Source organism: Pantoea sp. GCM10028869, from assembly GCF_042666835.1.
Lineage (GTDB): Bacteria > Pseudomonadota > Gammaproteobacteria > Enterobacterales > Enterobacteriaceae > Pantoea > Pantoea leporis.
Genome location: NZ_JBHTGO010000013.1, coordinates 15982 through 72336, shown reverse-complemented (window position 1 = coordinate 72336; position 56355 = coordinate 15982). Strand labels below are relative to the sequence as shown.

Genomic DNA, 56355 nt, shown 5'->3' with positions numbered 1-56355 from the left:
CCGATGCCTCAGGCAAAGCGCGCAGCGGTGGCGATCTGGTGAGCGGCGTGGTGCAAACCATGAACAATATTTCTGGCAGCTCGAAAAAGATTGCCGAGATCACCAACGTCATCAACAGCATCGCCTTCCAGACCAACATTCTGGCGCTGAATGCTGCGGTGGAAGCGGCGCGTGCCGGTGAGCAAGGCCGTGGTTTTGCCGTGGTGGCCAGCGAAGTACGTAACCTGGCGCAACGCAGTGCGCAGGCGGCGAAAGAGATTGAAACGCTGATTGCTGAATCGGTGGGTTTGATCACCAACGGTTCACGCCAGGTCGGCGAAGCCGGTAATACCATGGGCGAGATTGTTGAAGCGGTGCGGCGCGTGACGGACATTATGGCTGAGATTGCCGCCGCGTCGGATGAGCAGAGCCGTGGCATCCAGCAGGTGAGCCTGGCGGTGACCGAGATGGATAACGTGACGCAGCAGAACGCCTCGCTGGTTGAGGAAGCCTCTTCGGCAGCGGCTTCGCTGGAAGATCAGGCCGGCAGATTGACGCAGGCGGTGGCGGTGTTCCGTTTGAATGACGCGCCAGTGGCGCACGTGGCTAAAGCGGCGCAGTCTGCGTTGCGTACGCCAAATCTGGCGCCACGTCCTGCATTGGCGACGTCAGGGAATGATAACTGGGAGACATTTTGATTTGAGGTAGTGCGCGAAGTCCCTCACCCCGGCCCTCTCCCATACATGGGCGAAGAAGTGGATGTTGCGCCGATCTTTCCCCTCTCCCGCTTGCGGGAGAGGGTTAAGGTGAGGGAAAAATCAATCAAGCCTCTTCATACGGCTCCACAAAAACCCCTTCAGCATGATCGCTTTCATTAAAGAACCAAATCCCCAGCGGGTAATCTTCTAACGCCACCAGATACATGATGCCTTCATTGAATGCTTCCACTGCCAGCACCGTACCCACACGGCGCGGGCCGCCGTCGGTTTTAACCGTAACGCGATCGTTCACCTTCATTGATTACTCTCCACAAATTGTCCTGCGACACAGTTTAACGGAAGATAATCAACACTGCCTGATCGCGATCAGCGTCGGGCGATAACCCACACCGCATGCACGATGCCTGGAATGTAGCCGCACAACGTCAGCAGAATATTGAGCCAGAAAGCCCCACCAAAACCGACTTGCAAGAATACGCCCAGTGGCGGAACCAAAATGGCGATGACAATACGTAAAAAGTCCATATTCACTCCCTGATATCACTTAACAATCAATCGCTAAGCATAGTCGCTGTTACGCACTGTGCACTTAAAGGCAGGTAAAACTCTGTCAAGATGCGCTTTTTCGCTTTCTTAACGTTTCGCAGAGAGACTTTTGACGCAGGCTGCTCGTACACTTCTCAGTACTGCACCAACCCCAAAGGCGCAGTCAACCTAAAAGTAACAAGGATTTTTGCCCGCGCAGCGCGGGCTTTTTTTTGCCTGCCCTTTGCCCTCCGCGCCCTCTTTTCACCAACGACTATACTGGTGTAGATCCGATCGCCTCCGGGAGGCCGCCATGACCACTGCAAAAGAGTACAGCGAGAGAGTTCAGCGCGAAGTGAATGTCGATGTTGATGCGTTGCTGGAAGCGATTCAGAAGAGAACGTCGGGCGAGGTAAAAGAGTTTATGGAAGCCGAAGACGCGCATCGCGTTACGGTAAATGGCGCAGCCTATGACTCTTACTCCGAGCTAGCGGAAGCCTTCGAACTCGACATTCGCGACTTCGCCAGCAGCGAAGTGAACCGCTGAAATCGATTTCAAAAAAATACCCGGCGGGATGGCCGGGTAAAGTAAATCAGTAAGTTCGTTACACCAGGGAATTCTTAACACCCTGTCAGATTACGCCTTAGTCTGATTAAGACAAGACTCATCCCTGCATGTAAATCGAACAATTTTGTATAAGCATTCATGTGAATCGTCCCACGCGCCGCGTCACTGCTGGTTTCAGCTGTGCACGAAATGTGCATCGCGCCTCCCACCACGTTTGCCATTTAAGAATTATCCTGGATGTCGCTGGCCGGGTCGCGGGAAAAAGTGTGATCGCGATTCCGCTATTATACTGATTACTCTTCGCTTTACGGATGCCACTGGCGTAAGGAGTGTGATGATGCTGAGTCTTAACTCTTCCCTGATGATCATTACCGATCTTGATGGCTCATTGCTGGATCATCATGACTATAACTGGGATGCGGCCAGTGCATGGCTGGCGCGTCTGAAACAACATCAGATTCCGCTGGTGATTTGTTCCAGCAAAACGGCGGCCGAGATTATTCCGCTACAAAAGAAGTTAGGCATTGTCGGTGCGCCCTTTATTGCTGAAAACGGTGCGCGCGTGGTGTTGGGCGGTGAACACACCCCGCCGATCGAAACCAGCGCCAGCTATCATGCGCTGTGCCAGACGCTGCAGGCGTTGCAGGCACGATTTCGCTTCAACGGCTTTCATGAATTTAGTGATGCCGAAGTCGCACGTTTTACCGGTTTAACCCTTGCCGAAGCCAGCCAAAGCCGCCTGCGCGAAGCGTCGGAAGTGGTGTTGTGGCGCGATGACGAACAGCGTTTACCGGAATTCCGCGCGGCGCTGGCAGAACACAATCTGGCGTTAACCCAGGGCGGGCGTTTCTGGCATGTGATGCCCGCCGGCACCGGCAAAGGTATCGCGCTGGCGGACATTCAGCAGCATCTCGCCGCGCAGGAAGGAGAAGCGCGCACCACAATCGGCTTGGGCGATGGTCCTAACGATGTGCCGATGCTGGAGCGCGTTGATTATGCCGTGGTGATAAAAGGCTTCAGTAAAACGCCGGTGGCGTTGCAACGCACCGATACTGAGAACGTTTACCACACCGCGCACGTCGGTCCTCAGGGCTGGCGTGAAGGTCTGGACTATTTTCTTGCGCCGAATGAGTAACGGCCTTTAACCAAAAGGATGAGACGATGAGTGATTTTTACCAGAATGGTGTCATTACTAATTTCCATAATCTCACCCACCGCAGCGTCGAATCGCTGGAAAAAGAGATGGTGCGCTTCTCACGCAAACGCAAAATGGGGCTGATATTGCCGTCGCTGTTCTCGGAACTGGAAGGCCCGGCGCTGGATAATATCGTTAACGAACTGGCGAAGGTACCTTACCTGGAGGAGATTGTGATTGGCCTCGACCGCGCCGATCGCGACCAGTTTCTGTTTGCGCGTGAGTTCTTCTCCCGCCTGCCGCAGCGCCATCGCATTTTATGGAATGACGGGCCGCGCCTGAAAGCGCTGGATGCCGAACTGGATAAAGAGGGTTTATCGCCGAGCCAACCCGGCAAAGGGCGCAATGTGTGGTTCTGTACTGGCTACACGCTGGCTTCCGACCGCACTCAGTGCGTGGCGCTGCACGACTGCGATATCGTCACCTATGAACGCGGCATGCTGGCGCGTTTACTCTATCCGCTGGCCAATCCGTCGTTTCAGTATGAGTTTTGCAAAGGTTTTTATGCGCGCGTCGCCGACGGCAAGCTGAATGGCCGCGTTGGGCGTTTGCTGGTCGGTCCGCTGCTGCGCTCCTTGCAGAAAGTCTACGGTCACTCGGAATATCTCGATTACCTCACCAGCTTCCGCTATCCGCTCTCTGGCGAGTTTGCCATGCGCACGCATGTGCTCAACGGCATCAAGATTCCCGGCGATTGGGGATTAGAGATTGGCGTGCTGTCGGAGATTTATCGTAACTACACCACGCGTCAGACCTGCCAGGTTGAGATCGCCGATAACTACGACCACAAGCATCAGCCGCTGGCCGAAGATGATGGTACCGGCGGATTGAAACGCATGAGCAATGACATCGTGCAGTCGCTGCTGCGTAAGCTGGCCACCATGGGCGTGCCGCTCACCAGCGATTCGTTCCGGGTGTTGAAAGCCACTTACTACCGTAATGCGCTGGACATGATGGAGATCTACAACCACGAAGCCACCATGAACGGCCTCAAGTTTGATCAGCACATTGAGGAAGCGGCGGTAGAGATGTTCACTCAGGCGATTCTCGATGCCGGACAAGCCTTTATTGAGCGTCCGAATGAGAAACCCTTTATTCCCAGCTGGAGTCGCGTGCAATCTGCTTTTCCGGATATTCTGCAGCGGATTTATCAGGCGGTGGAAGAGGATAACGACGGCAAGGTGTAATGCAGGGTTGAACCATATTCGGGACGACGGGCATCGTCCCGAATGTGTTTAACTGGCCAGCTGTTGCGCGCTCGATACGTGACTGAGTTCATCACTGCGAAACGCCTCACGTCGCACGCTGTAACCATCATACCAACGACACTCTACCATTCCGCTGGCATAGCCGGTGACCACCATGGTGGGTCCGCCCTGTTTGTGCTGAACTTCGTCACTGATTGCAAAGATCATACCGCACCTCCCTCTTTCATCGTTAAATGACCGAATTTAGGTATAGCAGCTGTGACCGATTTTTTCCTATACGATTAATCTATTACTGCTACTAAATCAGAATAAGCAGTTAAAAACTCTGTAAATAAAAAAAGCCGACAAAATTTATTGTCGGCTTTGATAGCACGTCCTGGACAGGAAAATTAGATTTTGCAGCCTTCGCAATCCGCTTCGTCGCTGATATCCGCAGGCACTTCGTTGGCTTTTTCTGCCGCTTTGGCTTCAGCCTGTTCCAGCTGTGCATCGATATCAAATTCAAACATATCGTCGTTCATCATCGTTCTCCTGACCGTGATTAAAAATTTACAGCGCTTTATAACTGCTAGCCGCGCAGCTTAGCAATCAGATTTACGCCCAACAGCACGATCGACCCAATGATAAAGCCGATCACCAAATTGGCGCCGTTGCTCAGCAGTGCCGAGACCAAACCGTTGAATCCGGCGCTGTATTCCGTAATGGCGTGATGCAGCGGCGTGATGCCGTGCACCACAATGCCGCCACCAACCAAAAACATCGCCAGCGTGCCGACTAACGCTAAGGCTTTCATCAACCAGGGGGCAAAGGCCAGCAATACGCCGCCAATGGCCTGCGCGACCGTGGAAGATTTCTCTTTTAACCAAAAGCCCAAATCGTCAATTTTAACAATCATCGCCACGATGCCGTACACGCCAATGGTCACCAGAATGGCGACACCGGCGAGAATCAGCACCTGATTCAGCAGCGGCGCCTCTGAGACGATGCCCAGCGTGATGGCGACAATCTCCGCCGAGAGGATAAAGTCAGTGCGCACTGCGCCTTTTACTTTGTCCTTTTCAAACGCCCGCGGATCCTGCTGCGCCAGTTTGTCGAGACGCTGCTGACGCGCCTCCGGACTCTGCTCGGCCTTATCGTGATTGAGGCTATGCAGCACTTTCTCCACGCCTTCGTAGCAGAGATAGGCACCGCCAATCATCAGCAGCGGCGTAATCAACCAGGGCGCAAACGCCGAGATCAATAACGCCAGCGGCACCAGAATGAATTTATTAAGAAAGGAGCCTTTTGCAACGCTCCATACAACGGGCAATTCACGGTTGGCTTTGACACCGCTAACCTGCTGCGCATTCAGCGACAGATCGTCACCCAATACGCCTGCGGTCTTCTTTGCCGCAACTTTGCCCATGACCGAGATATCGTCGAGCAGTGTTGCAATATCATCCAGAAGGGTGAGTAAACTGGTTCCTGCCAAAGTGGTATTCCTTATTATTCCGGTTCGTGATCCTGACAACAGGGGCAACGCTCAATCGCCGTCACTGACATATCGGCGATGCCCGCACAGTCCCATTCGACGCGTAACGGCCCCGTCAGATCCCCGGCGTGCAAATACTTGCTCACCGGACTTTCCGTCATGCCGCTGATCTCTTCGGTGGCTACCAGCCGGTCGCCAAGATAAATGCGCGCCGTGGCCTGGGTTGTCACCATCCGCTCATCGCGGAGTTGATACAGGCGCTTAACGGTAAGTTTGATGCTGCTCATGGCTCAATTCCGCGTCCCAGAGAAAAGGGAGATCTAAACTGTTATAGCGGCTAAAAGCAACAATCTCGCATTATTCAACGCGATAGTGATGCAAGCCCTGATGGTCGATTTCGCTGCTGTCGGTTGCGGCCAGCAGCCACTCTTCTAAACGTTCAATCAGCGCGCTGTCCTGCAGCTGCAGTTTGCCGCGCAGCGCGCACTCCCAAACAATCAGTACTTTCCAACCTCCTTCGCGCAGTTGTTCGACGTAACGCCGGTCGCGCTCAACGTTACTGTTAATTTTGCCACTCCAGAATTCGGTGCGCGTGGCCGGCATTTTGAATAAGTAGCAGTGATGTCGATGCCAGAAGCAGCCATGAACAAAGATAATCGCTTTCTCGGCGGGCAGGACAAAATCCGGGCGGCCCGGTAGCGCTTTATCCTGTACGCGATAGGTGAAGCCGCGATCTTTGAGAATCAACGCAATACGCTGTTCAATCGCGGTATCCTGATTGCGAATCGCGCGCATGTTTTTGCTGCGAATGGCTTGCGAGTGAACGTCTGCCATAGCGTCTCCTTGTATTAGCGCTTCTACAACTTTAGCGGTTTAAGCCAAAAGCGAAAGCACACCGCACGCCAATTTCCTCGTTGCGTGATGAGTGTTAGCATAGCCGCTTCACTGTTAAGGAAAAACGCATGCTCGCTATCGACCCCGTCTCGCCCTCCCCGTTAACCGCCGATCAGGATGACGCGACGTCGCTGTTACTGCAGGTGCTCGATATCTATGCCGCACGCGATGTGGTTATCACCTTAACTGAAGCCGGTGGCCGCGACTGGAGCGTGCCGCGTTTGAATCGCATCCGCGCCGGTAAAAGTGCCGCGCCGGCGCTCTCCAGCCGCGAAGTGGCCAGCCTGCAGGCCTTGCTGCCGCAGCGTCCGGCGCACTATGACGACGCCAAATTCCAGTTTGTCGATCTGTTTGCCGGTATCGGCGGCATTCGTCGTGGCTTCGAGCAGATTGGCGGTCAATGCGTGTTCACCAGCGAATGGAATAAAGAAGCGGTGCGCACCTATAAAGCCAATCTGTATAGCGATCCACAGTTGCATCACTTCAACAGTGATATTCGTCTGGTAACGCAGCCCGCGGGCATCAGCGATGAGCAGGCAATTTATCAGCATATCGATCGCACCATTCCCGATCATCAGGTGCTGCTGGCCGGTTTTCCTTGTCAGCCCTTCTCGCTGGCGGGCGTGAGCAAGAAGAATGCGTTGGGTCGCGCGCACGGTTTTGAGTGCGAAGCGCAAGGCACGCTATTCTTCGATGTGGCGCGCATTTTGGCCGCCAAGAAGCCGCCGTTCTTCGTGCTGGAGAACGTGAAAAACCTTAAGAGCCACGATAAAGGCCGCACCTTCGCCATCATTATGGCCACGCTGGATGAACTCGGTTATGACGTGGCCGATGCCAATGACGGCGGTTTGCCGGATGCGAAAATTATCGATGCGCGCCATTTCCTGCCGCAGCATCGTGAGCGTATCGTGCTGGTGGGCATTCGCCGTGATAGCGGGCTCAGCAACGGCTTTTCGTTGCGCGCCCTGCCCGCGCTCTATCCGCAAAAGGTGCCGTCGTTACACAGCCTGCTGGAACCCGAGCCGGAAGCAAAATACACGCTATCGCCCACGCTGTGGAACTATCTGTATCAATACGCAAAAAAGCATAAAGCCAAAGGTAACGGCTTCGGCTTTGGCCTTAACGATCCGCGTAATCTGAATATTTGCGTGCGTACTTTATCGGCGCGCTACTACAAAGATGGTTCGGAAATCCTCATCGATCGCGGCTGGGATCACGCGCAAGGCGAAGCAGATTTCCAGCAGGCGGAGAATATGGCGCGCCGTCCGCGTCGTTTAACCCCGCGAGAGTGTGCCCGCCTGATGGGTTTTGAAGCGCCGGGCGAGGCCAAACTGCGCATTCCGGTTTCCGATACGCAGGCCTACAAACAGTTCGGCAACTCGGTGGTGGTGCCGGTATTTGCTGCGGTGGCGCAACTGTTATTGCCGCTGATTGAACAGTACGCCGCGCAAAAGGCGTAGCGATTCAGGACCACAATTTTATTTAGGGCCGCGCTTTATGCTGTTTTCCGCCTAATCGCGCCCGCTGTCACCAAACTGTCACGCGTGCTGCCAATACTCCTGTTTTATTTTTTGGAGGCGTGTGATGTCACTTCTGTCTGTTATCACTCTGCCGTTGCGGTTACGCGCGCGGTTCTCCCCGCGTATTCCGCTGTGGCTCACCAGTTTACGTAGCCAGTTTTTGCTGTTCATTGCGCTGTTCTGCTTGCTGCAGTTTGCCGGCGTGCTGCTACTGAATACCCACGTTAACCAGACGCAAACCTCGTTGCAGCAGGCGAATCAACTGCGCGAACGTCTGGCCCTGCTGGATAAAGCGCGCATCGAACTGCTTACCGCTAGTGATAACAGCCATCGCGCCGGTATTTATCTGATGCAGGATCAACAAAGTGGCTCGGTGGATAGCTGGAAAAGTCTGGCGGCGGCAGCCGATGACTCGTTGAAGCATGCGCAACAACAGTTCGCCGCCTACCACGCCCATGCGGATAGCCCGCTGGCGCAAGGCTTCGCCATGCTGGCGGCAGGATTGCAGGAGCAGCTGAAAGGATTAGCGGCCAACGACATCAACGCCTTTTTTATGGTGCCGATGCAGGCATTTCAGCAGCAGTTTAATGATGCCTGGTTCAGTGAAATCGAGCAGGCCAATCAGCAGCTCAGCAGCGTGAATCAAAACACCCTCAGCACGTTGAAGCAGAGCCGCAATCTGTCGCTGATGGTCAGCGCGGTGCTGATGGCGCTGTTAGTGCTGGCCTCCAGCCTGCTGATGCGCGGCGTATTGTTGCCGCTGCGTCACGCCAATGCGCAGCTGGAACAGATCGCCACCGGTGATCTGGTCGATGCGCAAAACCTTCCGCGTCGTCAGTCGCTGGAAACGCGCCAGCTGTTCCAGTCAATTGAGACCATGCGACGCGGCTTGCAGCAGATTGTGCGCGACATCAACACGGTGGCGGTCAGCGTGGCCGCCGGCGCAGAAGATATGCAGCAGCACAATGAGAAAGTGATGCAGCAACACCAGCAGCAAAATGCCAGCTTCCATCATCTGTCGCAGCGCTTAGATCGCGTTTCTGAAGAGGTGGAGATTGGTGCCCAGTTCTCGCAGCAGGCGACGCAGGAAGCGCAATCTGCCGATGCGTTGATGCGTAACTGCGCACTGGAAGTCGATAAGATGGAAACCCAGATGCAGCAAATTGTCACCGCGTCGGATGATATCGCCGGGATTGTTGGCATGCTGGATGACTTGTCGATGCAGACGCGTTTGTTGTCGCTAAATGCCGCGATCGAGTCGGCACATGCCGGCGCTTACGGCCGCAGCTTCTCGGTGGTCGCCAAAGAGATGGGTTTGCTCTCGCAGCAAAGCGGTGCCTCGACGCGCCAGATTGACGGATTGATTCAGCATACGCAGCAACATGTGCATGCTGGCTTCGATAAGGTGAAAGCGCTGGAGGTGCTGTTCGCGCAGATCAGCAGCGCGGTGTCTGGCGTGGTGACGCAGTTGAACGAGCTACAGCACAACAGTGCTGCGCAGAGTCATCGGGTGAAAAAGATTGCGCTGGAAGTGGTGGAGATGAGCGGACAGCTGCAGCAGAACGAAGCGCTTAACGCCCATCAGGTGCAATCGGCAATGCAATTGCGCGCCTTATCGGACCGCCTGGCGCAGCGCGCGCAGCAGTTCCGTACTTAATCTGCAGGCATAAAAAAACCCGTCAGTGACGGGTTTTCTGCTTATTTCTTCTTCTTACTTTTCTTCAGCAGTGCACGAATCTGCTTCAGTTCCGCAGCGGAGAGCTGATCTTCCACCGCTTCCTGAGTATCCAGACTATCAATGGCCGGTTGCGCACCCGCATCTAAACTGGCCTGCAGGCGATTAACGATCTCCTGACTCATGGAGATTTGGTTATCGGCGGCTAACTGTTTGATGTGCTCTTTCAGTGCCGGGTCAATTTTGATGGTTAAGTTAACGGTCTCGGTCATTTTCATACTCCCTTTTGATTTACAACAACGTAGCGGAAGCAGATGAAACTTAATAGACTGTCATAAAAATTTAATATTACGAGTGTATAGGGCTGAAATCTCTTAACACCGACTCATCGATGGAGGTCAAATTGCCCTGCAGCTCGGCGCAAAGTTTGCCCATGTAGTGGACGAGAAAATCGGCGTTATGTTCCGCCAGCAGGCGTCCAGCTTCGGTTTGCATGGTTTGCGGTAAACCCAATAGCTTTTTCTGGAAGTGATCCAAGGTCCACTTCACATCATCCAGTTCGCGATCCTTTCCTAACGGATCTTCGCTATCAAACAGCGGACGACCTAACGCGCCCGCCGTATAGAAAACGCGCGCCAGGCCGATAGCACCTAATGATTCGAGACGATCGGCATCCTGCACGATTTTCGCTTCCAGCGTTTGCGGCGCGATACGCGCACTAAAGCTGTGAGCCTGCACCGCGTGCGCAACGGCATCCAGCCGTTCGAACGGGAAGTCGGGGAAATCTTGCTGCAGTATGCGGCGCGTCTCTTCCGCGGCATAAGTTGACGCTAAATGACGTTCGGGATGGTTTTTCGGCAGGTTGACCACATCGTGAAAATAGCAGGCGGTCATCACGACCATAGGATCGGCGTCGCTGTGCTGCATGATGCGCTTAGCACTCATCCAGACGCGGCGCAGGTGCGCGATATCGTGGGCTTTGTCGTCGTGCAGCCAGTTGAGCTGCAGCCAATTCTCGTAGCGTTGTTGCCAGTGAGTAAGTGACATCGTGCTTCTCCTGTTATTGCTGTTATCTACGTTCCTGCGGACATCATAGCGGCCTGGTCATGACACTTTTTTTACATCCGTCCAGCCGGTGCCAGCCGTAAAAAATGAGATCCCGATCTTGTTATAACGCTGTTAACGCCGCTTGCACAGCAGCCATTGCGATTTCGGTATTTCCTTAGTGCGTTTTAGTTAAATAACTCTGTTCAATAGGTTTAATATATTCGCGTCATCAACAAATTTCGCTTTAGGGATAAATTCCAGTTATCTATGCTGATAAATGGGGCTTCTTAGAGGCAGATCAACACGGCATAATCTGAAAAGGTTCCCATAATGGCCTTTATAACGTACTGTATCTGGAAAATTTATGGCTTCTGATCCCTTGCAAAGTCCTTTTCAGCACACATTTTGCTTATGAACCATTTTTTACATCTAAAATTGCCAGAATAGCCTGATACTAAGTCGACAAATTATTAAGCAAACTGATTCAAACCCATTATGCTAGCTCTCACATCTACGGATGTTAGGGGATTCTTCGCAGTTTCCGGGTTTGTGACACATTAAGAGGTATGCAATGAAAGAACGGCCGATTCTTTTTTCCGAACAGCGGGTACGCGCCCTGCTGGTTGGCCAGCAAACGCAGACCCGGCGCATTATGAAAACTCAAGCCTTTGGTCCGGGTCAGGATCATCATGAAGGCGTACACGCATTTGATGTCAGTGCCAATCATCTGCACGGCTATAAATTGATGTCGATGACCGATGTCAGTTCGCACTGCCCATTTGGTCAGGCGGGCGATGGTTTGTGGGTACGTGAAACCTGGCGCGGCCCGATCGTGCCGGAGGCGATGCTGGCGGATTACGAACGCGATCCTCTGCCGTTCCGCAATGCGGCTTACTGCCAATATCGCGCTGACAGCAATGAATTGGGACAGCTGGATGAGAATATGCAGAATGCCGAGCAGTTTGGCTGGCAAACCGCGATTCATATGCCGCGCTGGGCCAGCCGCATCGACCTGCAAATCACCTCGGTGCGAGCCGAGAAGATTCAGGACATTAGTGAAGATGACATCATGGCGGAAGGCGTGCAGACCGATTCGCACTTCCTGAATAACTTTTTCACCATGAATATGAATTCCGAATCGCCAAAAGAAGCCTACCGCAAAGCGTGGCAGAAACAGTACGGCGCCACCAGCTGGGAAGTGAACCCGTGGGTTTGGGTGATCGCGTTCCAGCGGGTTGAACGATAAGACGTCCCCTCCCCCTAACCCTCTCCCGCGGGTGGGCGAGGGAACCGTTCTTAGCGATGTAGAAGTTTGGGGGATCACGTGAAGATTTGCACAGCAAGCTCCCTCTCCCGCCTGCGGGAGAGCGTTGGTGTGAAGGCAAACTTACTTTGCCGCTTTGCCACGCCAATCACAGACAAATCCCCCATTAACTGGTTGAATCTCCGGCTTTGATTCCGCGCTGGTAATTTCCCCTTTGCCGCGCCAGGATACTGTTTTCGTCTGAAGAGTGAGTGACGCAATGTTCAAATGGCCGTGGCATGCGCAAATAGAGACTTCAGTACTGGCGCTGCCCTGGCAACAGGCGCTGGCGCAGCCGATCTTTTCACTGCTCGATCCTGATGAAAAAACCGCGCTGGTTACGCTGGCGCAACGCTTCCTGCAGCAGAAAAAAATCTCGCCGCTGCAAGGCCTGCAACTCGATGAACTATTACTGACGCGTCTGGCGCTGCTGTTCTGTTTGCCAGTGTTGAAGCTCGGTCTCGAATGGCTTGATGGCTTTCATGAAGTGCTGATCTATCCTGAACCTTTCAATGTCGACGATCGCTGGGAAGATGATAACGGCCTGGTGCATCACGCGCCGGCGGTGCACGCTGGACAAAGCTGGACGCAAGGTCCGGTGGTGCTGAATGCGCTGGATATTCAGGATTCGCTCGATCTCTCCGGTTTTAACCTGGTGATCCACGAAGTGGCGCATAAACTCGATGCGCGCGGCAGCGGCTATACCAGCGGCATTCCGGTGATGGCGCTGCGCGATGTCGCCAGTTGGGAGAAAGATCTGCTGCAGGCAATGGCGGAGATTGAAGCGGAAGTTGAGTTAGTCGGTGAACAGGCGGCGACCATCGATCCTTACGCCGCCAGCGATGCGGCTGAATGTTTTGCGGTGCTGTCGGAGTATTTCTTCAGCGCACCGGATTTACTGGCTAACCGTTTCCCGGCGATGTATCGCCATATGCAGCAGTTCTATCGTCAGGATCCCCTGGCGCGACTGGCGATGCTAACAGCAGAACCTGCTTAAATCGCGATCGCTTTGTACTAATGCTAGCCAGTTGAATACAAATGTGTTTTAAGCTGTTGACACCTGCAAGGGGCGCCATTAATATTCGCCTCGTTCACACGATTCCTCTGTAGTTCAGTCGGTAGAACGGCGGACTGTTAATCCGTATGTCACTGGTTCGAGTCCAGTCAGAGGAGCCATATTTAGAGAAGCCCGCTTAGGAAACTAAGCGGGCTTTTTGCTTTTACACTTCCGTCCAGCCGCGCAGCAGGTTGTGATACATGTTCAGCAGCGACAACAGCTCTGCGCTATCACCGTGACGCGCTTTGAGGCTTTGAATATTGCGATCCAGCTCGAACAGCATGGCACGCTGTTTATCGTCGCGCACCATCGACTGAATCCACAGGAATGAAGCGACGCGCGCACCCTGGGTAACCGGCGTGACGCAATGCAGGCTGCTCGACGGATACAGCACCAGATGGCCCGCTGGCAGTTTCACCTTGTGCTGACCATACGTGTCTTCAATCACCAACTCACCACCTTGGTAGCTTTCAGGTTCGCTGAGGAACAGCGTGGCGGAGAGATCGGTTCGCATCCAGCCCGCCGCGCCGTTATGGCGTACCGCGCCATCGACATGAAAACCGTAGGTTTCGCCCTGCTCATAACGGTTAAACAGCGGTGTGGAAATCGATCGTGGTAATGCAGCGGAAAAGAACAGCGGGTTGTTGTTCAGGGCCTGCATCACCGCGGTTTGCAGCTGATCGTACAGTGGCGTGCGGGTATCGATCTGCTGATTGTTTTTCACCGTCGCGCCCTGGCTGCCGACCGTCGCCCTTCCGTCGATCCATTCGGCCTGTTGCAGCAGCGTGCTAAAACTCGCTACCTCTTCCGGCGTCAGTACAGCAGGAATGTGATACATCATCGCGTTGTTCTCTCAAAAATTGTGGGGCGCGCACGCCCCACGACGTTAACTTAGAAATGCACGTTTGCCGTCAGCAGGAAAGTACGTGGCTCGCCCGGATGGTAGCGATAACCGCTCTTGTTGATTGAGGCAACATAGTTGGTATCGAATAGGTTGTACACGTTGAGCTGCAGATCGAGGTTGTTGTTCACCTTGTAGCCCAATTTGGCATCGGCGACCCAATAACCTTCGGTGTGATCCGGCGTACCGACCGCACCATCGCTGCCGCGACGCAGGCTGCCCACATAACGCGCACCGGCACCGACTGAAATCGCATCGGTTGCCTGATAGTTGGTCCACAATGTAAAGGCGTGCTTCGGCGTGTAAGCCAGCGCAGAAGATCCATCCTGCGATACGCTATCCCCTTCGGTCACTGACGCATGCTGCAGGGTATAGCCGGCGATCACTTCCCAATCTGGCGTGATGTTGCCAGTGGCTGAGAGCTCATAACCTTCCACACGTTTTTTACCGGCTTGCGAATAGGTGCCGTCGTCATTAGCGGTGACTTCATTTTCAATATCGGTACGGAACAGCGCTGCATTCAGCAATAGACGTTTATCCAGCACCTGCCATTTGGTGCCCACTTCGCTGGACTTGGCTTTCTGCGGTTTGAAGTCAGTGCGGTTGGCGCTGTTGCCGGTGCCGCCCGCGGCCAGTGCAAAGCTGCTGCCACCTGGCGGTTGCTGAGAAATGGCATAGTTAACATAGACGTTGCCCTGCTCGGTCAGACGATAAAGCGCACCGGCTTTCCAGTTCACCAGATTGCCCGATTTTGCGGTATCCACGGTGGTAACCGGCGTATTGCGCGGCACGCCAGCTGGGCACGTCAACGCACCGCGTCCGGTGCCGCCACAGGCGGTCGCGCTGTCATACTCGGTGTGATAGTTATCGAGACGAATGCCGCCGTTCAGCTCAAAACTTTTGGTAATGGCGAGCGTATCAAAGGCGTAAATGCCTGCGGTATCGGTTTGCCCGTTAGCATTGGCACCATTCCTGTCCAATCCACCCACCGAAATGCTGCTGATAGGATGGTAAATATTAACCGATGGCGGCGTGATCGCATTGACGCCGTAGTTGGTTTGATTTTCACGCGTAAACTCCACGCCCGCGCTGACATCGTGCCCAACCGAACCGGTATAAAACTTCGAGGTGATGTTGGTCTGGTTGGAAAGAATGCGGTTGCTGATGTCTTTGGTGTTCGCCAGGCGCGACCAGCTCCAACTATTCACATCGTTCCGGTTCGGGGCAGTGATATTGGTGGCGCCGCCCATCACCGCCGTCAGCAGATATTCCTGCTTCACGCGCGACCAACGTGTGGTATTGCGGATGGTGGTGCTGTCGTTGATATCGTGCTCAAAGCGTATGGTGGCGCTGTCGGTGGTCGATTTATCAAAGTCAGAATCGGTGCCGTAATAGTTACTGGTCGCGACTTTGCCTGAATTGTTCAGTGCCGATGTCGCCGCATTCGGCGCCGAATAGCCCGGCAGGCCAATGGTTGGAATGCCGCCATCGGGCGTATTGTTTTGATGCACATGCAGATAGTTGAGGTACAAGCGCGTTGCAGTATCCAGACCCAACGCCAGCGATGGCGCAACGCCATAACGCTCGTTCTGCACGTTATCACGCGCCGCATCGTGAGTTTTCTCACCCATCAGATTGAGGCGGAACGCGGCGTTGTCGTTAATCGCCTGGTTGTAATCCAGCGTGCCGCGACGCATCCACGCGCTGCCAACGCTGACTGAGGCGTCGAGCCCGGTATCGAGGCGCGGCTGTTTGCTGATCATATTAATCGAACCTGACGGCGCGCTGCGTCCGTAATCGGTGCCCGATGGCCCTTTAATCACTTCAACCTGCTGAGTGTTGAAGGTATCGCGCGTCACGCTACCAATATCGCGAATACCATCAACGTAAATGCTGTTGGAGGTATCAATGCCACGCATATACACCGCATCACCGGTAGTAGAACTGCCGTTTTCCCCCGCATAGAACGCGCCCACGCCCGGCACGTTTTTCAGCGCGTCGGTAAGATTGGTTACGCCCTGATCTTTAATCACCTGATCCGGAATCACCGTCATGGTGCGGGTGGTATCCACCAGCGGACGATTGAATTTCGGATCGGCAGATGCGTTGGGGGCATACAGCGATGGCGTATGCGCTTCAACCACTAAGGTATCGTCAGATTTTTTGTTGGCATTTTCTGCCGCTAATGCGGCAGCAGGAGAAATACCAATGCAAAGCCCGGTGAACAGGGTCAACGAATTGAAGCTGCCAAACGGCAGGGTGCGATTTTTATCCATTTTTAAGGGAGTGAGTTTCTTGTAATGATTGACGCGCACATCACATCAGCGGATGCCCTGGCGCAGAAGCATTCCGGCGGCAAGGCGTTGAGCTGGCGTGACACCTAGATGATAACGCCAATGGTTATCATTTACTTTTGTATCTTACACGCACGCCGCGAGTTAGGAATACATTTCTTTACGAGAAAATTACGGAATCAAGACAATTGATAGAGAGTGTGAAAATCTGATGAATTTTTTTGAACGAAGGGTCAAATTTCAGGCATAAAAAAACCCGCTGGCTAGAGCGGGTTCTTTATTCAACAGCGCACAGCTCATTCCAGTAGCTGTAGCGGATGACATGGTGCAGGCGCTCATCTCTCATAGTAACGATACACCGAAGGATGGAACTCAACACCGTACAGCTGGCTGATGGGAATCAGCAGGTCGATATGATTACTGAGATCGAATTCGCGCTCTTCTGCGGGTCCAGTCTCGCCATTGATCAGTTGGTTAAACCACTGCTGCAAGAGGTGTTTCATTGTCAGCTTCTCCACAAATGATTGACGCTGACAGTAAACCGTATTCTCTCCTATAACCAAACCGATTAGTTGTGCGCTTCATTGCCAATTAATGCATATACGTAGAGCCCACAATGGGCACCAGCCAATGCCCTATCCCCTGCTCTTCGCCATCATCTTGCGGTAATTGTTCAGCCATTTGCCGCTGTTGAGTCGCCACCAGAAAAATACGCCGCGCACCGTCCAGTCGAGGAACATGCCGAGCCACACGCCTATCACGCCCATTCCCAATACAATCCCAAGGAAATAACCGGCTACGACGCGGGCGCCCCACATGCTAAACATGGACACATACATGGTGTAACGCGCATCGCGCGCGCCTTTCAGGCTGGCGGGCAGCACCCATGAAGCGGTCCAGATCGGCATAAAGGCGGCATTCAGCCAAATCAAATGCTTGGTAACTGAAATGACTTCTGGATCGCGGCTGTAAAACTGCGCGAGTGTTCCGGCGAGCGGTACGGTGATCAGCGCCAGCGAACACAATCCAATCATCGCCAGCCAGAAAACGTGTTTGATTTGCCGTTCAGCCTGCATCACCTGATTCAGCCCCAGCCTGCGGCCGGTAATAATGGTCGACGCCGATCCCAGCGCGTTACCCGGCAGGTTAATCAGCGAAGCAATCGAGAAGGCGATAAAGTTACCGGCGATCTCATTGGTACCCATGCCAGCGACAAAAATCTGCGTGAGCAGCTTACCGCCGTTAAACAGTACCGATTCAATACTGGCGGGCACACCAATGCCCAACACTTCCATCAGAATATTGCGATCCCAGCGCCGGAAATAGCTGGCGATGGAGATTTTCAGGGCTGGCGTAATGCCGCGATACAGCACATAAATCGCCGCCGCCGCACCGATGTAGCGCGAAATGGTCAAGCCCAATCCGGCACCAACAAAGCCCAGCCCTTCCCAACCGAGGCAGCCGTAAATCAGCACGCTACTGATCACGATGTTGAGAATGTTCATGCCGCCGTTGATCAGCATCGGGATTTTGGTATTGCCCGCACCACGCAGCGCGCCGCTGCCTATCAGCGCAATCGCCGCTGCGGGATAGCTCCACGCCGAAGTTTGCAGATAGCTCAGCGCCAGCTCTTTCACTTTGGGATCGGCGCTGCCGGCAATCACATCAATGATCAGATGCCCCCAAAACTCGATGGCGATCACCAGCACAAACGCCAGCGCGGTCATCAATCCCAGCGACTGTCTGGTGGCGGCTCGCGCCCGTTTGCCGTTGCGTTTCGCCAGGCTGAACGCCACCACCACCGTGGTGCCGAGATCGATGGCGGCAAAGAAGGAGATGATCACCATGTTGAAGCTGTCGGCCAAACCGACGCCCGCCATCGCTTCTTTACCCAGCCAGCTCACCAAAAAGGTACTGAGGACGCCCATCAGCATCACGCAGAGGTTTTCGATAAAGATGGGCACGGCTAATGGGGTGATTTCTCGCCAGAACAACGTACGGTAAGCGCGGCGCTTGGGATACCACGCCGTGTTTCTGACCGCCCGCATCACTGCTACGCCAGGATTTTGCAAGGGATTACCAAATCACTTTGGAGAGGAAGAAGAGTAATAATGATGATAGGCCACTGAGAATTATGCAAAGTGTTTCCCCTCACCATTTAATCATTATTACAAACTTTTTGTCGCCACCACCGCAGGATCGGCTGCGCCGCCCAAATAGGCGCTGCGAACGTCGTCATTATTGAGCAGCTCTGCGCCGCTGCCGCTCAGGCGAATCTCACCGTTCACCATCACATAGCCGCGATCGGCTAGCTGCAATGCATGGCGGGCATTCTGCTCCACCAGAAACAGCGTCATGCCTTGCTGGGTCAATTCGCGCAGAATGCCAAAGATCTGCTTCACCACAATCGGCGCGAGGCCAAGACTGGGTTCGTCGAGCAGCAACAGCTTAGGTCGACTCATCAGCGCACGCGCAATCGCCAGCATCTGCTGCTCGCCGCCGGAGAGCGTCATGGCGCGCTGCTTACGCCGCTCCAGCAGGCGCGGAAACAGCTGATACATGCGCTCTTTGTCCTCTTTAACAAAACGTTCGCCGATAGCGATGGTGCCCATCAGCAGGTTCTCTTCCACCGTCATATCAGGAAAGATGCGTCGTCCTTCCGGGGCCTGCGCAATGCCGCTGGCGGCGATGAAGTGCGTCGAACGCTGGCTGATCGCTTCGCCGCGCAAGCGAATCTCGCCGCTGGCAATGCGCGGCTGACCAAAGATCGACATCAGCAGCGTGGATTTTCCCGCGCCGTTAGCGCCAATCAGCGCCACGGTTTCGCCCTGATTCACCGTCAACGACACCTGTTTCAACGCCTGCAAAGGACCGTAAAACACATCGACTTGCTCAAAAGCCAGCATCGGTTCAGCCATGATCGCTCTCCTCTTCTGCGCCGAGATAGGCGGCAATCACTTTGGGATCGTGACGAATTTGCTGCGGCGTGCCCTGGGCAATCACATCGCCATGATCGAGCACCACGATGTGATCGGAAATGCGCATCACCATTGGCATGTCGTGTTCAATCAGCAACACGCTGATGCGATGGTCGGCGCGCAGACGATGCAAAATTGCGCTCAACGCCTCGGTTTCCACCGGATTCAGCCCAGCCGCCGGTTCATCCAGACAAATCAGTTCCGGTCGCGTACACATGGCGCGCGCGATCTCCAGCCGCCGTTGCTGACCGTAAGAGAGCGTGCCCGCCAGGCGGTTGGCGCTGGCGACCAAATCGACGTTTTCCAGCCAGTAAAAAGCGCGATCCAGCGCGCGATTTTCTGCTTCGCGGTAGCCGCGCGTGTTCAGCACGCCCGCCAGCAGCTGACGATTGACCTGCATATGCTGTGCCACCAGCAGATTCTCAATCACCGACATTTCGCGGAACAGCCGGATATTTTGAAAGGTACGCGCCAGCCCGGCGCGGTTCACCAGATGCGCGCCGCCAAACATCTTGTACCAGAGCCGCGAGCCGAGCCGTGTAGGATTGATCCAGTCACCTGCGTGAATTTTTTGCCCCAGCACCTGAATCACATCGGTGCTGCGCTGATTGGCGTTCAGCACAATGCGTCCGCCAGTGGCGCGATAAAAACCGGTCAGGCAGTTGAACACCGTGGTTTTACCGGCACCGTTAGGACCAATTAATGAGGTCACCGAACCGCGCTCCACCGCCAGGCTGACGTCATTCAGCGCCTTGATGCCGCCAAAGCGCATCATCAGGTTGTCCACTTGCAGGATGGCATCACTCATGGCGCACTCCTTTTCGCAGCGGCACGCCAACGCGTGCGGTGCGCACCAGCCCACGTGGCCGCCAGATCATCATCAGCACCATTAGCATGCCGAACAGCAGCACGCGGTATTCGGCAAAGCTGCGCAGCAGTTCCGGTGCCACCGTCAGCACAAACGCCGCCAGCACCACGCCGAGCGTCGATCCCATCCCACCGAGCACCACAATGGCGAGAATCAGCGCCGACTCAAAAAAGGTAAACGAGGTGGGATTAACGAAGCCCTGATAGCTGGCAAAAAACACTCCGGCGATGCCCGCCGTTGACGCGCCCAACATAAAGGCTGAAAGCTTAACCAACACATGGTTAAGCCCCATCGCGCGGCAGGCAATCTCATCTTCACGCAGCGCTTCCCAGGCGCGGCCAATCGGCATACGCGTCAGGCGATGCTTGATCCACAGCACCAGCAACACCACCAGAACCAGCACAACATAGATAAAGATAAACTTCATATTCGGGTTGTAAGTGACGTGTAGAAACTCGTGATACGGCACGCCGCCATCGCGCGCGCGGCGGGCAAACTCGAGGCCAAAGAAGGTGGGTGACGGCACGGAAACCCCGTTCGGACCGCCGGTAAAGGCGACCCAATTGGTCAGCACCAGACGAATGATTTCACCGAAGCCGAGCGTGACAATCGCCAGATAATCGCCGTGCATGCGCAGCACCGGGAACCCAAGCAGCGCGCCGGCGAAAGCCGCCAGCAGCGCCGCCAGCGGCAGCATGCTCCAGAAACCCAATCCGAGATATTGATAGCCAAGCGCCAGGCCGTACGCACCGATGGCATAAAAGGCGACGTAGCCGAGATCGAGTAATCCGGCGAGCCCAACCACAATATTCAAACCCAGCCCGAGGAGCACATAAATCAGGCCGAGAATCGCCACCGTCAGCAGGTATTTGCTGGAAAGAAACGGAAAGGCCAGCGCCACGATCAGCAGCAGCGGCAATATCCAGCGCAAACGCGAACGATAGCCAGGCTCGCGCACGTAAACACCGTCATCGCTGCTGGCAAACTTGCGCATGATGCGCTGACCAACAGGCGCGTGCAGAAACAAACTGAACAGCAAACGCCCCGCCATCACCACCGCCACCAGCAGCGCCACGCGCTGTGGCGACAGTTTGAAGCTGTAACCGTCGAGCACCACGCCAACAATCGGACCAAATACCACCAGCGCCACTAACCCCGCCAGCAGCGTATCGAGCAGCGCCTGGCGCACAGGATTTTGCGTCATTGCATTCATCGGAGCTTCCTCACACTTTAGCGACCAGCGGACGTCCCAGCAGTCCTTGCGGGCGGAAGATCAAAATCACCACCAGCAGCGAAAACGAGAACACATCTTTGTAGTCAGAATTCACCATCCCGGCGAACTGCGCTTCCGCGACGCCCAGCAATAATCCTCCAAGCATCGCGCCCGGCAGCGAACCGATGCCGCCGAGCACCGCAGCGGTGAACGCTTTGATGCCAATGATAAATCCGGCGTAAAAATCAAAGGTGCCGTAATTCATGGTCACCAGCACGCCGGCCAATCCCGCCATCGCCGCACCAATCACAAACACCAGCGAGATAACGCGATCGGTATTGATACCGAGAATGGAAGCCATGCGCCGATCCTGCTGCACTGCGCGGCAAATACGCCCGAGTTTGGTGTACTGGATAATCCAGGTCAGCAGCGCCATGCCGCAAAACGCCGCGATCAGGATGAAGATTTTGGTCCAGGTGATTTGCACCACGCCGCCATCAAATTCCATGCGCAACACGCCGGGCAGCAACGTCGGAATGCCCTGCTGATTTGGCCCCTGACTGAGCTGCACATAGTTCTGCAAAATCAGTGACATGCCAATTGCTGAAATCAGCGGCGCAAGGCGCGTCGAATTGCGCAGCGGTCGATAGGCGATGCGCTCAATCGCCCAGCCGTAAGCCGAGGTGACGATAATGGTGAAGATTAAGGTGCCGAATATCAGTAGCGGGAAGGAGTGAATGCCAAAAAAGCTGAGTAGCGATAAGCCAATGGCACACAGATAGGCGGAGATCATATACACCTCGCCGTGGGCGAAGTTGATCATGCCGATAATGCCGTAAACCATGGTGTAACCGATGGCGATCAGGCCATACACGGCACCGAGCGTTAAACCGTTGATCAGCTGCTGTAAGAAAAAGGCGTCCATAATGTCGTCTCGTACTCAATGGGAGCGCACACCTCGCGCGCAATCGCGAATGGCCCCGCACTGTACGGGGCCGCGTGGCACATTACAGCTGGTGATACTTGCCTTTGTCGTCCCATTGATACACGACGTAATCCGACACCTTGAGATCGCCTTTACTGTCCCAGGCTTTTTTGCCCATGACGGTATCGACGCTGTTGGCTTTCAGCCAGTCGCTGGCCTTGGCGTTGTCTTTACCGGCTGCTTTGTAAGCGGCGGCCAGCGTCTGCACGGAGGCGTAGGCATACAAGGTATAACCTTCTGGCTCAAATCCGCCGGCGCGGAATTTGTCGATGACCGCTTTGCCATCGGCGATAGTGCGCGGATCGTTGCCGAAGGTCATGTAGACGCCTTTGGTGTATTGCGGGCCGCCTGCTGCCGTCACCATCTCTTCCGTCACAATGCAGTCACCGGAGAAGAAAGCCGCATTAACGCCCTGCTCACGCATCTGACGCACCAGCGGACCGGCTTCCGGATGACAGCCGCCGAAATAGACCACGTCCGGTTTCAGCGCGCCGATCTTGGTTACCAGCGCATTAAAATCTTTCTCGCCGCGCGACAACCCTTCATACAGCACTTCTTTCACGCCGCGCTTTTCAAGTGAGGCTTTGGTGGCATCCGCCAAACCCTGGCCGTAAGTGTCTTTGTCATGAATGATGACCACTTTCTTCGCTTTCAGCTTGTCGATGATGTAATCCGCGGCGATGGCGCCTTGCTGGTCATCACGACCACACATGCGGAATAGGGTTTTCATGCCGCGTTCGGTAATTTTTGGGTTGGTGGATCCGGGCGTGATCGCTAAAACGCCGGCCTCATCATAGACTTCCGAGGCGGGCATGGTGGATGAGGAGCAGAAGTGGCCGACCACCGCCATCACTTTATCCTGATCGACCAGTCGGTTAGCGACGGATACCGCCTGCTTCGGTTCACACGCGTCGTCGCCCTGCACCAGCACGATTTTCTCGCCGTTGATGCCGCCTGACGCATTGATATCCTCCGCGGCCTGGCTTGCGCCTTTCCAGTATTGCGCGCCGTACGTCGCATTAGGCCCAGAGAACGGACCCGCTACACCAATTTTAATATCTGCCTGAGCGTAAAAGGCCACGCTTAAACAACCTGCAATCGCCACCTTCATTGGGTGTTTTATGAATTTCAAAGACATGCTTTCAATCCTCAACGGGTCAGGAACGGAGCCATACCACGGCCTGGGAGAAATCAATTTCTGAAACTTCGGCAGAACAGAGTGCGGCCTCCAACACCTGAAGAGTCGCCATTTATGGCAACCTACTTTAAGAACCGGATAGATTAATTAAGGCCACGGTTGAAAACTAAGCAATAAGCTCGCCAATACCGCGAAGGTGGACGATTTATTACTCGGGCATCGCTCCAGAACAGGAGACACGCGATGTAACATCCCTGCTGATCATAAACATAGCCGCGGTTACGCCACGCACCAGCACCGTGATGGTGCAGAATGCGGTCGATCACAGATTCTTCATCGTAGCGAAGGTTTTATCCGCTATGCTCTGGTGAAAACGGTCCATGTTTCTGAAGGAGAACCCATGAATACACAACGGAACGGATTGAGCAGCCAGCAAGCGCTGGACGAACTAGAACGCCTGTACGACGCAGCCGTTGACGCGCTGCGCAACGCCATTCGCGATTTCACTGCCACCGGACAGTTGCCGGATGAGGCCGCGCGTCAGCAAGGGCTGTTTGTTTATCCGCAGCTGCGCATCACCTGGCTGGGTGAAGGCCCGCAGAAAAATCGCACCCGCGCGTGGGGACGTTTTACCCATACCGGCAGCTACAGCACCACCATCACGCGCCCGGCGCTGCTGCGCCACTATCTCAGCGAGCAGCTACAGATGCTGGAGAAAGAGTACGACGTGCTGATTGAGGTCGCTCCTTCACAGCAGGAAATTCCTTATCCCTATGTGATTGACGGCTTGTCACTGGACCGCTCAATGAGCGCCAGCATCGCACGCCATTTCCCGACCACCGAACTGTCGCAAATCGGTGATGAAACCGCCGACGGCCTGTTCCACGCCAATGCGATTTTCCCGCTGTCGCACTTTGACGCACTGCGCACCGATTTCTCACTGGCACGCCTGCGCCACTACACCGGCACCGGCGTAGAGCATTTTCAGCCGTTCGTTCTCTTCACCAACTACACGCGCTACGTCGATGAGTTCGTGCGCTGGGCGATTGAGCAGGTGCAGGATCCAACCACACCTTACGACAGCCTGGCCTGCGCCGGTGAAGTGGTGATCACCGCCGATACGCAAGACCCGACGGCGATGATGTCCGATCTGGCGTGGAAGAAGCACCAAATGCCGGCATGGCACCTGACATCACCGAATCGTCGCGGTATTACGCTGGTGAACATCGGCGTGGGGCCATCCAATGCCAAAACCATCTGTGACCACCTGGCGGTGATTCGTCCGCACGCCTGGCTGATGATTGGCCACTGCGGTGGACTGCGCGAAAGCCAGACCATCGGCGACTATGTGCTGGCGCATGCCTACCTGCGCGACGACCACGTACTGGATAGCGTACTGCCGCCAGATATCCCAATCCCGAGCATCGCCGAAGTGCAGCGCGCGCTGTATGACGCCACCAAAGCGGTCAGCGGCATGCCCGGCGAAGAAGTTAAACAGCGCCTGCGCACCGGCACCGTGGTCACCACCGATGACCGCAACTGGGAGCTGCGCTACTCCGCTTCGGCGCTGCGCTTCAACCTGAGCCGCGCCGTTGCGGTTGATATGGAGAGCGCCACCATCGCCGCGCAGGGTTATCGCTTCCGCGTGCCTTACGGCACCTTGCTGTGCGTATCCGATAAACCGCTGCATGGCGAGATCAAGCTACCGGGCCAGGCAAACCGCTTCTATGAAGGCGCAATCTCCGAGCACCTGCAGATTGGCATCTGCGCGGTCGAACTGCTGCGGGCTGAAGGTGATAAGCTGCATTCGAGGAAGCTGAGAACCTTTAACGAGCCGCCGTTTAGGTAATCATGATGAGTTCCGGCCCATGAAGGGCCGGAACTGTGCAGTAAAGCGCGTCATGACATTTTCAAAACGATATTCTGAACAAACCACGCCAGCACCAGAAGGCCGGTCGGGATCATGATTTTCCAGGTTATGCTGTTATTGAAGGCAGATATTTTATCCTCGAGCTGGTTAAATCTTTGGTCAACTCTTTCAAATCTTTGGTCAATTCTTTCAAATATTAGATCAATTTTGTCGAACTTCGGGTTAAGTTGATCCTGCATCCGCTCTAACTTTTTATCGAGACGTTGTTCAAGCGCCCCCAGCTCGCCCATAATCTCCACACGCATCACGCCCTGCTCGGCTCTGACCTTTTCGATATCCGCTTTAGTCGCAAAATGCTCTGAACGCGCGGTTAGCACAGCAACATCCATCTGAATCTGCTGCGTGGTTTTTTCCAGCTCTTCAACTCGTTTGGTGAGTTGTTCCATTTGATGATCTCCTTTGTTACCAACGTCAAAAATAAGCGGTGGGAACACTCGAGTTGTATTGCTAATGGGGTAATCCATCACCGAATCCTCTTCCATCGCGCAGCTCAATCTTTCCACCACACTGTTAGTGAAACAGATTTGCGCAGCGTTAACATTCCACGATCCCGCCATTCACAGCACATTTTTTGCGGGCAGGTTTAAATAACACGCACAGCCTGGGCTGTTTTGAGAGGGAAGGAAAGTGAGCATCAAAAAGGATTGCGAAGTGTCACGCAGAAAATAAACGAAGGGATGCAACAGCAGACACGGAAGCCCGAGCGGGCTTCCGTTAAGTAACATTTACGCGCTCAGCCAGCCCAGTTTGATAACAAACAGAATCGACAAAATGATCAGCGCCGGGTTGACCTCTTTAGTGCGACCGCTCAGCAGTTTCACCACCGTCCAGGTGATGAAGCCGAACGCAATACCGTTGGCGATCGAGTAGGTCAGCGGCATGGTCAGCGCGGTCACGGTTACCGGCGCGGCGGTGGTGATATCTTTCCAGTCAATATCCGCCAGGCCAGACGCCATCAGCACCGCCACAAACAGCAGCGCTGGCGCGGTGGCATAAACCGGTACGCTGCCCGCCAGCGGCGAGAAGAACAGGCTCAGCAGAAACAGAATCGCCACCACAATCGCCGTCAGGCCGGTGCGGCCACCGGCGCTGACGCCGGCAGCAGATTCCACATAGCTGGTGGTGGTTGAAGTACCAAGCAGCGAGCCGAACAGCGCGGCGGCGCTATCTGCGATCAACGCACGGCCCATTTTCGGCACGTTGCCCTGCTCATCCGCCAGACCAGCGCGCTTGGTCACACCCAGCAAGGTGCCGGTGTTATCGAACACGTCCACGAACAGGAAGGCGAAGATTACGCTCACCAAACCGACGTTAAAGGCACCGGCGATATCCAGCTGCATAAAGGTTGGCGCGATAGATGGCGGAGCGGAGAACACGCCGCCAAACGGTGTCAGGCCAATGCCCATAGAAATGAAGGTCACCACCAGAATGCCGATGAGCACCGCACCGGTAACGCGACGCGCTTCCAGCACCACAATGATGAAGAAGCCTAGCAGCGCCAGCAGCGGACCCGGTTTGGTCAGATCGCCCAGGCCAACCAGCGTTGCTGGGTTATCCACTACGATACCCGCGCCTTCCAGCGCGATAATCGCCAGGAACAGACCGATACCGGCACCAATACCGGCACGCAGCGGCAGCGGAATGCTGTTAATAATCCACTCACGAATTTTGAAAAGCGACATGGCAAAGAAGATCACCGCCGACAAGAACACCGCGCCCAGCGCGACTTGCCAGGTGTAACCCATATGCAGCACCACGGTATAGGTGAAGAAGGCGTTGAGGCCCATGCCCGGTGCAAGTGCAATCGGATAGTTAGCGATCAGGCCCATTAACACACAGCCAATCGCCGCCGCCAGACAGGTCGCCACGAAGACCGCACCTTTATCCATGCCGGTTGCGCCGAGAATGCTCGGGTTAACAAACAGGATGTAAGCCATTGCCAGGAAGGTGGTGATACCCGCAATGATTTCGGTGCGAACCGTGGTGTTGTGCGCTTTTAGTTTGAAGAGTTTTTCTAACATCATCATCTCTCATGAGCGGAGTCGGCACAAATGCGCGCGCTCCTTGCCAATGTGGTTTACATGCTTATTGTTGTTTTGAAAGCGAAGCAAACTGGACAACAGGTTGTGAAACCTTGCGCTTTCCCCTGTCCATGTAGCAATAGCTATGCCACTCCCCTACGCAATCGATTACGTTTTCATTTGCGGCTGCGGCTAAGATTATTCTGAACCAGAATGAGGCGCGATTATGGTGCATTGCACCAGCGCCGCGCAATCGTTTTCCTTGCTGACGATGTTTTGGCAAAAAGAGTGCGGCACTGCACGCTTCCGCACTCTGCCAGGCGATGGCGCTCACGTTTCTGTTGCCTTAATCAGCAGGTAAAAAACATCGGGTTACACTGCTTTTAACCCTTTCGTAACAAAAGAGGCGCATCCATGAAGCCCGCGATTCTGGTGGTCGATGATGATCGTGCAGTGTGCGAATTGCTGCACGATGTGTTGAATGAACATGTATTTACCGTTTATTGCTGCCATCAGGGTAAAGATGCGCTAGCCCTGCTCACGCTACACCCGGAAATTTCACTGGTGATGCTGGATATGATGCTGCCAGACACCAACGGCTTGCTGGTGCTGCAACAGATGCAGCGGCAGCGTCCCGATCTGCTGGTGATCATGTTGACCGGCATGGGTTCGGAAGCGGATATGGTGGTGGGGCTGGAGATGGGCGCGGATGATTACATCGCCAAGCCGTTCAACCCTCGCGTGGTAGTGGCTCGGGCACGCGCGGCGCTGCGACGCTGCGGACGGCTGGCGCAGCCGGAAGCGTTAGCAGATGAAGGTTGGCAATTTAACGGCTGGCGCCTCGACGATACGCGCTGCCAACTGTTCAATCCGCAGCGTGAAAGCGTGCCGCTAACGCAAGGTGAATACACGCTGCTGCGCGCGCTGGTGGCGCATGCGCGCAAAGTATTAACCCGCGATCAACTGCTCGAACTGACGCACAGCGAAAGCCTTGAGGTGTTTGATCGCACCATTGATGTGCTGATTATGCGGCTTCGACGCAAGATAGAAATCAATCCGCATCAACCGAGCCTGATCCGCACCATTCGCGGTCTCGGCTATGTTTTCTCCGCCGACGTGATGCGTCCTGCCTCTTCGGCACGCGAAACGCAAATCGCCTGATCCATCCAGCGCTGCATCTCGGCTAATGGCCGCGTGCCGTCCAGCGCGTTGGCGGCATGCAGATTAAAACAGGCGCAGGTGTGCGCCAGCTTCAGCGTTTCCGTCAGCGACCAGCCTTCATGGCTGGCATAGAGCACACCGGCGCAAAACGCATCGCCTGCCCCCACGCTGCCAACGATCTCTTCTGGCGCTAGGCACCACGCCGGTTGCCAGCGCTCTTCGCCGTCTGCTTGCTGGCCCCACGCGCCTTCGGGTGCGTGGATCACCACGCGCTGACGTACGCCTTGCTGCATTAGCCAGGTAGCCGCCTCGGCAAAAGCTTCGGGGGCGGCAAGCCCGTGCGGCGTGCGCAAACTGATGCCGGTGAGTGATTGCGCCTCCAGTTCGTTGATCACCAGATAATCGAGCCAGCGCAGCGCAGGCACCACCAGCGGTCGATATTCGCCCACGCGCGACACCAAGTCGAGGGAGGTGAGATAGCCGCGCTGCTGCATCTGCGCCAGCAGCCGTGCGCTGCGCGTGCCGTATTGATCGTCCGGCACATCAAGGCTATCCAGCAGCAGCAAATACCCGAGATGGAAGATGCGGTGTGCAGTGGAGACGTCGGCGAAGTGCGCCAAATCAAGCTTGCCATTGGCGCCGCGCGCATGGAAGAAGGTGCGCTGGCCATCCGGCGTGGTCATCACCTGCGTCATCGCCGTATTGATGCTTGCGATGCGCTGCACAAACTGGCGGTCAATGTGATGATCGTCCAGCAGTTGCAGGATGTAATCGCCGTCGCTGTCCTCGCCTACGATGCCGACGCCCGCCAGCGGCAGGTTCAGCTGCATGCGCGCCAGCGTAAACAGCACGTTGAGCGCCGCGCCGCCGCTGCACTTCTCGCTGTGCTGAATCTCGGTTAGCCAGCCTTGTTCCGGCCAATGGCTGATGCGCTGCACGTGATCCACCAGCATGCTGCCGGCACCGATGATTCCGTTACGCACCATGCGGTTATGCCCTCCCGGCGCTGCCGAATACCTGCATCTGCTGCGCCACCACGTTGGCGATGTCGCGCTCTACCGCCATCAACAACTCAGCAAAGGCGTCGTAGCGCGCATCGCGTTGGGCGATCTGCGCTTCAATTGCCCCGAGCGCCGCCTGCGACATGCCGGTATAGAAATTGATTTTGTTGATGCCAAGGCTGACGGCGCGGCGGAAATCCGCGTCGCTAATGCCGGAACCGCCATGCAGCACCAGCGGAATGCCGGCCGTCGCGCGAATCGCTGCCAGCCGGTCGAAGTCGAGTTTGGGTTCGCCTTTGTATTTGCCGTGCGCATTGCCAATCGCCACCGCCAGGCAATCAATGCCGGTGGAGTGCACAAAATCAGCGGCCTGCGCCGGATCGGTAAATTTATCGCTGTCGGCTTCGCCAAACAGCGCACCGCCTTCATCGCCGCCCACCGCACCGAGTTCGGCCTCCACCGACACGCCGAGCGCGTGGCACATCTTCACCACCTCGCGCGTCTGGCGCACGTTCTCCTCATAGCTGAGCGTCGAGCCATCGAACATGACCGAGGTGAAGCCAAGGCGAATCGCCTGCATCACCGCCTCAAAATGCAGGCCATGATCGAGATGCAGCACCACCGGAATAGCGTGCAGTGCCGCTTCGGTGCGCACGGCGGCGACCAAATGCTCGAGGCTGACATACTTAAAATGCACTTCAGCGATGCTGATAATAAACGGCGAGCGCTGCCGCTCGGCGGCCTGATAGAGCGCGCGCAGGAAATGGGTGTCGAGGACGTTAAACGCGCCAAGCGCGTAGCCGTTCTGTTGCGCATGGGCCAAACCCTGCGCCAGTGAAATCAGTGCCATATCAGGCTCCTTTAGTCCAGCCAGCGGTGATATTCGTTACACAGCAGCCAGCGTGGTGCTTCATCTTCATCCAGCGGATTGAAGCGCGCCAGCGGCGTGAGAAACACATTGTCATGTTCGTCGTCATTGGGCATCGAGACTTCACCCACCAGCACATCGCCGTAGCCCTCTTCGCCCCAAAAGCTGTGCCAGATGCCCGGCAACAAGGTAACGCTTTCGCCCGGCGATAAACGCAGCTGCGAACCGGCGGCGTGGGTTTGGCGGATGCCATCGAGTGTGACGTTAACCGCCGTATCAGCCAGCTGATTGCCCGCACGGTTATGCAGCGTGACGATCAGATTGCCGCCGCCGCGATTGATAATGTCTTCCATCTTTTGCGGGTGATAATGCAGCGGCGTGACCTGCCCTTCGCGCACATGCATGATTTTTTCGGCATAAGGTTTGGCCCACGGCTGACCACCCCGCGAACCGTTGCGCAGTGTGAACAGGGTTAAACCGGTTTGATTGAAATCGTCAGCGCCGAAGCTGGTGACATCCCAGCCAAGATGCAGCGCCAGCAGTTCATCGGCGTCATGTTTATCGAGCGCGCGCCACTGGCTGAGGCCGTAATCGGCCCACGGCGGCAGATGCACATCCTGACGCATAAAGAATTCGCGGGTGCGTTGTAGGATCGCATTCACTTCTGAGCGTTGCATCTTCACCTCCTTTCCACGCTGGCCCTCACCCCAGCCCTCTCCCGCAAGCAGGAGAGGGCGCTATTTGTCCTCTCTCCCATTTATGGGAGAGGGTTAGGGTGAGGGACCGCGGCTGCTTACTTCACCGTCCAGCCCTTGTAGCTGCTGACGCTGTTACGATCGATCATCGTCACCGGAATCAGCACCGGCTTATCCGGCGCGGGCTTGCCCTGCAGGATGTCATAGCCGATCTCCACCGCTTTCGCCGCCATCACCTGCGGGTCCTGCGCTGGCGTGGCCACGAACAGCGAGCCTTTGCGTTTTAGCGCCTCTTCACCGTCTGGCGATCCATCGACGCCGACAATAAAGAACTCATTGCGCTGCGCCTGTTTCGCCGCCAGATCGGCACCAATCGCCGTTGGGTCGTTAATCGCGAACACTGCATCAATCTTTGGATTGGCCGACAGCAGGCCGGTCATCACTTCGAGGCCACCTTCGCGGCTGCCTTTGGCGTTCTGGTTGTAGGAGAGCAGCTTGATGTCCGGATGGGTTTTCAGCTCGGTCATGCAGCCTTCGACACGGTTCTGCACCGCAGAAACCGGCGGTCCATTGATGATCACCACGTTGCCTTTGGCCTTCAGGCGGTCGGAGATGTATTTACACGCCATGGCGCCGGCGGCGGTGTTATCGGAGGTGATAGTGGCGTTAGCGCCGTCTGCCGCCACGTCGACCGCCACCACCACAATCCCGGCATCACGCGCACGTTTTACCGCGGGCGCGATACCTTTGGAATCGGCGGCGTTAAGGATGATCATGTCCACTTTAGCGGCGATGAAGTTGTCAATCTGCCCCACCTGCTGGCCGAGATCGTAGCCGCTGGAGACCAGCGTTACGTTGACCTTGTCGCCCGCCAGTTCACGCGCCTTCAGCTCCGCACCTTTGGTGATCTGCACGAAGAACGGGTTGGCGAGATCGCCGACGGTCACACCAATGGATTTCAGCTCTTTGGCCTGCACCAATGGCGCGCTCAGAAGCGTAGCCGCCAGCAGTCCGGTTAGAATCGGATTAAAACGCATAGTCGATGTTCTCCTGCTTTTTGGTTTTTTATGATTAGTGCTCGCTGTCCCCCTCCTCGGTCCTCCCCCACAAGTGGGGGAGGAAGATGCTGCAAAATGTGAGTGTGGAAGCTGCATGTGGCAGCATCTCCTTCCCCCATTTATGGGGGAAGGCCGGGATGGGGGACAGCAAGCACGATATAACTCAACCCACGTGATGCCGCGTCCGGTACTTATCGATCAACACCGCGATAATGATCACCGCGCCCTTAATCACTAACTGCCAGAAATAGGAGACGCCCATCAGCGTCATCCCGTTATTCAGCGTGGCGATAATCAGCGCACCAATCAGCGTGCCGGTGATGGTGCCGATGCCGCCGACAAAGCTGGTACCACCGAGGATCACCGCCGCTATCGCATCCAGCTCGTAACCGACGCCAAGGTTGCCGTTGGCGCTGTAGAGCCGCGAGGCGCTCATCAATCCGGCCAGCCCCGACAGCAAGCCGCTCATGGCGTAGACAAACAGCAGCACCACGCTGACTTTGATGCCGGTCAGGCGCGCCGCCTGCACGTTGCCGCCAACGGCATAAATGTGTACGCCTAAGGTAGTGCGGCGCAGAATGAACCAGCACAGCGCGATCACCGCAAAAGCGATGATGATCAGCCACGGCACCGGCCCGAGATAGCCGTTGCCTATCCACTCAAAGTTGATGTCGGAGTTGATCACCGTGGTGCCGTTGGCCAGCAGATAAGCCGCGCCGCGCATCGCGGTGTAGGTACCAAGCGTGACAATAAAGGGCGGCAGCCCCGCCCACGCCACCAGAATGCCGTTGAATAACCCCATAATCAGCCCGGCACCTAACGCCGCCGGGATCGTCAGTGACGCAAATGCCGGATCGAGCGACACCGCCATCGCCACCACCGCCGTGGTGCCGAGCATCGATCCCACCGACAAATCGATGCCGCCGGTGAGAATGACAAAGGTCATGCCCGCCGCCAGCACGATATTGATCGAGGCCTGACGCGTAATGTTGAGCAGATTGCCCTCGGTGAAGAAGTTCGGCGTGACAAAGCCAAATACCGCCACGATCAGGATCAAAATCGGCAGGATGCCGACGGTTTGCAGCAGGTCACTCATTAACGCGCGCTTGAGGGTGGGACTTTTTACGCGTGCGGATTCACTGGTCATTGCGCTCTCCTCAGGCCTGAACCGGCTGCGCGCCGGTGGCCAGTGTCATAATGTTTTCCTGGCTAATCTCTGCCCCACTCAACTCACCGGCGATGGCGCCTTCACGCATCACATAAACGCGGTCGCTCATGCCCACCACTTCCGGTAACTCGCTGGAGATCATTAAAATCGCCACGCCCTGCTGCGCCATCTGCTGCATCATGCGGTAGATTTCGCTCTTGGCGCCGACATCAACGCCGCGCGTCGGCTCATCGAGAATCAGGATGCGCGGTGCAATCGCCACCCAGCGTGAAATCAGCAGCTTCTGCTGATTACCGCCGGACAAGCCGCCCGCGCGCACCTGCGCATGCGGCACGCGGATGTTCAGCGCATCAATTGCCTCGCTGGCAATCTTCTGCCCTTTGCGCCGATTGAGCAGGCCGTAGCTGGCATCGCGCTCCAGCGTCGCCATCACAATGTTGTCCTGCGCCGCCAGTTCAAGGAACAAGCCCTGCTCTTTGCGGTTCTCGGTGAGAAAACCGATGCCGCGTGCGATGGCGTCGCGCGGCGAGTGAATCTGCACTTTCACGCCGTCGATCCAGATCTCACCGCCGCTCGGTTGATGCACGCCAAAAATCAGCTGCGCCAGTTCGCTGCGCCCGGCACCGACCAGCCCCGCCAGCCCGACAATCTCGCCGGCACGTACCGACAGGCTGCTGGGACGCACTTTGTGTTTGTCGCACAGGTGATTGACGGCGAGACGGATGTCGCCGAGCGGAATATCGCGGTCTTTGTTAAACAGATCGCTGAGCGGACGCCCGACCATCATGCGCACCAGCTCGCTGGCGTTGAGCTGCTCGCGCGTCAGGCTGCCGACGTACTGCCCGTCGCGCAGCACGCTCACGCGATCCGATAGCTCATACACTTCCGCCATGCGATGGCTGATGTAGATGATCGCCATGCCTTCGCTACGCAGCCGTTTAATCAGCGCAAACAGCTGCTCGGTTTCACGGTTGGAGAGTGCGGCAGTCGGCTCATCCATCACCAGAATGCGGCTGTTGCGGTGCAGCGCGCGGGCGATTTCCACCTGCTGCTGCTCGGCAATACTCAGGCGGCTCACGAGATCGGTGGCGCTGAACTGCGCACCCAGGCGATCAATCACCCGCTGCGCCTCTTCCGCCATCTGGCGACGCTTCACCAGGCCTCCACGCGTGATTTCACTGCCGAGAAAGATGTTCTCCGCCACCGTCAAATTGGGTGCCAGATTGATCTCCTGATAAATCAGGGTGATGCCCGCCGCCAACGCCTCTTTTGGGCCTTTTATGACATACGGCTGGCCGTCGATAAGAATTTCCCCGCTGCTGGCGGTATAGGCGCCGGCCAGAATTTTCATCAAAGTACTTTTGCCCGCGCCGTTTTCGCCCATCAGCGCATGCACTTCACCGGGCCAGACCGTGAGATCCACGCCCTTTAGCGCATAGAAGTTGCCGAAGCGTCGGGTGATTCCCCGCATGGAGAGTATCGGTGTGGCATCCATTTACAGACTCCTGCTGGCAAAGGTTGCAGCGAGTAAAACCTGCTTAGATAAATGGAAAATGTCAGCGGCCATTCATATTTGTCATATTTCGCCCCGATCGCGCTTCTATACTCGCCAGCAGTTGAGCGGTAAGGAGTGGCAGCCATGAGTCACAGTCTGCACTGGCACGCGGGCGCGCGCAGTCGTCTGCTGCTGTTTAATCTGCTGGTGATGTCAGTGACGCTGGCGGTGAGCCTGGTCGCGATTTTTGGATTTCGCCACGCAGGTCACATTCAGGAACAGGCGCAGGCACAAACGCTGGCCGATATGAACGGCAGCCTGGCGCTGGCGCGCGACACCGCCAATGTGGCCATTGCAGCGGTGCGGTTATCGCAGGTGGTCGGTGCGCTGGAGTATCAAAGCGAATCGGCGCGCCTGCAGCAAACGCAGCGGGAGCTGCAACAGTCGCTGAGCTTGCTGGCAAATGCGCCGCTGGCGGCACAGCAGCCGCAGCTGCTAGCGCGTATTCGTGAGCGCAGCCAGACGCTGGAACAAACCATCAATCAGTTGCTGCGCGCCGGGCATCAGCGCCATCTGCAGCGCAACGTGATGCTAAGCGGCTTGTGGCAATCGCAGCTGTTACTCAATCGCATTGACCTGCTAACGCGCACCGATTCCCCTTCTGCCGCGCTGCGCCAGCAAACCCACAGCTTATTCAGCGTGGCGATTCAATCCAGCGCGCCGCAGGCCGCAGTGCAGCAATTGCCTTCGGTGCTGCGCCAGTGGCAAGCGTTAAGGCTTAACGGCGCGCTGAATACCCAGGTGCAGCGGCTGATCGCCACCAGCACGGATTTGCAGCCGGTGGCGCAGCAGCTGGAGCAGAGTGATATCGCCATCGCCTACGCGACTTATCGCATCAAAGCGCTGGTGGCGATGCTCAACGATGACATCACCCATTACGTGCAGCTGGTGGCGCAACAGAGTGACGCCCGCAGCGCGGTGACGCATGAAGAGCTGGATTCGATCATCGGCTTTATCGGCCTGTTTATGTTGCTGGCGCTGCTGATCACCGGTTACGCCGGTTACTACATTTACCGCAATCTCGGTTCGAGTCTGACCGCCATCGCCCACGCCATGACGCGGCTGGCGCAGGGTGAAAAGAGCGTCAACGTGCCGGGCCTGGCGCGGCGCGATGAGCTGGGCGATCTGGCGCGCGCCTTCAACGTGTTTGCGCGCAATACCGCGTCGCTGGCGCACACGTCGCGCCTGCTAAAAGAGAAAAGCAACCAGCTGGAATCGACCTTTCTCGCCATGCGCGACGGCTTTGCGCTGTTCGATAACAGCGGTCAGCTGGTGGTATGGAATGCGCAATATGCCGAGCTGCTCGGCATCGCGCCGCGTGAACTGCATCGCGGTTTGCACTATCAGCAGCTACTCAAACGCGTTGATGTCGAGCTCAACGGATTAGCCGATGCGCAGGAAGTACGGCTGGCGGATGGCCGCACGCTGGAGCTGCGCTTCAGCCCGGTGCCGCGGCGCGGCATGGTAAATACCGTGCTGGAGCGCACCACGCGCAAGGCGCTGGAGGAAGCGCTGCTGCACAGCCAGAAGATGAAAGCCGTGGGACAGCTGACCGGCGGACTGGCGCACGACTTCAATAATCTGCTGGCGGTGATCATTGGCAGCCTGGCGTTAACCGTCGATCAGCTGCCGCCCGGCACGCTCGCCAGCCGTATCGAGCGTGCGCGTCAGGCCGCCGACCGTGCGGCGCAGCTGACGCAGCGCTTGCTGGCCTTCTCACGCAAGCAGGCGCTCTACCCGCGCGCGGTGTCGGTGGTGGAGCTGGTGGATAATCTGCATTCGCTGCTGCAGCACGCGCTGCTGCCCGGCCAGCAACTGGTGATTGATGCGCAGCGTCCCGGCTGGCCAGCGTGGATCGATGCCGGACAGCTGGAGAACGCGCTGATCAATCTGGTGGTCAACGCGCGCGATGCCATGGCGCAGCAGAGCGGCGAAATCCGCCTGCGTATCTGGAATCAGCGTAAACAGGAAGCCGACGGCAAGCGCGATCGCGTTACCATTGAAGTGATCGATCACGGATGCGGCATGTCGGCCGAGGTGCGTGAACAGGTGTTTGAGCCGTTCTTCACCACCAAAGCCATCGGCAGCGGCAGCGGTTTGGGCTTATCGATGGTGTATGGCTTTGTGCGGCAATCCGGCGGCCAGATTGAGCTGGAAACCGCGCCGGGACAAGGCACCACCGTGCGGCTATTATTGCCGCGCGCGCCCGAAGCGGCGCAACCGCTCAGCGTGCCGCCGCCGCTGGTGCCGCAGGCCAGCAACGATCGGCTGGTGTTGGTGCTGGATGATGAACCGACGGTGCGGCAAACGCTGTGCGAACATCTGCATCAGCTGGGTTATCTGACGCTGGAGTGTGGCGACGGCGAAAGCGCGCTGAGGCTGCTGCGCCAGACGCCGGATATCGATCTGTTAATCAGTGATTTGATGCTGCCGGGCGGCATTAACGGCGCGGATGTGATTCGCCAGGCGCAGGCGCAGTGGCCGCATCTGGCAACGGTGTTGATCAGCGGTCAGGATCTGCGCCAGACGCAGGTCACGCTGCCGCTGTGTGAGCGGCTGGCAAAACCCTGGCATCAGGCGCAGCTGGTGCAGGCGCTGGAGCGCGCCTGGCAGCGCAGTGAACGGCTCAGTCGCGCGCGGCAGGCTGCCACAACGGCACCCCTTTCCCCGTGATGTAACGCTTGCGCAGCTTGCTGGAGACCACATCCATAATCATCACCACCGCCACCAGAATAAGGGTCAGAAACATCACCACATCCCAGTTCCATAAACGCATGTTCTCGGCATACACCAAGCCGACGCCACCAGCGCCAACAAAGCCCAGCACCGCTGCGGAGCGGGTGTTGGACTCAATCTGATACAGGCTGAGCGCGAGGAAGGTCGGGAACGATTGAGTGAAAATGCCGTAGCGATGTTTTTGCAGGCTGTTCGCGCCTACCGCGCTGAGACCGCGACTCGGCGAACGCTCCACCGCTTCGTGCCCTTCGGCGTAGAGTTTGCCGAGCAGGCCGACATCCTGCATCACGATCGCCAGCACGCCAGCCAGCGGTCCCATGCCGACGGCACGCACGAAGATCAGCCCCCAAATCGCCATATCGATGCCGCGCAGCACATCCAGTACGCGACGCACCACCAGCGCAATCGGACGCTTCAGCGGATCGTGCATCACGTTGCGCGCCGCCAGGAACGAGACCGGCAAGGCGATCAGTGACGCGGTCAACGTGCCGGAAAACACAATTGCCAGCGTAATCCCGACCTGTGTGAAGTAGTAAGCAAACGGCCAGTTGAGGAAGTCCTGCCAGACAAACATGCGCAGGAAATAGCGGCTAAGCTGCTGGCAGCCGATGAGAAAACGGCTCCACTCAATGCCAAAAAACTCGAAAAAGAACAGGTAATAGAGCGCGATGGCCAGCGCCACCAGCGCAACGCGGCGCAGATAGCGATTTTGCGCAGCAAACAGGGCGGCATGCTCCTGCTTGAGTTTGGCGACATCCGGCGCTAAGGCGATCATGCTGCGTCTCCTTCCACTACGCGGCGACGCAGCCAGCCGGATAGCGTATCCAGCAGCGACACCACCACAATGATCAGCAACAGCGTGATGCTGACCTGATCGTAACGATCGAGTTTGATATTGGTCATCAGCTCTTGCCCGATACCGCCCGCGCCCACCAATCCGAGGATGGTGGAGGAACGGAAGTTGATCTCCAGACGCATAAAGCTGTAGGAGAGAAACGTTGGTTTGACCTGCGGCCAGAAGGCAAAGCGCATGCGTTGCAGTTTGCTGGCACCGCACGCCGCGAGGCCGCGCACCGGTTTATCCGAGGCGCTCTCAATCGCTTCGTAGAACAGTTTGGTCAGGCTACCGACGGTGTGCAGCGCCAGCGCAAGGAAGCCGGGAATGGCGCCAATGCCAAACGCCATCACGAACATCACCGCCCACGCCAGTTCGGGCATGGTGCGCAGGAAGGCGACAAACGCGCGGATCGCCATGCGCAGGCTGCGTGGCGTTTGGGTGTTGTCGGCGGCGAAGAACGCCAGCACGCCAGCCACCGCCACCGCTATGATGGTGGACGACAGCGCCAGTTGTAAGGTTTCCCAGATCAGCGGCAGCTGGAAATGCAGGCGATAGCCCCAATAGGCCAGCGAACCCTCGGTTTTGCCGTCAGCGAACAGCAGCGGGAGATGCAGCACCGGCAGGGTTTCGCCAATGTAATCGAAAAAGTGTGGCAGCGACTGCCAGACGGTGAGCAGGTTAAATTCCGCCATCTTGCCCGCGGCCAGATAGAGCGCCAGTAACAGCAGCGACCACAGCAGCGAGTCGCGCTTTTGCTGGCGGCGGATGCGTTGGTAGTAGTGTTCGAAATCGGTCAAGGGGGGATTCCTGTTGGTTGGGAGGGTTCGTGCTGGATGGTGCTCGCTGGATGGTGCTCGCTGTCCCCCTCCTCGGTCCTCCCCCATTAATGGGGGAGGAAGATGCTGCAAAATGCAGCTCCGAAGTCGCATGTGGCAGCATCTCCTTCCCCCACTTGTGGGGGAAGGCCGGGATGGGGGACAGCCAGCACCGACCAAGGAGGGGGACAGCGAGCACCGACCGAGGAAGGTAACAGCAAGCACCCCACCACAACTAACCGCGCGTACCCTTCATCAAATCACGCTTCATATCGATGATATTCTGGTAATCCGCCACGGTAGCCGGGCCGATGTGCTGGGCACCGCCAACCGCTTTAACAAAGCAGCCGTGATCTTCTTTATCCAGTTTCTTGATGGTGGCCACCACTTTCGCTTTGAAGTTAGCGGGCAGATTGTTGCTCACCAGAATCGGACCGTTCGGGATCAGCGGCGACTGCCAGATAATGCGGATCTGCTTCATCAGGTCTGGATGATCCATACGAATCAAACGACCAAAGGCACCCGAGGTATAACCGGTCTCGCGGTCACCAATCAGCGACGTCCAGGTTACTGCGCCTTCGAACTGGCCGTTCAGCACGCCGAGGATGTCCTGCTCGTGACCGCCGGAGAAGGTGACGCTGGAGAAGGTGTTGTTGTACTTATCGTCCACCGTGCCGCCAAACTCTTTCTTGAACGCCTGGTTCGGCATCAGGAAGCCGGAAGTGGAATCCGGATCGGCCATGCCGAACGATTTGCCTTTTAGGTCTTCCAGCTTTTGGTACGGGCTGTCGGCTTTCACGATCACCACTGAGTGATAACCCTGCGAACCGTCTTTGTCGTCCACCACGATGCCCACCACATCCACCGCTTTCGGGTTCTGCAGATAAACCGAGGCAAACGAGGCGGGCGACATGCTCAGCACCAGGTCGATTTTGTTGCCCAGCAAGCCCTGAATCACGCCTGAATAGTCAGACGAGTTGCGCAGTTTTGTATCCACCTGCAGCTCTTTATCGAAGAAATCTTTCACGCATTGGTTATCACCAATCTGCTGCGTGGCATTCTGGCCGCCAAGAATCCCGAGGTTCAACTCTTTTGGTGCATCCGCTGCGTTTGCGCCAAATGCCATCGCAATAGTCAGTAAAGCTAAAGAAGTCAGTTTCATTCTTAGATTTTCTCTTGCCGTGGGAGTTAGTAGAGCTGGTTAATTTCGTCGCCGTACAGCTCATGCATCAGGCCGTCGGTCAACCGGGAAGGATGTCCATCAAACAGCACTTTGCCGCGCTGAATACCGATGACGCGGGTGCAGTAGCTTTTTACCAATTCAATTGAGTGCAGGTTCACCATTACGCTGATGCCCTGCTCGCTCACCTGACGCAGCACATCCATGATGCGCTTGGTGTTTTTCGGATCGAGCGACGCCACCGGTTCGTCCGCCAGCAGGATGCGCGGGTTCTGCATCAGCGCCCGGCAAATCGCTACGCGCTGCATCTGGCCGCCGGAGAGATTTTCCGCACGCTGCAGCGCCTGCGGCAGCATGTTCATCCACTGCAGCAGTTCGATAGCGCGGGCGCGGTCGGTTTCGGAGAAGACTTTGAAGAACGATTTCAGCGTCGAGGTCTGGCTTAAACGACCCAGCAGCACGTTGGTCAGCACGTCGAGGCGCGGCACCAGACAGAAGTCCTGGAAGATCATGCCGCATTCGCTGCGCCACTCGCGCATCTGGCGGCTGTTCAGCGTCACCACATCGCGATCCACTTCGCCGTGGCGATTGCTGAGGATCGCGCCCTGCGAAGCGCTGATGGTGCCGTTGAGCATGTGTAACAGTGTCGATTTGCCTGCGCCCGAGCGGCCAATCACCGCCACTAGCTCGCCCGCATGCAGATCGAAGCTGACGTTATCCAGCACCTGGTTGGCGCCGTACGCTTTGCACAATCCCTGCACCGACAGCACCTTGTTGCCCTGCCCGGTAACGTGCGGGAAGGGATTGTCGACAACGGTTTTCAGTAATGCCTGTGCCATGTTGCACTCCATCTCTTCTGAGCTGTTGATTGCACGCTATTACGGGCAAAACGGATGAAAGCTTGATGACAGTAAAATGATTAAACGGTGACAGCGGCTGGATCGGTCAGCAACTGGCGCAGCGATAGCAGTGTTTCGCTCAACGCACCATCATTATTCAACGCATAACAGTGCGCGGGCAGCGGTTCGGCGGCACGCGCCAGCCGTTGCGCGATCTCCGCTTCTGACTCGCGCCCACGCTGCCGCAAACGCGCTTCCAGCACCGCTGGCGAAACCTGCAATACCAGCGGCAGCAGCTGCGTGCCGTAATGCTGCTGCACCATCGGCAGATGCAGGCGCGAACCGTTCACCAGCACGTCCATTCCGCGCGCCAGCCACAGATCGATCTCCTCGCCCAGCCCGTAATACATGCCGTGCGCCTGCCAGCTGACGGCGAACAACCCCAGCGCCTCACGCCGTCGAAACTCGGCTTCGCTTAGCGCCACATGGTTCTCGCCGCCCGCATCGGCGGCGCGCGTAATGTAGCGATGGGCGATCAGTAGATTCTCCGGCGGCGCCTCGCGCAGCGCGTTCAGCAGGCTGTCTTTTCCCGCGCCCGAAGGCCCGGTAAGCCAGACCAGGCGCGCCATCAGAACACCCGCTTGCCTTGCGACCAGACGTGACGAATGTGCGAATGACCATGATCGGTATGCACCAGCACCAAATCGGCACGCAGTCCTTCGGCGATGCGGCCGCGATCGTGCAGGCCAATTGCCCGCGCCGGATTGCGGGTCACCAGCGCGGCCGCCTGCGGCAGCGTCAGCGTGTTGCGCTCATCGGCCACCAGCCGGAACACCGCGTCGAGCAAGCTGGCGGGATAGTAGTCGGAGGAGAGAATATCCAGCAGGCCGTGGCTGGCGAGTTCTGCCGCCGCCACGTTGCCGGAGTGCGAACCGCCGCGCACGATGTTGGGCGCGCCCATCAGCACCTGCATGCCGCAGTTGCGTGATGCGCGTGCCGCCTCCAGCGTGGTGGGAAATTCGGCGATGGCGCTGCCGACCTCATGCGATTCGGCAACGTGCGCCGCCGTGGCATCATCGTGGCTGGCCAGCGGAATGCCGCGTGAACGGCACAAGCTGGCGATGGCGTTGCGGTTAGGCGTGGAGAACTCGGCGGCCAGCGCCAACTGCTCACGCTCAAACTGATCCATCTGCTCGTCGTTGAGCTGATATTTGCCCTGATAATAGGTGCGATACATCTCCAGCGAGGCGTACTGGCGCTGGCCCGGCGAGTGATCCATCAGCGACACCAGCGACAGCTCCGGCGTGTTGATCAGCGCTTCAAACAGCGGCAGCGTGGTGTTGTGCGGCAGCTCGCAGCGCAGATGCAAATGGTGATCGGCGCGGTTAATGCCTTTGCGATTGCTGTCCTGAATCGCGTCGATCATTTTGGTGAGATTATCCAGACGATGGCCGCCATCGCGGACGTCGCCGACGCCAATCGCATCCAGCACCGTGGTGATGCCGCTGGCGGCCATCAGCGCATCGTGGCTGCTCATCGCCGAATAGGCGGGCCAATCCACCTTCGGGCGCGGCGTAAAGAACTTGTCGAGGTTATCGGTGTGCAGCTCCACCAACCCCGGCAGCAGGAAGGCGTTTTCGCCATCCAGCGCGCCCGGCTGTTGGCTGACGCTGTCGCTAAAGCTGGCGACGCGCCCGTCACGGATTTCCAGCGATCCCGTTACCACTTCGTTTTCCAGCACCAGTTGGACGTTGTTGACGATCATGCTTCTGCTCCTGCTTGCATTGGCTGCATGACGTGCAGGCGATCGGCCACGCGTGCGCGCACCGCTTCGTCATGGAAAATTCCGACAATGGCGGCACCGCGGGCGCGCGCCTGTTCAATCAGTTCCACCACCGCAGCGCTGTTGGCGCTGTCGAGCGAGGCGGTTGGCTCATCCAGCAGCAGCACCGGATAGTCGGCGATAAAGCCGCGTGCGATGTTAACGCGCTGCTGTTCGCCGCCGGAGAAGGTGGACGGCGCCAGTGACCATAAACGCTCCGGCACATTGAGGCGCGTCAGCAGCTCTTTGGCGCGCTTTTCGCAGAAGGCGCGCTCGGTGCCGCGCTCCAGCAGCGGCTGCATCACGATCTCCAGCGTGGGCACGCGTGGGATGACACGCAAAAACTGGCTGACCCAGCCAACGCTGTGGCGCCGAATCGCCAGAATCTGGCGGGCGGGCGCGTTGGCCATGTCGATCCATTCGCCCTGATGTTGCAGCCAGATGTGACCGCTGTTGGCCTGATAGTTGCCGTACAGCGCGCGCAGCAGCGTGGATTTGCCGCTGCCGGAGCGGCCATGCAGCACCACGCATTCGCCGCCGCTGACGTCAAGATTGGCGTCCTGCAATACCGGCAGCGCGGCGCCGCTTTGGTTGTGCAGCACAAAGGTTTTGCTCAGATGCTCTACGCGCAGTAAAGGTTGCATAGTGATGTCCGCCATTAGTTAAGCACCGATGAAACCAGCAGCTGCGTATACGGATGATGTGGATCGTCCAGCACCCGGTCGGTCAACCCGCTCTCCACCACGCGCCCCTGCTTCATCACCAGCAGGCGATGCGCCAGCAACCGCGCCACGCCGAGATCGTGCGTTACAATCACCACCGCCAGATTCAGCTCACGTACCAGCGTGCGCAGCAGATCCAGCAGGCGCGCCTGCACCGACACATCCAGCCCGCCGGTTGGCTCATCCATAAATACCAGCGTCGGCTGCGTCACCAGGTTGCGGGCAATCTGTAAACGCTGCTGCATGCCGCCGGAAAAGGTGGTGGGCAGATCATCGATGCGATTGGCGGGGATCTCCACATCCTGCAGCCAGCGCATCGCCTCTTGACGAATATCACCGTAATGCCGCTGGCCCACCGCCATCAGCCGCTCGCCGATGTTGCCGCCCGCCGTGACTTGCGGACGCAAACCATCCAGCGGATGCTGATGCACCACGCCCCATTCGGTGCGCAGCAAGCGGCGGCGATCGCTCTCGCTCAGCTGATAGAGATCCTGCGCGCGATAAAGAATGTTGCCCTGCTGCGGCGCTAAGCGTGCCGACAGGCTGCGCAGCAAGGTGGTTTTGCCCGATCCGGATTCCCCAACAATGCCTAACACTTCGCCGGGATAGAGTTCAAAACTCACCTCTTCAAACCCTTTGCCGGGCGCGTAAAGGTGGGTGAGATGGTTGACCGCAAGCAGCGGCTGTTCACTGTGCATGCTGTTGTTCCTGCTGCTGGTGGCAAAAATCGGTATCGGAGCAGACAAACATGCGCGTACCGGCGTCATCCATCACCACCTCGTCGAGGTAGCTGTGGCGCGAACCGCACAGCGCGCAGGGTTCTTCCCACTGCTGCACGCTGAACGGGTGATCGTCGAAGTCGAGGCTTTCCACTTTGGTATACGGCGGCAGCGCATAGATGCGTTTCTCACGTCCGGCACCAAACAGCTGCAGCGCCGGCATCATGTGCATTTTGGGGTTGTCGAATTTGGGGATCGGCGACGGATCCATCACGTAGCGATCGTTGACCTTCACCGGATAGGCATAGGTGGTGGCGATATGGCCGTAGCGGGCGATATCTTCATACAGCTTCACCTGCATGATGCCGTACTCCTCCAGCGCGTGCATGGTGCGGGTTTCGGTCTCGCGCGGCTCGATAAAGCGCAGCGGCTCGGGGATCGGCACCTGGAAAATCAGGATTTGATCTTCTTCCAGCGGCGTTTCCGGAATGCGGTGGCGCGTCTGGATCAGCGTGGCATCACGGGTCGCTTCGGTGGTTGCCGCGCCGCTGACGCGCTGGAAGAAGCGACGAATGGATACCGCGTTGGTGGTGTCATCCGCGCCCTGATCGATCACCTTCAGCACATCGGCATCGCCAATAATACTGGCGGTGATCTGAATCCCGCCGGTGCCCCAACCGTAGGGCATCGGCATTTCGCGTCCGGCGAACGGCACCTGATAACCGGGAATCGCCACCGCCTTCAGAATGGCGCGGCGGATGGTGCGTTTGGTCTGCTCATCCAGATAACCGTTGTTGTAGCCGGTTAACTCACTCATGGTTATGCTCCTGATGCGGTTGGCGCAGTTGCTTCAGCAGCTCAAGCTCCGCCTGGAAATCGACGTAGTGCGGCAGTTTCAGATGCGAGACAAAGCCCGCAGCTTCGACGTTGTCGGCATGCGACAGCACAAACTCTTCGTCCTGCGCCGGGCCGGCAATACGTTCGTGGTACTCCGGCGCCTGCAACGCGCGATCCACCAGCGCCATCGCCATCGCTTTGCGCTCGGAACGGCCAAACACCAAACCGTAACCGCGCGTAAAGTGCGGCGCGCTGTCAGTTTCGGTGGTGAAGCCGTTCACCATCTCGCATTCGGTCAGCAGGATTTCGCCAATCTCAATCTCAAAGCCCAACTCTTCCGGGCAGATTGACACGCTGAGATAACCGGTACGAATTTCGCCGGCGAACGGATGATTACGGCCGTAGCCGCGCTGCGTCGAGTAGCCGAGCGCCAGCAGAAAACCTTCGTCGCCGCGCACCAGCTGTTGCAGCCGTGCGGCGCGCGTTGCCGGATAGCCTGGCGGTTCGCGCGTGATGTCGCACGGCTCGCTGCCGTCATCCTCTTCGCGTGCCGCCAAGCCTTCAGCCGTCATCATGCTGAACACGTGCGGACAACGTTGTGGCAGCGCCTGATCGTCACGCGGCGCGGCGGGCGTTTCGCCATTCGCCAGCAGCGTGAAATCGAGCAGGCGATGGCTGTAATCGTAGGTTGGGCCGAGCACCTGGCCGCCCGGCAAATCCTTGTAAACCGCTGAGATGCGGCGTTCGAGGCGCATCTCAGCGGTTGCCAGCGCCAGGCTATCGGCGAGGCGCGGCAGCGTGGTGCGATAGGCGCGTAGCAGGAAAATCGCTTCCACCAGATCGCCGCTCGCCTGTTTAATTGCTAAAGCCGCCAGCTGCGGATCGTAGATGCCGCCTTCGGTCATCACGCGATCGACCGCTAAACCCAACTGTTGCGCCACCTGATCGCAACCCAATTCGGCGACCTCGCGATCGCCACGACGCAGATCGGCCTGCAGCTGATGGGCGCTGGCTATCGCCTTTTCGCCCCCTTTGACCGCAACGTACATCAGCACACCTCCACGTCGGTGGTGCGTGGCAGCGCCATCATCGCTTCACCGCAGGTGAAAATCAGATCCACACCTTGCGGGAACGGATGTGGGCGCTCACGCAGATAGTGCAGAATCGCTTCCGGCAGCTGCGGCGCAACGGCGCGCGGCTCACGTAAGCCGGGACCGGAAAGACGCAGCGTTAAGCCACCGCTCAGTGATGGCACTTCCACAATCAGCGTGGTGCTTTTTTCCGGTGACATATTGTCGCCAGAGGCAAACAGCGCCGGATCGGGATTGGCCGCCGCATGCGTCAGCGCAAAGGGGGCATCGCGTTCATCGACAATCGGCACGCCGGTGTGGAAACGCAGGTTGCTGCGTACCACGTCATTATCGATGCGGCCATCGAGCCACAGCGCGCTCTCCTGATCGACCAGCGTCAGCAGCACCGCCGTGGCCGCCGGCGAGAGATCGCCCCAGCCCTGTTGCAGCGGCAACGATACCATCACGCCCGGCTCGCTCATCGCTTTGAGGATGCGACGAAAAGCACGTTGGGCATCGGCCACCGGATGGGTAAAACTTGCCAGTAAAGTCATCAGTTATCTCCGCGAACCAGCGTAAAGAAATCCACTTTGGAGCTGGCGATTTCACGCGCGCGCAGCTGTCGCTGCTCTTCACGCAGAGCCGCCAGCGGGGCAATCAATTTTTCCTGCAACAGCGTCTGGGTTTCCGGCTGTTGCAGCAGCGCATCAATCAGCGCGCAGCGTTCGGCGTGCGCTTTGTCGCGCCCCAGCACGTAGCTAAAGCCGAGCGTGCCGTTGTGCAGCTTCACCACCGCACGCGTCACCGTGGCATCGCCCATCACAAAGCGCTTACCGCTGCCGCCCATGCGCGCCTGCAGGCGAGTTAAGCCAGTTTCTGCCGGACGGATGCGTTCAAAATCAGTATTGATACGTAACGGCTGCCAGTGCGCTTCAAGCTGGCTGGCTTCACTGTGCGCCAGCACCGAGAGCCAATGCTGGCGGGCGGTTTGCTGTGTCATTCGTGCTCCAGAGTCAGTTCAATCATGTCGCCACGCGTCAGACTGACGGAGTATTCCGCTACCTGACCGTCGCTGTGTTTATTGAGGGTGCGCACACACAGCAGCGGCGACTGCAGCGCAATCTCAAGCTGCTTGCACTCTTTGGCTTGTGCACGACGCGTACTGATGCGGGTTTGGCTGCGCGTCAGGCTCAGGCCAAGCTGCTGCTGCATAAAGTCGTGCAGTGAACCGCTGTGGAACTGTTGCAGCGCCGGCCACCAGCTGAGTTGCGCCAGGAAGTGGTTAATGACGCACACCGCCACACCATTGACGCGGCGCAGCGTGCGCAAGTGGATAACGTTGTCACCTTCGTTGACGCCCAGCGCGCTCGCCACATCACTGCTCGCCGGACGCAGCACCGCCAGCAGACGCTCGCTGGTGGGATGGCTGCCCTGCTCCATCAGGTTCTGGCTGAAGCGCGCCTGCGCATGCAGCGGATAATCGTACGGCCGCATCAGCACCAAAATGCCCACGCCGTGACGCCGTTGCAGCAGGCCTTTGTTGACCAGCTCATCCACCGCGCGCCGCAAGGTGTGACGATTCACTGCGTAGTGATCGGCCAACTGCTGTTCAGAAGGCAGATAGTCGCCGCAGCGATAGCGCTCCTGCAGCGCCTGCTCAAGTTGGGCGGCAACAGCCTGATAAACAGTGGTCGGATGTCTGGATATCTCCATCACGCTCAATACCTCATTCGCATTGGTTGAGGAACGCAGCGGGCTTGCTGCGGGATGGCGATTACATTGCGCATGTCAGATGACAGCGCCGTGACGGCTCAATGACGGGCGGATGAATTTGTTTTAGGGCAGCAGAATTGCAGCGAAACGGACGGCGTTTTAATAAATTATTTTTAACTTTTCTGTTTGTGACAGCATTCAAAAAATTAACGCTAATTTACATCACGCTTTCAGCTCCCTTACAGAATACAGCCTGCGGATGTTCTGCTAGGTTAAAGGATGAACCCTTCTTGTCAGGCCAACTTTTAAAATGATTAACGCAATAAAACTATCGGATGGTTTTCGCCGCAACTTTGTGCGTGAAGTTATTTTGCCGCTGCTGGCAATTTTGCTTCTGACCTTTGTCGGCGCGGGCGTGGGTCTGTTCTGGGGCACAGCGTTAAGCAATAACGAAGCGCGCGATCAGCAACAGCGCATGATCCAGGCTTCGTTTACCCAGAGCCTGACGGAACATCTGCGCCAGCTGCGCAGCCTGACGCGCTGGTCTCCGCTGGCCGATCAGCTGGCGTCGTCGCATCCCGATCAACGCTGGCTGACGCAAAATGTCGGCGGCTGGCTCTATGACATGTTTGATCACCAGCTGGTGGTGCTGCTGGACCGCGACAACCAGCTGATCAACGTGTGGCGCAATGGCCAGCCGGTGCCGGACAAGCGCATCGGACCTTATCTGCAGGACATGCTGAACAGTCCGCTGGTGCAAAACAGCGATGTGGTAGCCGGCCCCACCGATCACGCCGATTTCGTGCGCATCGGTCAACGCGCCGCCGCGCTGGCGGTGGGCGATATCAGCAGTACCAAACAGGCCGGGCGCTATCGTCTGGTAAGCATTAAGTTTCTCGACGATGGCTATCTGCGCAACCTCGCCGATCGCAGCCAGCTGCGTCAGTTGCATTTCAGCGACAGCGAGCCAGCGGGGAAAACCAAAGCGCGCTATCTGCTGAATTCACAACAGGGCGAACCGGTCGGTTATCTCAGCTGGAATCCCGATAAGCCCGGCGCGCAGATGTTACGCACCCTCGGCCCGTCTACCTTGCTGTCGGTGATCCTGATTACCGTGCTGTGTTTGGTGATGGTGCGCCGCATCTGGACCTCGTCACTCAAGCTGTCGCAGTCGCTGCTGAAACTCGGTGCCAGTGAAGCGCAGGCGCAGCATCTGGCCTTTCATGATGTGTTAACCGGTTTGCCCAATCGTTCCCTGGTGGAAGATCGCTTAACCCAGGCGCTGGCGCTGGCCGGACGCCACGATCAGCGCGTGGCGCTGCTGCTGCTGGATCTTGATCGCTTCAAAAATATCAATGATACCTACGGCCATCACGCCGGGGATGAGTTGATTATTGAGGTGGCGCGCCGCCTCAATGAGATTGTGCGCACCAGCGACACCGTGGGCCGCATCGGCGGCGACGAGTTCATCATCGTGATGCCGGAGGTGGAGAATATTGGTCAGGTGCAATCGCTGGCGCAACGCATCATCAGCCGCCTGAGCGAGCCGTATCAGCTGGTGGGCAGCGAGCTGTGGGTAGGCGTCAGCATCGGTCTGGCGCTGGCGCCAAAAGACGGTATTGATCGGCTGGAGCTGATGCGCAAAGCGGATATCGCCCTTTATGACGCCAAAAACCACGGACGCGGCCAGTATCGCCAGTTCGAAAAAGTGATGGATGAATCGCTGCGCACCCGTCAGCAGATGGCGGCGGATTTGCGTCAGGCGCTGGTGAAGTTTAGTGGATTGGCGGTGTGGTATCAGCCGTTAATGGATATCAGCGGCCAGCAGGTGGTTGGCCTGGAGGCGCTGTTGCGCTGGCATCACGCCATGCGCGGCGACGTTGCACCGGGTGATTTCATCGCCATCGCCGAAGAGACCGGCATGATCATCCCGCTCGGCGAATGGGTGCTGCGCGAAGCCTGTAAAACGTCGCTCAAGCTGCCGGATATTGTGGTGGCGGTGAACGTCTCGCCGGTGCAGTTCCGCGCGGTGAATTTTGTTGAGCGCATCATCCATATCGTGCAGGAAGAAGGTGCCGATCCGCAGCGCATGGAGCTGGAGATCACCGAAGGCGTGCTGATCGAAGATGAACACGAGGCGCGCAACAGCATCATTGCACTGCGCGAAGCCGGCTTCCGGATTGCGTTGGATGATTTTGGTACCGGCTATTCAAGCCTTAATTACCTCAGCAGCTTCCCGGTGGACAAAATCAAGATTGACCGTTCGTTTACTCAGTCGCTGGGCGTGGCGCAGAACTCTACTGCGATTGTGGAATCGGTGGTGCGGTTAGGTCACGCGATGGGCTTAACGGTGACCGCTGAAGGCGTGGAAACCGAAGGCCAGAAAAACGCGCTGGCCGATGCAGGCTGTAATCAGCTGCAAGGCTATTTGTTTAGCCACGCGGTGCCGCTGGATGACATTTTGACCATGTTGCCGCCCGCTTCCCGCCCTTAACGCTCCCGCGCGGCGGCCGCCGACTGCCGCGCTTTTCTCGCTCACGCATTGAAAAGCTGCGTGCGCATCGGGACCATTCTCGTACCCTGATTAACGCGTTTAACCCATCCTCTCGTCTGTGCGCTTGCCAGCCCAAGCCGGACCGGCATGTTGCCCGCCCGTTTCGGCAAGCAAGGCGTCAATCCCTTCTTTTACTCTGTTAAGGAACTACAGATGAACACACGCTATCCGGATTACACCCTCGACACCGACCGCGCGTCGCGTGAAAACGGTTCAACCGCCTATATCGCGCTCGATAATTCAACTTATGTGATTGAGCAAACCGCCACCAAAACCCTGAGTAGCTTCCCTGAAAGCCTCGTCAGTGACACACCGGTAAGCTACGCGCACCAGCCTTCGTCTTACGCTTACGGCGTAAAAGCGATCACCCCGGTTATTCGCTATGCCTGGGATGACGTTGGACAGGAGCAAGGCGTGCGTGCCAGCGGCAACCGCACCGATGATGCCGCTCCGACCCTGCGCGGCACCGGCCCGGCGAACACTTACATGGACATTATGTTCACCAATGGCAGCGTAACCCGCTACAACGGTATCACCACCGATGCTGACGGTAACTGGAGCTGGACGCCACGCGCCGATTTGGCCGATGGTACCTGGACATTTAAAGTGCAGGCCGACGGCCAGGACACGTGGAGCAATGCGTTCAAGCTGGTCATCGACACCCCGGCGGCACCGGACGCGCTGATCACCCACATCTACGATAACGTGGGCAGCGAGCAAGGCGAACGTTTCAGCGGCAGCATTACCGATGATGCGATGCCGACCCTGCACGGCACCGGACCGGCTAACACGCTGATTGATATCCTGTATACCGATGGCGGCAGGGTGCGCACCAACAGCACCTTCACCGACAACGAGGGCAACTGGAGCTGGACGCCCTGGCAGAATCTGAATGACGGCTACTGGACATTCCAGGTGCAGGTTGAGGGCGCACCGAGCTGGAGCCAGAGCTTCGCGATCACCATTGATACGCCAGAAGGCCGTATGGCGATGCGCGACGCTGAGATCTCCCATATTACGGATAATGTCGGCAGCGATCAGGGTGACCGCTTCTCTGGCAGCATTACCGATGATGCGATGCCGACCCTGCACGGCACCGGACCGGCTAACACGCTGATTGATATCCTGTATACCGATGGCGGCAGGGTGCGCACCAACAGCACCTTCACCGACAACGAGGGCAACTGGAGCTGGACACCCTGGCAGAATCTGAATGACGGCTACTGGACGTTCCAGGTGCAGGTTGAGGGCGCACCGAGCTGGAGCCAGAGCTTCGCGATCACCATTGATACGCCAGAAGGCCGTATGGCGATGCGCGACGCTGAGATCTCCCATATTACGGATAACGTCGGCAGCGATCAGGGTGACCTTTACAGCGGCAGCATCACTGACGACGCGTTGCCAACCCTGCATGGCACCGGTCCGGCTAATACGTTGATCGATATTTTGTATACCGATGGCGGCAGAGTGCGTACCAACAGCACCTTCACTGACAACGAGGGCAACTGGAGCTGGACGCCCTGGCAGAATCTGAATGACGGCTACTGGACATTCCAGGTGCAGGTTGAGGGCGCACCAAGCTGGAGCCAGAGCTTCGCGATCACCATTGATACCTCAGCAGATACAGCAAGCGGTGATGACGCGTTTAACAACGCGTTAACGTCACTGAGTGTTGGCGATCTGCTGTCCGTTGTTGATAGTGACGTATTGATTGATAACGGTAAAACGCAGTACATGCTGGACAGCGACGCCAACAACGTGGTGAAGCTGGAGGATATTCTGTCCGGCAACGATATTGACGGCTGGCAACAGCAGCAAGGCACCCTCACCGTTGCTGGCATTCAATACGATGTTTATCAGTACACGGATGAGACCGAATTACTGGTGCAACACGCCGTTTAAACGCTGATGATATAGCGGCGCTAATCGAGCATCGCGATTACCAAGCCATACAGCCTTTGCTGTGTGGCTTTTTTGTTTGTGGGCGGCGTGAAAAAGATGCCCGGTACAAAACAGGACGACACCATGATAGGACGCAAGAACAGTCGGTTATTGAATTATGATTTCACCGCTGCGGGCACCTGTTTTCCGCACCCGCCGTTGAGCGGCCAAACGTAATCATCACTCAGAATTTGCACGTCACCGTTTCGGCGCGATTTATCGCGCGTGCCAGAGTTTCTCCCCTGCGTTCCACCAGGAATTTTCCTTCTTTGCAGACGGTTCTTGATACAGGCCCGTAACACGTTGCTCTACCATCCCCGCCGCTGTGCGATGTCGTGTAAACCGCGACGCACTATTGACAACACATTATGGACGATACCTATGAATGATTTATTAGCCCGCAGCCCGGTGATATATCGCGAAAGCGCCGACGGCAAATTGGTGTTTGGTAACAGTAAAACAGCGCTGGAGCCCGGCGGCTTTATCGAGCTGGTGATTGGCACCGACATTTTCCGCGTCCCGGTAAACGATGAAGGCTTTTACCGCTGGGAAGCGCCGACGCCCTACGCCGACGGCGAGTACAGCTTCTCCCTCCGCCACTTTGACGCCGCCGGCAACCGCAGCACGCCGACGCTCGGCATCCAGATTGTCGACACCACCCCGCCGGACGCGCCGGAGCTGGTTAACCTCTACGACGACCAGGGCGCCGTGACCGGCAGCTTTGACCCCGGCAAGGCCACCGACGACAAACGCCCGACGCTGACCGGCATCGCGCAGAAAGGCAGCACCGTTTACCTGCTCAACGACAAAAATGAAAAAATCGGCAGCGCGGTGGCGGACAAGGTCACCGGCAAGTGGGTGATGGAGCCGGCGCAGGACCTGCAAGACGGCATTAACAGCCTGCGCCTGATGGCCGAAGAGACCTTCGGCGGCAAGCTGCGCGCCGGCGCGCCTTCAGCGGCGTTTGACATCGTGATTGTTGGCGACAACGCCACGGTTACCATTACCGATGCGTTTGACGACGCAGGCAGCTTCACCGGGGCGCTCGGCAACGGCGCGCTCACCGACGACGCCACGCCGACCCTGCGCGGCGAGGTCTCCATCGGCAGCACCGTTATCGTCTATTATCGCCTCGCCGGCAGCCCGACCTGGGCCGGCAGCGCCACCGCCACCGTCAGCGGCGAGACCTGGACCTGGACGCCGGGCAGCAACCTGCCGTACGGCCGCTATGAATTCCAGGCCAGCACCGGCGACGTCGCCTCGGCGCTGTTTGAGCTGGAGATCGTCAGCCCGTCCGATATCGTCCTGCGCCCCCGCTTTGAAACGGTTATCGACGACTTCGGCGATGCCACCGGCCTGCTGGAAAGCGGCGCCATCACCGACGACGCCACCCCCACCTTCCAGGGCCGGGCGGAAGCCAACAGCCAGGTGGTGATCCGCTATACGCTGGCGGGCGGCGCTGCTGCCTCCGTCACCGTTGACGCCGACAGCACCGGCCGCTGGAGCTGGACGCCGGACACTGAGCTGGCCGCCGGCCAGTGGTCGTTCGACGTCAAATCTCTGGGGCAGACGCACTGGAACGACAGTTTCGATCTGATCATTGTTTCCGAAAGCGACGGCGGCTTTGCGCCCGTCATCGATTACGCGGTGGATGACTTCGGTCCCGTGACCGGCAACCTCGGCAGCGGCAGCAGCACCGACGACAGCACGCCAGCGCTGCACGGTCGCGCCGAAGCCAACAGCCTGGTGATCCTGCGCTACACCCTGGGCGACGGCCGCTATGCCAGCGCCAGCATAAAAGCAGATGCAGGCGGCAACTGGTCCTGGACGCCGCCGGAGCTGGCCAGCGGCAGCTGGACCTTTGAGGTGAAGAAAACCGGTCAGATGGACTGGAGCAGCTTTACGCTCACCATCGATCCCAATGCCGATCGCAACGCCAGCATCGACAGCGCGCTGGATAACGCGGGCCCGGTGACCGGCAGCCTGAGCAGCGGCGCGTCCACCGACGACACCACGCCAACCCTGCGCGGCACCGGCCCGGCCAGCAGCGTTATCACCCTGCGCTACAAGCTCGGCAACGGTAGCTATACCCTCGACAGCGTGAGCGTGGATGCAGACGGCAACTGGTCGTGGACGCCGGATACGCTGGCGAAGGGCAGCTGGACCTTTGAGGTGCAGAAGGTCGGCCAGAGCGACTGGAGCAGCTTCCAGCTGACCATCGATCCGGACCTCGATCGCTATCCGACCATCGACAGCGCGCTGGACAACGCGGGCCCGGTAACCGGCAGCCTGAGCAGCGGCGCGTCCACCGATGACACCACCCCAACCCTGCGCGGGACCGGCCCGGCCAACAGCGTTATTACCCTGCGCTACAAGCTCGGCAACGGTGGCTACAGCGTCGACAGCGTGAGCGTGGATGCAGACGGCAACTGGTCGTGGACGCCAAATACGCTGGCAAAAGGCAGCTGGACCTTTGAGGTACAGAAGGCCGGCCAGAGCGGCTGGAGCAGCTTTAAGCTGACCATCGATCCGGCGCTGGACCTGAAGCCAACCATTGACAGCGCCTGGGACGACTTTGGCGCGGTAACCGGCAGCCTGACAAGCGGTGACACCACCGATGACAACACGCCAACCCTGCGCGGTACCGGCGTGGCCGGCACCATCATCCACTTCCAGAACGGCCTGGCGGGCGGCAAGTGGTATGACGTGGGCAGCACCGTCGTTAAAGCGGACGGCACCTGGGAGTGGACCTCACCGGTACTGAGCAAAAACGGCACCTGGGAGTTTCACGCGAAGGCGCAAAACGGCGACGTTATCAGCGGCTGGACCGGGAAATTTATTCTGAAGTACGTTGCTGCCGCCGGACCGGTGATTACCGATGCGCTGGACAACGTCGGCCCGGTAACCGGCAGCCTGAACAGCGGCAGCAGCACCGATGACAGCACGCCAACCTTGCGCGGCACCGGCCCGGCCAACAGCACCATTACGCTGCGCTACAAGCTCGGCAGCGGCAGCTACGCCTCCACCACGGTGAGCGTGGATAACGCAGGCAACTGGTCGTGGACGCCGGATACGCTGGCGAAGGGCAGCTGGACCTTTGAGGTGCAGAACGCCGGCCAGAGCGGCTGGAACAGCTTCCAGCTGACCATCGATCCGGACCTCGATCGCTACCCGACCATCGACAGCGCGCTGGATAACGCGGGCCCGGTGACCGGCAGCCTGAGCAGCGGCGCGTCCACCGATGACACCACCCCAACCCTGCACGGCAGCGGCCCGGCCAGCAGCACCATTACGCTGCGCTACAAGCTCGGCAGCGGCAGCTACGCCTCCACCACGGTGAGCGTGGACGGCAACGGCAAGTGGACGTGGACGCCGGATACGCTGACAAAAGGCAGCTGGACCTTTGAGGTGCAGAAAGCCGGGCAGAACGACTGGAGCAGCTTCACGCTGACCATCGATCCGGACCTCGATCGCTACCCGACCATCGACAGCGCGCTGGATAACGCGGGCCCGGTGACCGGCAGCCTGAGCAGCGGCGCGTCCACCGATGACACCACCCCAACCCTGCACGGCA

At 57.6% G+C, this 56355-nt stretch carries 54 protein-coding genes and 1 tRNA gene (1 of these 55 only partly in view); 15 read left to right on the top strand and 40 right to left on the bottom strand.

What is annotated here, in order from left to right; genetic code table 11:
- A protein-coding gene (locus ACFQW4_RS22755) for a methyl-accepting chemotaxis protein (protein WP_137386044.1) crosses the window boundary here: on the top strand, positions 1–677 show its 3' end. 1027 nt of this gene lie to the left of the window's left edge; the window shows 677 of its 1704 coding nt (coding positions 1028–1704); its start codon lies beyond the left edge, outside the window; it ends in the stop codon at positions 675–677.
- A 124-nt stretch (positions 678–801) separates the two neighbouring features.
- Here the strand turns inward: ACFQW4_RS22755 and dsrB are convergent, their stop codons facing one another.
- A complete protein-coding gene (gene dsrB / locus ACFQW4_RS22750; protein ID WP_101763947.1) occupies positions 802–996 on the bottom strand; it encodes a protein DsrB in 195 nt (64 codons plus the stop codon).
- A 68-nt stretch (positions 997–1064) separates the two neighbouring features.
- Positions 1065–1223: a YqaE/Pmp3 family membrane protein gene (locus tag ACFQW4_RS22745; RefSeq protein WP_007891469.1), complete on the bottom strand. Its 159-nt coding sequence runs from the start codon at positions 1221–1223 to the stop codon at positions 1065–1067.
- Positions 1224–1536: 313 nt separating this feature from the next.
- On the opposite strand from ACFQW4_RS22745, the gene yodD reads away from it, so the two are divergent.
- The 3 genes from yodD (at position 1537) to ACFQW4_RS22730 (ending at position 4173) form a co-directional block, all read left to right on the top strand.
- On the top strand, positions 1537–1770 hold the full coding sequence (gene yodD, locus ACFQW4_RS22740; RefSeq protein ID WP_217546270.1) for a DUF2525 domain-containing protein: 234 nt from the start codon (positions 1537–1539) through the stop codon (positions 1768–1770).
- A 358-nt stretch (positions 1771–2128) separates the two neighbouring features.
- Positions 2129–2926 carry a mannosyl-3-phosphoglycerate phosphatase-related protein gene (locus ACFQW4_RS22735; protein WP_377727863.1) on the top strand — a complete coding sequence of 266 codons (798 nt, stop codon included), beginning with the start codon at positions 2129–2131 and terminating at the stop codon, positions 2924–2926.
- Between the two features lie 26 nt (positions 2927–2952).
- Positions 2953–4173 carry a glycosyl transferase gene (locus ACFQW4_RS22730; RefSeq protein ID WP_101763945.1) on the top strand — a complete coding sequence of 407 codons (1221 nt, stop codon included), beginning with the start codon at positions 2953–2955 and terminating at the stop codon, positions 4171–4173.
- A 48-nt stretch (positions 4174–4221) separates the two neighbouring features.
- Here ACFQW4_RS22730 and ACFQW4_RS22725 read toward each other — a convergent pair whose 3' ends face one another.
- From ACFQW4_RS22725 to ACFQW4_RS22705, 5 genes are all read right to left on the bottom strand, one after another.
- The gene (locus ACFQW4_RS22725; RefSeq protein WP_101763944.1) at positions 4222–4401 is read right to left on the bottom strand and encodes a YodC family protein; all 180 of its coding nucleotides are present in this window, start codon (positions 4399–4401) and stop codon (positions 4222–4224) included.
- A 182-nt stretch (positions 4402–4583) separates the two neighbouring features.
- Positions 4584–4718: a hypothetical protein gene (locus ACFQW4_RS22720; RefSeq protein WP_255253243.1), complete on the bottom strand. Its 135-nt coding sequence runs from the start codon at positions 4716–4718 to the stop codon at positions 4584–4586.
- Between the two features lie 44 nt (positions 4719–4762).
- Positions 4763–5665, bottom strand: a complete 903-nt coding sequence (locus tag ACFQW4_RS22715; RefSeq protein ID WP_377727814.1) for a DUF808 domain-containing protein — start codon at positions 5663–5665, stop codon at positions 4763–4765.
- A 14-nt stretch (positions 5666–5679) separates the two neighbouring features.
- Complete coding sequence (locus tag ACFQW4_RS22710; protein ID WP_008105433.1) at positions 5680–5952, bottom strand: hypothetical protein; 273 nt, start codon at positions 5950–5952, stop codon at positions 5680–5682.
- A 70-nt stretch (positions 5953–6022) separates the two neighbouring features.
- On the bottom strand, positions 6023–6499 hold the full coding sequence (locus tag ACFQW4_RS22705) for a very short patch repair endonuclease (protein ID WP_101763942.1): 477 nt from the start codon (positions 6497–6499) through the stop codon (positions 6023–6025).
- A gap of 128 nt (positions 6500–6627) precedes the next feature.
- Between ACFQW4_RS22705 and dcm the strand changes: the two genes are divergently transcribed.
- Entirely contained in the window at positions 6628–8019 is a 1392-nt protein-coding gene (gene dcm, locus ACFQW4_RS22700; RefSeq protein WP_222233626.1) for a DNA (cytosine-5-)-methyltransferase, read from the top strand.
- A 124-nt stretch (positions 8020–8143) separates the two neighbouring features.
- A complete protein-coding gene (locus ACFQW4_RS22695; RefSeq protein WP_377727809.1) occupies positions 8144–9736 on the top strand; it encodes a methyl-accepting chemotaxis protein in 1593 nt (530 codons plus the stop codon).
- A gap of 41 nt (positions 9737–9777) precedes the next feature.
- Here ACFQW4_RS22695 and ACFQW4_RS22690 read toward each other — a convergent pair whose 3' ends face one another.
- Positions 9778–10026: a hypothetical protein gene (locus ACFQW4_RS22690; RefSeq protein ID WP_008105442.1), complete on the bottom strand. Its 249-nt coding sequence runs from the start codon at positions 10024–10026 to the stop codon at positions 9778–9780.
- A 76-nt stretch (positions 10027–10102) separates the two neighbouring features.
- Positions 10103–10801 carry a phosphohydrolase gene (locus ACFQW4_RS22685; RefSeq protein ID WP_110868365.1) on the bottom strand — a complete coding sequence of 233 codons (699 nt, stop codon included), beginning with the start codon at positions 10799–10801 and terminating at the stop codon, positions 10103–10105.
- A gap of 571 nt (positions 10802–11372) precedes the next feature.
- Between ACFQW4_RS22685 and ACFQW4_RS22680 the strand changes: the two genes are divergently transcribed.
- From ACFQW4_RS22680 to ACFQW4_RS22670, 3 genes are all read left to right on the top strand, one after another.
- Positions 11373–12047: a hypothetical protein gene (locus ACFQW4_RS22680; RefSeq protein ID WP_101763938.1), complete on the top strand. Its 675-nt coding sequence runs from the start codon at positions 11373–11375 to the stop codon at positions 12045–12047.
- A 277-nt stretch (positions 12048–12324) separates the two neighbouring features.
- On the top strand, positions 12325–13101 hold the full coding sequence (mtfA, locus tag ACFQW4_RS22675; protein WP_377727804.1) for a DgsA anti-repressor MtfA: 777 nt from the start codon (positions 12325–12327) through the stop codon (positions 13099–13101).
- A 103-nt stretch (positions 13102–13204) separates the two neighbouring features.
- Positions 13205–13280 (top strand) — tRNA-Asn (locus ACFQW4_RS22670).
- Between the two features lie 44 nt (positions 13281–13324).
- On the opposite strand, the gene ybiX is transcribed toward ACFQW4_RS22670, so the two are convergent.
- The 9 genes from ybiX to ACFQW4_RS22625 form a co-directional block, all read right to left on the bottom strand.
- Positions 13325–14002, bottom strand: a complete 678-nt coding sequence (ybiX, locus tag ACFQW4_RS22665) for a PKHD-type hydroxylase YbiX (RefSeq protein ID WP_101762795.1) — start codon at positions 14000–14002, stop codon at positions 13325–13327.
- Positions 14003–14052: 50 nt separating this feature from the next.
- A complete protein-coding gene (locus ACFQW4_RS22660) occupies positions 14053–16338 on the bottom strand; it encodes a catecholate siderophore receptor Fiu (protein WP_377727800.1) in 2286 nt (761 codons plus the stop codon).
- Between the two features lie 353 nt (positions 16339–16691).
- On the bottom strand, positions 16692–16859 hold the full coding sequence (locus ACFQW4_RS22655; RefSeq protein WP_167391193.1) for a hypothetical protein: 168 nt from the start codon (positions 16857–16859) through the stop codon (positions 16692–16694).
- A 132-nt stretch (positions 16860–16991) separates the two neighbouring features.
- Entirely contained in the window at positions 16992–18404 is a 1413-nt protein-coding gene (locus tag ACFQW4_RS22650) for an EmmdR/YeeO family multidrug/toxin efflux MATE transporter (protein ID WP_137386053.1), read from the bottom strand.
- A 120-nt stretch (positions 18405–18524) separates the two neighbouring features.
- Positions 18525–19274, bottom strand: a complete 750-nt coding sequence (locus ACFQW4_RS22645; RefSeq protein ID WP_277973756.1) for an ABC transporter ATP-binding protein — start codon at positions 19272–19274, stop codon at positions 18525–18527.
- Positions 19267–20142, bottom strand: a complete 876-nt coding sequence (locus tag ACFQW4_RS22640) for an ABC transporter ATP-binding protein (protein WP_110868360.1) — start codon at positions 20140–20142, stop codon at positions 19267–19269. The genes ACFQW4_RS22645 and ACFQW4_RS22640 overlap by 8 nt, the downstream gene beginning before the upstream one ends.
- The gene (livM, locus tag ACFQW4_RS22635; RefSeq protein ID WP_101762800.1) at positions 20135–21415 is read right to left on the bottom strand and encodes a high-affinity branched-chain amino acid ABC transporter permease LivM; all 1281 of its coding nucleotides are present in this window, start codon (positions 21413–21415) and stop codon (positions 20135–20137) included. Before livM ends, ACFQW4_RS22640 begins: the two co-directional genes overlap by 8 nt.
- Positions 21416–21425: 10 nt before the next feature.
- On the bottom strand, positions 21426–22340 hold the full coding sequence (locus tag ACFQW4_RS22630) for a branched-chain amino acid ABC transporter permease LivH (RefSeq protein ID WP_377727795.1): 915 nt from the start codon (positions 22338–22340) through the stop codon (positions 21426–21428).
- A gap of 82 nt (positions 22341–22422) precedes the next feature.
- A complete protein-coding gene (locus ACFQW4_RS22625) occupies positions 22423–23538 on the bottom strand; it encodes a branched-chain amino acid ABC transporter substrate-binding protein (protein WP_192233505.1) in 1116 nt (371 codons plus the stop codon).
- A 400-nt stretch (positions 23539–23938) separates the two neighbouring features.
- Here ACFQW4_RS22625 and ACFQW4_RS22620 point away from each other — a divergent pair, with 400 nt between their 5' ends.
- Positions 23939–25387, top strand: coding sequence for an AMP nucleosidase (locus ACFQW4_RS22620; RefSeq protein ID WP_336767765.1), 1449 nt, complete (start codon positions 23939–23941; stop codon positions 25385–25387).
- Positions 25388–25437: 50 nt separating this feature from the next.
- Here the strand turns inward: ACFQW4_RS22620 and ACFQW4_RS22615 are convergent, their stop codons facing one another.
- The 3 genes from ACFQW4_RS22615 to ACFQW4_RS22605 form a co-directional block, all read right to left on the bottom strand.
- On the bottom strand, positions 25438–25932 hold the full coding sequence (locus tag ACFQW4_RS22615; RefSeq protein WP_377727790.1) for a hypothetical protein: 495 nt from the start codon (positions 25930–25932) through the stop codon (positions 25438–25440).
- Positions 25933–26193: 261 nt separating this feature from the next.
- A complete protein-coding gene (locus ACFQW4_RS22610; protein ID WP_008105472.1) occupies positions 26194–27492 on the bottom strand; it encodes an NCS2 family permease in 1299 nt (432 codons plus the stop codon).
- A 61-nt stretch (positions 27493–27553) separates the two neighbouring features.
- Complete coding sequence (locus tag ACFQW4_RS22605) at positions 27554–27823, bottom strand: hypothetical protein (protein ID WP_222233634.1); 270 nt, start codon at positions 27821–27823, stop codon at positions 27554–27556.
- Positions 27824–27903: 80 nt separating this feature from the next.
- On the opposite strand from ACFQW4_RS22605, the gene ACFQW4_RS22600 reads away from it, so the two are divergent.
- A complete protein-coding gene (locus tag ACFQW4_RS22600) occupies positions 27904–28650 on the top strand; it encodes a response regulator (RefSeq protein WP_377727786.1) in 747 nt (248 codons plus the stop codon).
- Here ACFQW4_RS22600 and ACFQW4_RS22595 read toward each other — a convergent pair.
- From ACFQW4_RS22595 to ACFQW4_RS22570, 6 genes are all read right to left on the bottom strand, one after another.
- Positions 28587–29636, bottom strand: coding sequence for a carbohydrate kinase family protein (locus ACFQW4_RS22595; protein ID WP_377727783.1), 1050 nt, complete (start codon positions 29634–29636; stop codon positions 28587–28589). The genes ACFQW4_RS22600 and ACFQW4_RS22595 overlap by 64 nt on opposite strands.
- A 4-nt stretch (positions 29637–29640) precedes the next feature.
- Positions 29641–30501 (bottom strand): ketose 1,6-bisphosphate aldolase, encoded by an 861-nt coding sequence (locus ACFQW4_RS22590; protein WP_101762806.1) that lies wholly within the window; start codon positions 30499–30501, stop codon positions 29641–29643.
- Between the two features lie 11 nt (positions 30502–30512).
- Complete coding sequence (locus ACFQW4_RS22585) at positions 30513–31196, bottom strand: D-lyxose/D-mannose family sugar isomerase (protein WP_377727780.1); 684 nt, start codon at positions 31194–31196, stop codon at positions 30513–30515.
- 116 nt (positions 31197–31312) lie between these two features.
- Positions 31313–32251, bottom strand: a complete 939-nt coding sequence (locus ACFQW4_RS22580; RefSeq protein ID WP_101762808.1) for an ABC transporter substrate-binding protein — start codon at positions 32249–32251, stop codon at positions 31313–31315.
- Positions 32252–32435: 184 nt separating this feature from the next.
- Positions 32436–33419: a ribose ABC transporter permease gene (locus tag ACFQW4_RS22575; RefSeq protein ID WP_101762809.1), complete on the bottom strand. Its 984-nt coding sequence runs from the start codon at positions 33417–33419 to the stop codon at positions 32436–32438.
- A 10-nt stretch (positions 33420–33429) separates the two neighbouring features.
- Positions 33430–34935, bottom strand: coding sequence for a sugar ABC transporter ATP-binding protein (locus tag ACFQW4_RS22570; protein ID WP_101762810.1), 1506 nt, complete (start codon positions 34933–34935; stop codon positions 33430–33432).
- A 144-nt stretch (positions 34936–35079) separates the two neighbouring features.
- On the opposite strand from ACFQW4_RS22570, the gene ACFQW4_RS22565 reads away from it, so the two are divergent.
- Positions 35080–37668, top strand: a complete 2589-nt coding sequence (locus ACFQW4_RS22565) for an ATP-binding protein (RefSeq protein ID WP_377727775.1) — start codon at positions 35080–35082, stop codon at positions 37666–37668.
- Here the strand turns inward: ACFQW4_RS22565 and phnE (ACFQW4_RS22560) are convergent.
- The 13 genes from phnE (ACFQW4_RS22560) to phnF all read right to left on the bottom strand — a co-directional run bounded on the left by phnE (ACFQW4_RS22560) (position 37622) and on the right by phnF (position 48286).
- The gene (gene phnE, locus ACFQW4_RS22560; protein WP_377727772.1) at positions 37622–38506 is read right to left on the bottom strand and encodes a phosphonate ABC transporter, permease protein PhnE; all 885 of its coding nucleotides are present in this window, start codon (positions 38504–38506) and stop codon (positions 37622–37624) included. The genes ACFQW4_RS22565 and phnE (ACFQW4_RS22560) overlap by 47 nt on opposite strands.
- On the bottom strand, positions 38503–39366 hold the full coding sequence (gene phnE, locus ACFQW4_RS22555) for a phosphonate ABC transporter, permease protein PhnE (protein WP_377727769.1): 864 nt from the start codon (positions 39364–39366) through the stop codon (positions 38503–38505). Before phnE (ACFQW4_RS22555) ends, phnE (ACFQW4_RS22560) begins: the two co-directional genes overlap by 4 nt.
- Before the next feature lie 253 nt (positions 39367–39619).
- Positions 39620–40546, bottom strand: a complete 927-nt coding sequence (gene phnD, locus ACFQW4_RS22550; protein ID WP_192233486.1) for a phosphonate ABC transporter substrate-binding protein — start codon at positions 40544–40546, stop codon at positions 39620–39622.
- Between the two features lie 26 nt (positions 40547–40572).
- On the bottom strand, positions 40573–41403 hold the full coding sequence (phnC, locus tag ACFQW4_RS22545; protein ID WP_350260855.1) for a phosphonate ABC transporter ATP-binding protein: 831 nt from the start codon (positions 41401–41403) through the stop codon (positions 40573–40575).
- 80 nt (positions 41404–41483) lie between these two features.
- Positions 41484–42032: a ribose 1,5-bisphosphokinase gene (gene phnN / locus ACFQW4_RS22540; RefSeq protein WP_350260856.1), complete on the bottom strand. Its 549-nt coding sequence runs from the start codon at positions 42030–42032 to the stop codon at positions 41484–41486.
- Positions 42032–43168, bottom strand: a complete 1137-nt coding sequence (gene phnM, locus ACFQW4_RS22535) for an alpha-D-ribose 1-methylphosphonate 5-triphosphate diphosphatase (protein ID WP_350260857.1) — start codon at positions 43166–43168, stop codon at positions 42032–42034. The genes phnN and phnM overlap by 1 nt, the downstream gene beginning before the upstream one ends.
- Positions 43165–43869 carry a phosphonate C-P lyase system protein PhnL gene (gene phnL / locus ACFQW4_RS22530; RefSeq protein ID WP_240632910.1) on the bottom strand — a complete coding sequence of 235 codons (705 nt, stop codon included), beginning with the start codon at positions 43867–43869 and terminating at the stop codon, positions 43165–43167. Before phnL ends, phnM begins: the two co-directional genes overlap by 4 nt.
- 14 nt (positions 43870–43883) lie before the next feature.
- The gene (gene phnK / locus ACFQW4_RS22525) at positions 43884–44645 is read right to left on the bottom strand and encodes a phosphonate C-P lyase system protein PhnK (RefSeq protein ID WP_101762819.1); all 762 of its coding nucleotides are present in this window, start codon (positions 44643–44645) and stop codon (positions 43884–43886) included.
- A complete protein-coding gene (locus ACFQW4_RS22520; RefSeq protein ID WP_008105508.1) occupies positions 44635–45483 on the bottom strand; it encodes an alpha-D-ribose 1-methylphosphonate 5-phosphate C-P-lyase PhnJ in 849 nt (282 codons plus the stop codon). The genes phnK and ACFQW4_RS22520 overlap by 11 nt, the downstream gene beginning before the upstream one ends.
- Complete coding sequence (locus ACFQW4_RS22515; protein ID WP_192233476.1) at positions 45476–46552, bottom strand: carbon-phosphorus lyase complex subunit PhnI; 1077 nt, start codon at positions 46550–46552, stop codon at positions 45476–45478. Before ACFQW4_RS22515 ends, ACFQW4_RS22520 begins: the two co-directional genes overlap by 8 nt.
- Positions 46552–47127: a phosphonate C-P lyase system protein PhnH gene (phnH, locus tag ACFQW4_RS22510; RefSeq protein ID WP_110868344.1), complete on the bottom strand. Its 576-nt coding sequence runs from the start codon at positions 47125–47127 to the stop codon at positions 46552–46554. Before phnH ends, ACFQW4_RS22515 begins: the two co-directional genes overlap by 1 nt.
- Positions 47127–47573: a phosphonate C-P lyase system protein PhnG gene (gene phnG / locus ACFQW4_RS22505; protein ID WP_192233474.1), complete on the bottom strand. Its 447-nt coding sequence runs from the start codon at positions 47571–47573 to the stop codon at positions 47127–47129. The genes phnH and phnG overlap by 1 nt, the downstream gene beginning before the upstream one ends.
- The gene (gene phnF, locus ACFQW4_RS22500; protein ID WP_192233472.1) at positions 47570–48286 is read right to left on the bottom strand and encodes a phosphonate metabolism transcriptional regulator PhnF; all 717 of its coding nucleotides are present in this window, start codon (positions 48284–48286) and stop codon (positions 47570–47572) included. The genes phnG and phnF overlap by 4 nt, the downstream gene beginning before the upstream one ends.
- A gap of 310 nt (positions 48287–48596) precedes the next feature.
- On the opposite strand from phnF, the gene ACFQW4_RS22495 reads away from it, so the two are divergent.
- From ACFQW4_RS22495 to ACFQW4_RS22485, 3 genes are all read left to right on the top strand, one after another.
- Positions 48597–50780 carry an EAL domain-containing protein gene (locus tag ACFQW4_RS22495; RefSeq protein WP_377727758.1) on the top strand — a complete coding sequence of 728 codons (2184 nt, stop codon included), beginning with the start codon at positions 48597–48599 and terminating at the stop codon, positions 50778–50780.
- Between the two features lie 213 nt (positions 50781–50993).
- Entirely contained in the window at positions 50994–52742 is a 1749-nt protein-coding gene (locus ACFQW4_RS22490; protein WP_350260860.1) for an Ig-like domain-containing protein, read from the top strand.
- A gap of 420 nt (positions 52743–53162) precedes the next feature.
- The coding region (locus tag ACFQW4_RS22485) for an Ig-like domain-containing protein (protein WP_377727755.1) at positions 53163–56355 on the top strand (3193 nt) is incomplete at its 3' end.

What these genes read in the sequence shown, in the direction of transcription:
- dsrB (WP_101763947.1), bottom strand. Translation starts at nt 996, where the DNA reads ATGAAGGTGAACGATCGCGTTACGGTTAAAACCGACGGCGGCCCGCGC.
- ACFQW4_RS22745 (WP_007891469.1), bottom strand. Translation starts at nt 1,223, where the DNA reads ATGGACTTTTTACGTATTGTCATCGCCATTTTGGTTCCGCCACTGGGC.
- yodD (WP_217546270.1), top strand. Translation starts at nt 1,537, where the DNA reads ATGACCACTGCAAAAGAGTACAGCGAGAGAGTTCAGCGCGAAGTGAAT.
- ACFQW4_RS22735 (WP_377727863.1), top strand. Translation starts at nt 2,129, where the DNA reads ATGCTGAGTCTTAACTCTTCCCTGATGATCATTACCGATCTTGATGGC.
- ACFQW4_RS22730 (WP_101763945.1), top strand. Translation starts at nt 2,953, where the DNA reads ATGAGTGATTTTTACCAGAATGGTGTCATTACTAATTTCCATAATCTC.
- ACFQW4_RS22725 (WP_101763944.1), bottom strand. Translation starts at nt 4,401, where the DNA reads ATGATCTTTGCAATCAGTGACGAAGTTCAGCACAAACAGGGCGGACCC.
- ACFQW4_RS22720 (WP_255253243.1), bottom strand. Translation starts at nt 4,718, where the DNA reads ATGATGAACGACGATATGTTTGAATTTGATATCGATGCACAGCTGGAA.
- ACFQW4_RS22710 (WP_008105433.1), bottom strand. Translation starts at nt 5,952, where the DNA reads ATGAGCAGCATCAAACTTACCGTTAAGCGCCTGTATCAACTCCGCGAT.
- ACFQW4_RS22705 (WP_101763942.1), bottom strand. Translation starts at nt 6,499, where the DNA reads ATGGCAGACGTTCACTCGCAAGCCATTCGCAGCAAAAACATGCGCGCG.
- dcm (WP_222233626.1), top strand. Translation starts at nt 6,628, where the DNA reads ATGCTCGCTATCGACCCCGTCTCGCCCTCCCCGTTAACCGCCGATCAG.
- ACFQW4_RS22695 (WP_377727809.1), top strand. Translation starts at nt 8,144, where the DNA reads ATGTCACTTCTGTCTGTTATCACTCTGCCGTTGCGGTTACGCGCGCGG.
- ACFQW4_RS22690 (WP_008105442.1), bottom strand. Translation starts at nt 10,026, where the DNA reads ATGACCGAGACCGTTAACTTAACCATCAAAATTGACCCGGCACTGAAA.
- ACFQW4_RS22685 (WP_110868365.1), bottom strand. Translation starts at nt 10,801, where the DNA reads ATGTCACTTACTCACTGGCAACAACGCTACGAGAATTGGCTGCAGCTC.
- ACFQW4_RS22680 (WP_101763938.1), top strand. Translation starts at nt 11,373, where the DNA reads ATGAAAGAACGGCCGATTCTTTTTTCCGAACAGCGGGTACGCGCCCTG.
- mtfA (WP_377727804.1), top strand. Translation starts at nt 12,325, where the DNA reads ATGTTCAAATGGCCGTGGCATGCGCAAATAGAGACTTCAGTACTGGCG.
- ybiX (WP_101762795.1), bottom strand. Translation starts at nt 14,002, where the DNA reads ATGATGTATCACATTCCTGCTGTACTGACGCCGGAAGAGGTAGCGAGT.
- ACFQW4_RS22660 (WP_377727800.1), bottom strand. Translation starts at nt 16,338, where the DNA reads ATGGATAAAAATCGCACCCTGCCGTTTGGCAGCTTCAATTCGTTGACC.
- ACFQW4_RS22655 (WP_167391193.1), bottom strand. Translation starts at nt 16,859, where the DNA reads ATGAAACACCTCTTGCAGCAGTGGTTTAACCAACTGATCAATGGCGAG.
- ACFQW4_RS22650 (WP_137386053.1), bottom strand. Translation starts at nt 18,404, where the DNA reads ATGCGGGCGGTCAGAAACACGGCGTGGTATCCCAAGCGCCGCGCTTAC.
- ACFQW4_RS22645 (WP_277973756.1), bottom strand. Translation starts at nt 19,274, where the DNA reads ATGGCTGAACCGATGCTGGCTTTTGAGCAAGTCGATGTGTTTTACGGT.
- ACFQW4_RS22640 (WP_110868360.1), bottom strand. Translation starts at nt 20,142, where the DNA reads ATGAGTGATGCCATCCTGCAAGTGGACAACCTGATGATGCGCTTTGGC.
- livM (WP_101762800.1), bottom strand. Translation starts at nt 21,415, where the DNA reads ATGAATGCAATGACGCAAAATCCTGTGCGCCAGGCGCTGCTCGATACG.
- ACFQW4_RS22630 (WP_377727795.1), bottom strand. Translation starts at nt 22,340, where the DNA reads ATGGACGCCTTTTTCTTACAGCAGCTGATCAACGGTTTAACGCTCGGT.
- ACFQW4_RS22625 (WP_192233505.1), bottom strand. Translation starts at nt 23,538, where the DNA reads ATGTCTTTGAAATTCATAAAACACCCAATGAAGGTGGCGATTGCAGGT.
- ACFQW4_RS22620 (WP_336767765.1), top strand. Translation starts at nt 23,939, where the DNA reads ATGAATACACAACGGAACGGATTGAGCAGCCAGCAAGCGCTGGACGAA.
- ACFQW4_RS22615 (WP_377727790.1), bottom strand. Translation starts at nt 25,932, where the DNA reads ATGGATTACCCCATTAGCAATACAACTCGAGTGTTCCCACCGCTTATT.
- ACFQW4_RS22610 (WP_008105472.1), bottom strand. Translation starts at nt 27,492, where the DNA reads ATGATGTTAGAAAAACTCTTCAAACTAAAAGCGCACAACACCACGGTT.
- ACFQW4_RS22600 (WP_377727786.1), top strand. Translation starts at nt 27,904, where the DNA reads ATGAAGCCCGCGATTCTGGTGGTCGATGATGATCGTGCAGTGTGCGAA.
- ACFQW4_RS22595 (WP_377727783.1), bottom strand. Translation starts at nt 29,636, where the DNA reads ATGGTGCGTAACGGAATCATCGGTGCCGGCAGCATGCTGGTGGATCAC.
- ACFQW4_RS22590 (WP_101762806.1), bottom strand. Translation starts at nt 30,501, where the DNA reads ATGGCACTGATTTCACTGGCGCAGGGTTTGGCCCATGCGCAACAGAAC.
- ACFQW4_RS22585 (WP_377727780.1), bottom strand. Translation starts at nt 31,196, where the DNA reads ATGCAACGCTCAGAAGTGAATGCGATCCTACAACGCACCCGCGAATTC.
- ACFQW4_RS22580 (WP_101762808.1), bottom strand. Translation starts at nt 32,251, where the DNA reads ATGCGTTTTAATCCGATTCTAACCGGACTGCTGGCGGCTACGCTTCTG.
- ACFQW4_RS22575 (WP_101762809.1), bottom strand. Translation starts at nt 33,419, where the DNA reads ATGACCAGTGAATCCGCACGCGTAAAAAGTCCCACCCTCAAGCGCGCG.
- ACFQW4_RS22570 (WP_101762810.1), bottom strand. Translation starts at nt 34,935, where the DNA reads ATGGATGCCACACCGATACTCTCCATGCGGGGAATCACCCGACGCTTC.
- ACFQW4_RS22565 (WP_377727775.1), top strand. Translation starts at nt 35,080, where the DNA reads ATGAGTCACAGTCTGCACTGGCACGCGGGCGCGCGCAGTCGTCTGCTG.
- phnE (WP_377727772.1), bottom strand. Translation starts at nt 38,506, where the DNA reads ATGATCGCCTTAGCGCCGGATGTCGCCAAACTCAAGCAGGAGCATGCC.
- phnD (WP_192233486.1), bottom strand. Translation starts at nt 40,546, where the DNA reads ATGAAACTGACTTCTTTAGCTTTACTGACTATTGCGATGGCATTTGGC.
- phnC (WP_350260855.1), bottom strand. Translation starts at nt 41,403, where the DNA reads ATGGCACAGGCATTACTGAAAACCGTTGTCGACAATCCCTTCCCGCAC.
- phnN (WP_350260856.1), bottom strand. Translation starts at nt 42,032, where the DNA reads ATGGCGCGCCTGGTCTGGCTTACCGGGCCTTCGGGCGCGGGAAAAGAC.
- phnM (WP_350260857.1), bottom strand. Translation starts at nt 43,168, where the DNA reads ATGATCGTCAACAACGTCCAACTGGTGCTGGAAAACGAAGTGGTAACG.
- phnL (WP_240632910.1), bottom strand. Translation starts at nt 43,869, where the DNA reads ATGCAACCTTTACTGCGCGTAGAGCATCTGAGCAAAACCTTTGTGCTG.
- phnK (WP_101762819.1), bottom strand. Translation starts at nt 44,645, where the DNA reads ATGCACAGTGAACAGCCGCTGCTTGCGGTCAACCATCTCACCCACCTT.
- ACFQW4_RS22520 (WP_008105508.1), bottom strand. Translation starts at nt 45,483, where the DNA reads ATGAGTGAGTTAACCGGCTACAACAACGGTTATCTGGATGAGCAGACC.
- ACFQW4_RS22515 (WP_192233476.1), bottom strand. Translation starts at nt 46,552, where the DNA reads ATGTACGTTGCGGTCAAAGGGGGCGAAAAGGCGATAGCCAGCGCCCAT.
- phnH (WP_110868344.1), bottom strand. Translation starts at nt 47,127, where the DNA reads ATGACTTTACTGGCAAGTTTTACCCATCCGGTGGCCGATGCCCAACGT.
- phnG (WP_192233474.1), bottom strand. Translation starts at nt 47,573, where the DNA reads ATGACACAGCAAACCGCCCGCCAGCATTGGCTCTCGGTGCTGGCGCAC.
- phnF (WP_192233472.1), bottom strand. Translation starts at nt 48,286, where the DNA reads ATGGAGATATCCAGACATCCGACCACTGTTTATCAGGCTGTTGCCGCC.
- ACFQW4_RS22495 (WP_377727758.1), top strand. Translation starts at nt 48,597, where the DNA reads ATGATTAACGCAATAAAACTATCGGATGGTTTTCGCCGCAACTTTGTG.
- ACFQW4_RS22490 (WP_350260860.1), top strand. Translation starts at nt 50,994, where the DNA reads ATGAACACACGCTATCCGGATTACACCCTCGACACCGACCGCGCGTCG.